Source organism: Allobosea lupini (assembly GCF_900109525.1).
GTDB lineage: Bacteria > Pseudomonadota > Alphaproteobacteria > Rhizobiales > Beijerinckiaceae > Allobosea > Allobosea lupini.
Genome location: NZ_FOAN01000002.1, coordinates 657,408 through 713,465, shown reverse-complemented (window position 1 = coordinate 713,465; position 56,058 = coordinate 657,408). Strand labels below are relative to the sequence as shown.

General features: G+C 67.8%; 50 protein-coding genes and 1 pseudogene (2 of these 51 running past the window's edge). 27 read left to right on the top strand and 24 right to left on the bottom strand.

What is annotated here, in order from left to right; genetic code table 11:
* The 3 genes from BMZ21_RS08920 to BMZ21_RS08910 form a co-directional block, all read left to right on the top strand.
* A protein-coding gene (locus BMZ21_RS08920; RefSeq protein ID WP_091831963.1) for a formate dehydrogenase subunit gamma crosses the window boundary here: on the top strand, window positions 1–962 show its 3' portion. It extends 43 nt beyond the left edge of the window; the window shows 962 of its 1,005 coding nt (coding positions 44–1,005); the start codon falls outside the window, past its left edge; it ends in the stop codon at window positions 960–962.
* Window positions 963–1,056: 94 nt separating this feature from the next.
* Window positions 1,057–1,587, top strand: a complete 531-nt coding sequence (gene mobB, locus BMZ21_RS08915) for a molybdopterin-guanine dinucleotide biosynthesis protein B (RefSeq protein WP_091831961.1) — start codon at window positions 1,057–1,059, stop codon at window positions 1,585–1,587.
* A 2-nt stretch (window positions 1,588–1,589) separates the two neighbouring features.
* Window positions 1,590–2,840: a molybdopterin molybdotransferase MoeA gene (locus BMZ21_RS08910; protein WP_091831959.1), complete on the top strand. Its 1,251-nt coding sequence runs from the start codon at window positions 1,590–1,592 to the stop codon at window positions 2,838–2,840.
* Between the two features lie 59 nt (window positions 2,841–2,899).
* Here BMZ21_RS08910 and BMZ21_RS08905 read toward each other — a convergent pair whose 3' ends face one another.
* The 3 genes from BMZ21_RS08905 to BMZ21_RS08895 all read right to left on the bottom strand — a co-directional run bounded on the left by BMZ21_RS08905 (window position 2,900) and on the right by BMZ21_RS08895 (window position 8,284).
* Window positions 2,900–3,670 carry a TIGR02186 family protein gene (locus BMZ21_RS08905; RefSeq protein WP_091831957.1) on the bottom strand — a complete coding sequence of 257 codons (771 nt, stop codon included), beginning with the start codon at window positions 3,668–3,670 and terminating at the stop codon, window positions 2,900–2,902.
* Complete coding sequence (locus BMZ21_RS08900) at window positions 3,667–4,599, bottom strand: sulfite exporter TauE/SafE family protein (RefSeq protein WP_091831954.1); 933 nt, start codon at window positions 4,597–4,599, stop codon at window positions 3,667–3,669. The genes BMZ21_RS08905 and BMZ21_RS08900 overlap by 4 nt, the downstream gene beginning before the upstream one ends.
* A gap of 235 nt (window positions 4,600–4,834) precedes the next feature.
* Window positions 4,835–8,284, bottom strand: a complete 3,450-nt coding sequence (locus BMZ21_RS08895) for an SEL1-like repeat protein (RefSeq protein ID WP_091831952.1) — start codon at window positions 8,282–8,284, stop codon at window positions 4,835–4,837.
* 353 nt (window positions 8,285–8,637) lie between these two features.
* Here BMZ21_RS08895 and BMZ21_RS08890 point away from each other — a divergent pair, with 353 nt between their 5' ends.
* The 4 genes from BMZ21_RS08890 to BMZ21_RS08875 all read left to right on the top strand — a co-directional run bounded on the left by BMZ21_RS08890 (window position 8,638) and on the right by BMZ21_RS08875 (window position 14,712).
* Window positions 8,638–9,099: a MerR family transcriptional regulator gene (locus BMZ21_RS08890; protein ID WP_091831950.1), complete on the top strand. Its 462-nt coding sequence runs from the start codon at window positions 8,638–8,640 to the stop codon at window positions 9,097–9,099.
* Between the two features lie 261 nt (window positions 9,100–9,360).
* On the top strand, window positions 9,361–11,157 hold the full coding sequence (locus tag BMZ21_RS08885) for an acyl-CoA dehydrogenase C-terminal domain-containing protein (protein WP_091831947.1): 1,797 nt from the start codon (window positions 9,361–9,363) through the stop codon (window positions 11,155–11,157).
* A 130-nt stretch (window positions 11,158–11,287) separates the two neighbouring features.
* A complete protein-coding gene (locus BMZ21_RS08880; RefSeq protein WP_091831945.1) occupies window positions 11,288–12,496 on the top strand; it encodes an acetyl-CoA C-acetyltransferase in 1,209 nt (402 codons plus the stop codon).
* 11 nt (window positions 12,497–12,507) lie between these two features.
* On the top strand, window positions 12,508–14,712 hold the full coding sequence (locus tag BMZ21_RS08875; RefSeq protein ID WP_091831943.1) for a 3-hydroxyacyl-CoA dehydrogenase NAD-binding domain-containing protein: 2,205 nt from the start codon (window positions 12,508–12,510) through the stop codon (window positions 14,710–14,712).
* Here BMZ21_RS08875 and BMZ21_RS29890 read toward each other — a convergent pair.
* Window positions 14,713–14,855 (bottom strand): annotated as a pseudogene (locus BMZ21_RS29890) (LysR family transcriptional regulator); the annotation flags it as partial.
* Between the two features lie 112 nt (window positions 14,856–14,967).
* On the opposite strand from BMZ21_RS29890, the gene BMZ21_RS08870 reads away from it, so the two are divergent.
* Window positions 14,968–15,462: a peptide deformylase gene (locus tag BMZ21_RS08870; RefSeq protein ID WP_091831941.1), complete on the top strand. Its 495-nt coding sequence runs from the start codon at window positions 14,968–14,970 to the stop codon at window positions 15,460–15,462.
* A gap of 122 nt (window positions 15,463–15,584) precedes the next feature.
* Here the strand turns inward: BMZ21_RS08870 and aptA are convergent, their stop codons facing one another.
* Window positions 15,585–16,925, bottom strand: coding sequence for an omega-aminotransferase AptA (gene aptA, locus BMZ21_RS08865; protein ID WP_091831939.1), 1,341 nt, complete (start codon window positions 16,923–16,925; stop codon window positions 15,585–15,587).
* A gap of 181 nt (window positions 16,926–17,106) precedes the next feature.
* Here aptA and BMZ21_RS08860 point away from each other — a divergent pair, with 181 nt between their 5' ends.
* The 3 genes from BMZ21_RS08860 (at window position 17,107) to BMZ21_RS08850 (ending at window position 21,428) form a co-directional block, all read left to right on the top strand.
* A complete protein-coding gene (locus tag BMZ21_RS08860) occupies window positions 17,107–18,888 on the top strand; it encodes a hypothetical protein (RefSeq protein ID WP_091831937.1) in 1,782 nt (593 codons plus the stop codon).
* Window positions 18,889–19,033: 145 nt separating this feature from the next.
* On the top strand, window positions 19,034–20,488 hold the full coding sequence (locus BMZ21_RS08855; RefSeq protein ID WP_091831935.1) for an EAL domain-containing protein: 1,455 nt from the start codon (window positions 19,034–19,036) through the stop codon (window positions 20,486–20,488).
* A gap of 82 nt (window positions 20,489–20,570) precedes the next feature.
* On the top strand, window positions 20,571–21,428 hold the full coding sequence (locus tag BMZ21_RS08850; protein WP_167561576.1) for a TIGR01459 family HAD-type hydrolase: 858 nt from the start codon (window positions 20,571–20,573) through the stop codon (window positions 21,426–21,428).
* Between the two features lie 238 nt (window positions 21,429–21,666).
* On the opposite strand, the gene BMZ21_RS31115 is transcribed toward BMZ21_RS08850, so the two are convergent.
* Together BMZ21_RS31115 and BMZ21_RS08840 are read right to left on the bottom strand one after the other, a co-directional pair.
* Complete coding sequence (locus BMZ21_RS31115) at window positions 21,667–22,074, bottom strand: papain-like cysteine protease family protein (RefSeq protein ID WP_425285425.1); 408 nt, start codon at window positions 22,072–22,074, stop codon at window positions 21,667–21,669.
* A gap of 379 nt (window positions 22,075–22,453) precedes the next feature.
* Entirely contained in the window at window positions 22,454–22,837 is a 384-nt protein-coding gene (locus BMZ21_RS08840) for a response regulator (RefSeq protein ID WP_091831929.1), read from the bottom strand.
* 280 nt (window positions 22,838–23,117) lie between these two features.
* Between BMZ21_RS08840 and BMZ21_RS08835 the strand changes: the two genes are divergently transcribed.
* The 8 genes from BMZ21_RS08835 to mutL all read left to right on the top strand — a co-directional run bounded on the left by BMZ21_RS08835 (window position 23,118) and on the right by mutL (window position 33,758).
* Window positions 23,118–23,561: a MaoC family dehydratase gene (locus BMZ21_RS08835; protein WP_425285417.1), complete on the top strand. Its 444-nt coding sequence runs from the start codon at window positions 23,118–23,120 to the stop codon at window positions 23,559–23,561.
* Between the two features lie 77 nt (window positions 23,562–23,638).
* Window positions 23,639–24,622, top strand: a complete 984-nt coding sequence (locus BMZ21_RS08830; RefSeq protein WP_091831927.1) for a bifunctional riboflavin kinase/FAD synthetase — start codon at window positions 23,639–23,641, stop codon at window positions 24,620–24,622.
* Window positions 24,623–24,816: 194 nt separating this feature from the next.
* Window positions 24,817–27,810, top strand: coding sequence for an isoleucine--tRNA ligase (ileS, locus tag BMZ21_RS08825; RefSeq protein WP_091832461.1), 2,994 nt, complete (start codon window positions 24,817–24,819; stop codon window positions 27,808–27,810).
* 8 nt (window positions 27,811–27,818) lie between these two features.
* Window positions 27,819–28,307, top strand: coding sequence for a signal peptidase II (gene lspA, locus BMZ21_RS08820; RefSeq protein WP_091831925.1), 489 nt, complete (start codon window positions 27,819–27,821; stop codon window positions 28,305–28,307).
* Window positions 28,308–28,465: 158 nt separating this feature from the next.
* Window positions 28,466–29,128, top strand: a complete 663-nt coding sequence (locus tag BMZ21_RS08815; RefSeq protein WP_091831923.1) for a hypothetical protein — start codon at window positions 28,466–28,468, stop codon at window positions 29,126–29,128.
* Between the two features lie 144 nt (window positions 29,129–29,272).
* Complete coding sequence (locus tag BMZ21_RS08810) at window positions 29,273–30,568, top strand: M16 family metallopeptidase (RefSeq protein ID WP_091831921.1); 1,296 nt, start codon at window positions 29,273–29,275, stop codon at window positions 30,566–30,568.
* Between the two features lie 54 nt (window positions 30,569–30,622).
* Window positions 30,623–31,915, top strand: a complete 1,293-nt coding sequence (locus BMZ21_RS08805) for a M16 family metallopeptidase (RefSeq protein ID WP_091831919.1) — start codon at window positions 30,623–30,625, stop codon at window positions 31,913–31,915.
* A 22-nt stretch (window positions 31,916–31,937) separates the two neighbouring features.
* Window positions 31,938–33,758, top strand: coding sequence for a DNA mismatch repair endonuclease MutL (mutL, locus tag BMZ21_RS08800; protein ID WP_091831917.1), 1,821 nt, complete (start codon window positions 31,938–31,940; stop codon window positions 33,756–33,758).
* Between the two features lie 113 nt (window positions 33,759–33,871).
* Here mutL and BMZ21_RS29880 read toward each other — a convergent pair whose 3' ends face one another.
* From BMZ21_RS29880 to BMZ21_RS08785, 3 genes are all read right to left on the bottom strand, one after another.
* Window positions 33,872–34,435, bottom strand: coding sequence for a hypothetical protein (locus tag BMZ21_RS29880; protein WP_143079679.1), 564 nt, complete (start codon window positions 34,433–34,435; stop codon window positions 33,872–33,874).
* Window positions 34,436–35,279: 844 nt separating this feature from the next.
* Window positions 35,280–35,840, bottom strand: a complete 561-nt coding sequence (rsmD, locus tag BMZ21_RS08790) for a 16S rRNA (guanine(966)-N(2))-methyltransferase RsmD (protein WP_091831913.1) — start codon at window positions 35,838–35,840, stop codon at window positions 35,280–35,282.
* Between the two features lie 10 nt (window positions 35,841–35,850).
* Window positions 35,851–37,992 carry a pseudouridine synthase gene (locus BMZ21_RS08785; protein WP_091831911.1) on the bottom strand — a complete coding sequence of 714 codons (2,142 nt, stop codon included), beginning with the start codon at window positions 37,990–37,992 and terminating at the stop codon, window positions 35,851–35,853.
* 134 nt (window positions 37,993–38,126) lie between these two features.
* On the opposite strand from BMZ21_RS08785, the gene BMZ21_RS08780 reads away from it, so the two are divergent.
* Both BMZ21_RS08780 and BMZ21_RS08775 read left to right on the top strand, forming a co-directional pair.
* Window positions 38,127–38,591, top strand: a complete 465-nt coding sequence (locus tag BMZ21_RS08780) for a nucleoside deaminase (protein WP_280141470.1) — start codon at window positions 38,127–38,129, stop codon at window positions 38,589–38,591.
* 284 nt (window positions 38,592–38,875) lie between these two features.
* Entirely contained in the window at window positions 38,876–39,286 is a 411-nt protein-coding gene (locus tag BMZ21_RS08775; protein WP_167561575.1) for a D-Ala-D-Ala carboxypeptidase family metallohydrolase, read from the top strand.
* A gap of 7 nt (window positions 39,287–39,293) precedes the next feature.
* On the opposite strand, the gene BMZ21_RS08770 is transcribed toward BMZ21_RS08775, so the two are convergent.
* Window positions 39,294–40,034 (bottom strand): sulfite exporter TauE/SafE family protein, encoded by a 741-nt coding sequence (locus tag BMZ21_RS08770; RefSeq protein ID WP_091831907.1) that lies wholly within the window; start codon window positions 40,032–40,034, stop codon window positions 39,294–39,296.
* A 150-nt stretch (window positions 40,035–40,184) separates the two neighbouring features.
* On the opposite strand from BMZ21_RS08770, the gene BMZ21_RS08765 reads away from it, so the two are divergent.
* The gene (locus BMZ21_RS08765) at window positions 40,185–40,931 is read left to right on the top strand and encodes an ArsR/SmtB family transcription factor (RefSeq protein WP_244543755.1); all 747 of its coding nucleotides are present in this window, start codon (window positions 40,185–40,187) and stop codon (window positions 40,929–40,931) included.
* Here BMZ21_RS08765 and BMZ21_RS08760 read toward each other — a convergent pair.
* From BMZ21_RS08760 to purD, 5 genes are all read right to left on the bottom strand, one after another.
* On the bottom strand, window positions 40,891–41,760 hold the full coding sequence (locus BMZ21_RS08760; protein WP_091831905.1) for a patatin-like phospholipase family protein: 870 nt from the start codon (window positions 41,758–41,760) through the stop codon (window positions 40,891–40,893). The two genes, BMZ21_RS08765 and BMZ21_RS08760, sit on opposite strands and share 41 nt — an antisense overlap.
* A 145-nt stretch (window positions 41,761–41,905) precedes the next feature.
* Window positions 41,906–42,820 carry an alpha/beta fold hydrolase gene (locus tag BMZ21_RS08755; RefSeq protein WP_091831903.1) on the bottom strand — a complete coding sequence of 305 codons (915 nt, stop codon included), beginning with the start codon at window positions 42,818–42,820 and terminating at the stop codon, window positions 41,906–41,908.
* Window positions 42,817–43,242: a type II toxin-antitoxin system VapC family toxin gene (locus BMZ21_RS08750; RefSeq protein WP_208862238.1), complete on the bottom strand. Its 426-nt coding sequence runs from the start codon at window positions 43,240–43,242 to the stop codon at window positions 42,817–42,819. The genes BMZ21_RS08755 and BMZ21_RS08750 overlap by 4 nt, the downstream gene beginning before the upstream one ends.
* Window positions 43,239–43,493 (bottom strand): type II toxin-antitoxin system VapB family antitoxin, encoded by a 255-nt coding sequence (locus BMZ21_RS08745; protein WP_091831901.1) that lies wholly within the window; start codon window positions 43,491–43,493, stop codon window positions 43,239–43,241. Before BMZ21_RS08745 ends, BMZ21_RS08750 begins: the two co-directional genes overlap by 4 nt.
* A gap of 62 nt (window positions 43,494–43,555) precedes the next feature.
* Window positions 43,556–44,836, bottom strand: coding sequence for a phosphoribosylamine--glycine ligase (gene purD / locus BMZ21_RS08740; RefSeq protein WP_091831900.1), 1,281 nt, complete (start codon window positions 44,834–44,836; stop codon window positions 43,556–43,558).
* A gap of 92 nt (window positions 44,837–44,928) precedes the next feature.
* On the opposite strand from purD, the gene xseA reads away from it, so the two are divergent.
* Both xseA and BMZ21_RS08730 read left to right on the top strand, forming a co-directional pair.
* Window positions 44,929–46,452: an exodeoxyribonuclease VII large subunit gene (gene xseA / locus BMZ21_RS08735; protein ID WP_091831898.1), complete on the top strand. Its 1,524-nt coding sequence runs from the start codon at window positions 44,929–44,931 to the stop codon at window positions 46,450–46,452.
* Window positions 46,453–46,608: 156 nt separating this feature from the next.
* A complete protein-coding gene (locus tag BMZ21_RS08730; RefSeq protein ID WP_167561574.1) occupies window positions 46,609–47,337 on the top strand; it encodes an SGNH/GDSL hydrolase family protein in 729 nt (242 codons plus the stop codon).
* A 32-nt stretch (window positions 47,338–47,369) separates the two neighbouring features.
* Here the strand turns inward: BMZ21_RS08730 and BMZ21_RS08725 are convergent, their stop codons facing one another.
* Window positions 47,370–48,215, bottom strand: a complete 846-nt coding sequence (locus BMZ21_RS08725; protein ID WP_091832449.1) for a dienelactone hydrolase family protein — start codon at window positions 48,213–48,215, stop codon at window positions 47,370–47,372.
* Window positions 48,216–48,334: 119 nt separating this feature from the next.
* Between BMZ21_RS08725 and BMZ21_RS08720 the strand changes: the two genes are divergently transcribed.
* Complete coding sequence (locus BMZ21_RS08720) at window positions 48,335–48,556, top strand: DUF2093 domain-containing protein (protein WP_091832446.1); 222 nt, start codon at window positions 48,335–48,337, stop codon at window positions 48,554–48,556.
* Here the strand turns inward: BMZ21_RS08720 and lpxK are convergent.
* The 5 genes from lpxK to BMZ21_RS08695 all read right to left on the bottom strand — a co-directional run bounded on the left by lpxK (window position 48,524) and on the right by BMZ21_RS08695 (window position 52,908).
* Complete coding sequence (gene lpxK / locus BMZ21_RS08715; RefSeq protein ID WP_091831894.1) at window positions 48,524–49,558, bottom strand: tetraacyldisaccharide 4'-kinase; 1,035 nt, start codon at window positions 49,556–49,558, stop codon at window positions 48,524–48,526. The genes BMZ21_RS08720 and lpxK overlap by 33 nt on opposite strands.
* A complete protein-coding gene (locus tag BMZ21_RS08710; RefSeq protein WP_091831892.1) occupies window positions 49,558–50,859 on the bottom strand; it encodes a 3-deoxy-D-manno-octulosonic acid transferase in 1,302 nt (433 codons plus the stop codon). The genes lpxK and BMZ21_RS08710 overlap by 1 nt, the downstream gene beginning before the upstream one ends.
* Window positions 50,856–51,605, bottom strand: a complete 750-nt coding sequence (locus BMZ21_RS08705) for a lysophospholipid acyltransferase family protein (protein WP_091831890.1) — start codon at window positions 51,603–51,605, stop codon at window positions 50,856–50,858. Before BMZ21_RS08705 ends, BMZ21_RS08710 begins: the two co-directional genes overlap by 4 nt.
* A gap of 26 nt (window positions 51,606–51,631) precedes the next feature.
* Window positions 51,632–51,874, bottom strand: coding sequence for a DUF4170 domain-containing protein (locus BMZ21_RS08700; RefSeq protein ID WP_091831888.1), 243 nt, complete (start codon window positions 51,872–51,874; stop codon window positions 51,632–51,634).
* Between the two features lie 206 nt (window positions 51,875–52,080).
* On the bottom strand, window positions 52,081–52,908 hold the full coding sequence (locus BMZ21_RS08695; RefSeq protein WP_091831886.1) for a 3'(2'),5'-bisphosphate nucleotidase CysQ: 828 nt from the start codon (window positions 52,906–52,908) through the stop codon (window positions 52,081–52,083).
* Between the two features lie 288 nt (window positions 52,909–53,196).
* On the opposite strand from BMZ21_RS08695, the gene BMZ21_RS08690 reads away from it, so the two are divergent.
* Complete coding sequence (locus BMZ21_RS08690) at window positions 53,197–53,685, top strand: DUF6101 family protein (protein ID WP_143079678.1); 489 nt, start codon at window positions 53,197–53,199, stop codon at window positions 53,683–53,685.
* A gap of 87 nt (window positions 53,686–53,772) precedes the next feature.
* Here BMZ21_RS08690 and ubiA read toward each other — a convergent pair whose 3' ends face one another.
* Together ubiA and BMZ21_RS08680 are read right to left on the bottom strand one after the other, a co-directional pair.
* Complete coding sequence (gene ubiA, locus BMZ21_RS08685) at window positions 53,773–54,723, bottom strand: 4-hydroxybenzoate octaprenyltransferase (protein WP_091831882.1); 951 nt, start codon at window positions 54,721–54,723, stop codon at window positions 53,773–53,775.
* 15 nt (window positions 54,724–54,738) lie between these two features.
* Complete coding sequence (locus BMZ21_RS08680; RefSeq protein ID WP_143079677.1) at window positions 54,739–55,293, bottom strand: hypothetical protein; 555 nt, start codon at window positions 55,291–55,293, stop codon at window positions 54,739–54,741.
* A gap of 91 nt (window positions 55,294–55,384) precedes the next feature.
* Between BMZ21_RS08680 and BMZ21_RS08675 the strand changes: the two genes are divergently transcribed.
* On the top strand, window positions 55,385–56,058 hold the 5' portion of the coding sequence (locus BMZ21_RS08675) for a 16S rRNA (uracil(1498)-N(3))-methyltransferase (RefSeq protein WP_091832442.1). It continues 67 nt past the right edge of the window; the window shows 674 of its 741 coding nt (coding positions 1–674); it begins with the start codon at window positions 55,385–55,387; its stop codon lies off the right edge, out of view.

The window sequence follows — 56,058 nt, the reverse complement described above, 5'->3', positions numbered from 1 at the left end:
TGCTGGCCATCGCCGTCGGCATCGCCCAGCCTGGCTCCGCCCAGCAGGTCAACCCGACCGCCGATTCGGTCAGGGAGAAGCAGTTCCTCGATGCGCTGAAGGGCAATCCTTCGGCCGAATTGCAGGGCCGCATCAGCATCCCCGACACCAAGGCGGCGACGCTGGAGCGCCCCGCCGGGCGCGAGTGGCGGGCCTTCCACCAGAACACCATGACCAAGATCGGCGCGGTCGCTGTGCTCGGCATGCTGATCGCGCTGATCGCCTTCTATCTCATCCGCGGCCGTATCCGGATCGAGAGCGGTCCCTCCGGGCAGACGCTGACGCGCTTCAACGGTTTCGAGCGCTTCGTCCACTGGCTTACTGCAGCCTGCTTCATCGTGCTGGCGCTGTCGGGTCTGAACGTCACCTTCGGCAAGGCGCTGCTACTGCCGTTGATCGGCCCGGAGGCGTTCACCAACGTCTCGATCGTGGCGAAATGGGCGCACAACTACCTGGCATGGCCGTTCATGCTGGGTATCGCCCTGATGTTCCTGATCTGGATCAAGGACAACATCCCCGGCATGGTCGACGTCCGCTGGTTCGCGGCCGGCGGCGGCATCGTCGGCAAGGGCCATCCGCCGGCCAAGCGCTTCAACGGCGGCCAGAAGATCGTGTTCTGGACTGTCGTGCTCGGGGGCGCTGCGCTCGGCGTCTCGGGCGTCTATCTGCTTTTCCCCGCGACGGCCGGCGGCGTGCTCAACCTGCAATTCTGGAATGTGGTCCACGGTATCGTCGGCGTGCTGATGATCGCTGCCATCCTCGCCCACATCTATATCGGCACGGTCGGCATGGAGGGCGCCTTCGACGCGATGGGCTCCGGCGAGGTCGATCTCAACTGGGCCAGGGAGCACCATTCGCTCTGGGTCGCCGAGGAAATGAAGAAGGGCCATGTCCACGGCGGCAAGCTGCAGCCGGCGGAGTGAACTTTTGCCGCGCTTGACCCGCTGACGGCATTTGCATGATGACAGCCGGGCGCATCTCGCGCCCGGCTTTGTCTTTTTGAGGATGTCGTTGTCGATGCGCGTGATCGGACTGGCGGGCTGGAGCGGGGCCGGCAAGACGACCCTCCTCACCAAGCTGATCCCGGAATTCAATCGCCGCGGCGTCAGGGTCTCGACGATCAAGCACGCCCATCACGCCTTCGATCTCGACACCCCCGGCAAGGATTCATGGGCGCACCGGCAGGCCGGCGCCTCCGAGGTGCTGATCTCCTCGGGCAAGCGCTGGGCGCTGCTGCACGAGTTGCGCGACGAGCCCGAAGCGGCGCTGCCGGAGCTGCTGGCGCGGCTGTCTCCGGTCGATCTTGTCATCGTCGAGGGCTTCAAGCGCGATCGGCATGCCAAGCTCGAGGTCTATCGCGCCGCCAACGACAAGCCGCCTTTGCATCCAGGCGATCCCAGCATCGTCGCCATCGCCAGCGACACCGCCCTTCCGGATGCCGGTTGCCCGGTGATCGGGCTCGACGACGTCGCCGCCATCGCCGATTGTCTCTTCGCCAAGGCCCAGCCGCTCGACACGGTGCTGGCCCGGGCGAAAGAGGATTCCTGACGATGGCGCAGCTCAGCGCGGATGCCGACGCCTTCGGGCCGATGCTGACGATCGAGCAGGCGGCCGGACACGCCGCCGAGCGCATCGCGGCGGTGGCCGGCAGCGAGACTGTTTCGCTCGCCGCGGCGGATGGGCGCGTGCTGGCCGCGGATGTCATCGCGCCGCTGGACCTGCCGCCCTTCGCCAATTCGGCGGTCGATGGCTATGCTGTCCGTTTCGCCGACCTGACGGCCGCGGAAACGCAGCTTCCGCTCTCGGGCAGGGTTGCAGCCGGCAACGACGCCGTCGGTGTCGCGACGGTGGGGGTGGCCGTGCGTGTCTTTACCGGCGCGCCGATGCCGGCGGGTGCCGATACCGTCTTCATGCAAGAGGACGTCACGCTGAAAGCCGGCGCGGTCATCCTGCCGCCCGGGCTGAAGCGTGGCGCCAATACCCGGCCAGCGGGCGAAGATCTGCCGCGCGGGCATGTCGCGCTCGCTGCCGGCCGGCGCCTGCGACCACAGGACCTCGCGCTGCTTGCCGCGCTCGGCCTGACCGAAGTCGCGGTGCGCAGACGTGTCCGCGTCGCGATCTTCTCGACCGGAGATGAGCTCAACGAGCCCGGCACGGCCCTGCCGCGCGCGGGCATCTACGATGCCAATCGCAGCCTGCTGCGCGCGCTCGTCACCCGCGCCGGGGCGGAGGTCGTCGATCTTGGCATCCTCAAGGATGAACCTGAGAGCCTCGCCGCACGCCTGCTGCGGGCTGCGGAAAGCTGCGACCTGATCCTGACCTCGGGCGGCGTCTCCACAGGCGAGGAGGACCACGTCAAGGCGGCGGTCGAGCGCGCCGGCGAACTCGCCTTCTGGCGTGTTGCGATCAAGCCCGGCCGCCCGGTGGCGATGGGGCACGTCGCCGGCACCCCCTTCATCGGTCTCCCCGGCAACCCCGTCGCGGTCTTCGTCACCTTCGCGTTCGTTGCCCGCACCGTGATCGCGCTCCTCTCGGGCACACCGCCGAACAGGCTGCACGGCCTGCCGGTCAGGCTCGGCTTTCCCTACAAGAAGAAGGCGGGCCGGCGCGAATACGTCCGTGTCTCGCTGGCTCCCGGGCCGGACGGCATCTCCGTGGCGCGCAAGCATCCGCGCGATGGCGCCGGCGTGCTGACCTCGCTGACCGAGACCGACGGGCTGGTCGAGCTCGCCGACGAGCTGACGAACGTGGCCGAAGGCACGATCGTGCCCTTCCTTGCCTATGAGATGCTGACGGGCTGAAGCGTCGGACCGAAAGTCGAATCCACTTACTCGAAACAAGCCGACGTGCGATCCAAGGCTCAGTCGCGCCGGAAGATCACCGTCGCCAGCCAGCCCAGCAGCAGGGCCACCGCGACCGTCGCCAGGCCGTAGAGAAGCGGCCGGTCATGCGCGGCCGAGGTCATGCGCTGTTCTGCGCCGGTCTTCACCACCTCGAAATTGGTGGTCTGGCGCGCCAGGATCGAGCCGCCGGCATAGAGCAGGACCTCGACCTCATAGGGGCCGGTCGGCGCGACCGCCGGAATCTTGATCTGCGAGCTGAACAGGGCCGGCGACAGGAAGGTCACGCCTCGTTCGTCCAGCGCATAGAGCTGCTTGCCTTCGAGCGTCCGGATCAGTGCTTCGCGAAAGCGGGCGATATCGAGTTCGAAGTCGAAGCCCGTCGGTGTGCGCTGCGCATTGGCCAGGCCGATCTTGTCGCGTCGCGCCGCCTCTTCCGACAGGATCTCCTTGATCGGCCGGTTGGTCGCGACCGAGAGATAGATCGAGCGGTCCGGGAAGCGGCGCTGGGTGCGGTTGATCCAGAGCGGGCCGACGCGCTCCTTCTCGCGCACGATCAGCATGCGCCGCGGGCCGCGGACGGTGACGACGATGTCGTAGGGGTCGGCCCGCGCGACGGACCGGCCATCGCGCTCGACCAGGCCGAACACCGCGAGCTGGTCGCCGGTGAAGTTTGAGGCGATCGCGATCCGGTGGGTCGACAGGGCCGCAATCAGCGCCTCGGCCTTCGCGGGGAGGGCGGCGAGGACCGCGAGGCAGGCCGCTATGAGGGCGAGCGCCGCGTGTCTCATCGCTGCGCTCCGTCCTGCACCACCACCGAATAGGGCTCGCTCGGGGGCAGGAAGAGCTCGACCGCGAAGCGCAGGCCGACCGACAGAATCAGCAGCGCCAGCAGCAGCCGGAACGAGGAGACGTTGAGATTGCGCGCTGCCCGGCCGCCGAACTGCGCGCCGATGACGCCGCCGACCAGCAGCAGCATGGCCAGGATGATGTCGACCGACTGGTTGGTGACGGCGTGCAGCACCGTCGCGCCGGTCATGGTGACCAGGATCTGGAACAGCGAGGTTCCGACCACCACGGCCGGCGGAATCCGGAAGAAATAGATCAGTGCGGGGACGAGCATGAAGCCGCCGCCGACGCCGAGAACGGCACCGATGAAGCCGATGATGACGGCGAGCGCCATGATCGGGATCACGCTGGCATAGAGCTGGGAGCGCGGGAAGCGCATGCGCAGCGGCAGGCCCATCCAGGGCGGATGCGAGCCGGCCTCGCGCAGGCGGCGGGCCGGCTTGCCCCGGCGGTCGCGTAGCGCGACGCGCACCGCGTCGAACAGCATCAACCCGCCGATGCAGGTGAAGAGCGTGACATAGGCCAGGGTGATCACCAGCTCGAGCTGGCCAAGCCGCCGCATCGAGTTGAAGAACAGCACACCCAGGATCGTGCCGACTATGCCGCCCGAGACCAGGATGCCGCCGAGCTTGAAGTCGAGCGCGTTGCGCCGCCAGTAGGTCAGCACGCCGGTCATCGACGAGCCGGCGACCTGCGCGGCGACGGTCGCGACAGCGACGGCCGGGGGGATGTCGAGGAAGATCAGCAAGGGCGTCAGCAGGAAGCCGCCGCCGACGCCGAACAGGCCCGAGATGAAGCCGACCGCGCCGCTCAGCCCGAGCACCAGGAAAATGCTGATCGGCAGTTCCGCGATCGGGAGATAGATCTGCACGCTTCCAAACCTTACCGGCCGTCGATGCCACCTCATGTCGGGCATGAGCCGCAAAAGTGGATACGACTTTTGCGACGAGAACATGCCCGACGTGCTGAGCCGGCACGAATTTCTGCTGCTCCGCCGGGACCGTCCGAACGAAAATCACGCCATAGCGGTGACGCTACAGCGGAATCCTTTTCAATTTGTGCAGTTTTGAGGGGCTTTCGGCGCAGGTCCGGCCTGCACCGAAAGCTCAGCCGCGGCTCGGCTTGGCCGGCTTTTTGCCGGCGACCGGCGGCTCGTCCCAGCCCTTGGCCGGCTGCGTGACCTCGTTGGCGTTCGCCTCCAGCGGCTTCGGCTTCCAGCTCTCAGCCGCTGCCTTGGCGGCGGCGAGATCACCGGCCGGCAGCCGGCCCGCCACCTCGTCGCGCTTGCGGCCGGCATCCTCGTCACCCTGGGCTGCCGCGATCGCGAACCAGCGATAGGACTGGCCAAGATCGGCCGGAGCGCCGAGGCCCCGGCCGAGCAGGATGGCGAGGTTGTACTGGCTGTCGCGCACGCCATGCTCGGCGGCGCGGCGGAACCAGTCGGTCGCCGTGGCATAGTCCGGCTTGCCGCCGGCACCCTCGGCGTAGAGCACTGCGAGATTGTGCATCGCCTTGGCGTTGCCGCGCTCGGCGGCGCGCCCATACCAGACCTTGGCCAGCGCCGGGTCGCGGTTGGTGCCGATGCCCTTCTCGAACATGTTGCCGAGGCGGAACTGCGCCGGCCCGAGACCGGCGACGGCGGCGCGCTCGAACAGGCGCAGCGCCAGCTTCGGGTCGCGGTTGCCGGGGCCGTCGGCCGCCTGGGCCGCGATCTGGTAGACCGCGCGGGCGTCGCCCGCGAGCGCTGCCTTGCGCAGGCCGGCGCTGCCGACAGTCGGCGGCAACTCGCCGATGCCGGTGACGGTATCGACCGCCTCGGACGGGCTCTGCAGTGGCAGCGAAGCCACCATTGAGGGCACGGAGGCTGCCGGCGGCAGCGACTCCGCATTGGCCGTCTGGGCCGGCGCGGGAACCGCGGCCTGCGCCGGCGTCGTGCCGATCTGCAGCGGCGGCAGGGCCGAGCTCTGGTCCTTCACCGGCGGTGCCGCCGGCTCCGCCGGGGCGCCTTGCGGGGCCGGCTTGGCCGCAGGAGCTTCGGCGGGGGCGGGCCGGGTCGCTTCAGTCCGGCTGCTGCTCTCGTTCACCAGCTGCTTCTTGGCGCTGCCCTGCTGACTGCTCGAGAAGACCTGGGCGGCGCCGATCGCGAGAACCAGCGCGGCGAGGCCGAGCAGCAGCGGCCGCCGGCGCTTTTCGAGAATTTCCTTGAGGCGCCCGCCGCCGGAGGGTGATTTGGCCGCCTTGCCGGGCTTGCTCGTCTCGGTCGTCGCCGGGTTGGTCGCCGCAGCGTCGCTGGCGGCCTTGGCCGAGCGACGCGCCGCGGCGATCAGGCTCTGGCGCACGGCCTGCGGATCGTTGCCCTGTGGGGCGGGCGCCTCGGGGCGCGGCCGGCCGGAGCCCGGCTCCAGCGGCAGGTCGAGCCCGCCGGTGCGCGGCAGGCGCGTCTCGGCGACGAAGCGCTCGGCCATCGGGGCAGTGGGAGCCACCGCCCGGATCTCGTCGGCCGCAGCGGGTGTGCGCACGCGTGGCGTGGCTGCGCCACCGCGCCGGTCCTCGCCCAGCTCGGCTTCGAGATCGCCGAGGCGACCGATGATGGTCTCCAGCGTCCGGTGCACGGCGCCGATCGCATCCTGGGTCTCGCGTCCGGTCGAGACATGGGTCTCGCGCAGGCCGCTCATCAGGTCGCTGAGTTCCGACAGGCTGGCGCCGCGAGACGGCGGCAGGTCGGCCATTGCGGCGCGCGCCGCGCGCTCGGCCGCCGCCGTGGTGTCCTCGCGCATGCCCTGGAGATGGACGACGAGGTCCTGCAGCGTCCGTTCGATGCCGTTTTCGGCAGAGCGGGTCGCGGCCTGTTGGTCCAGCCGCTGGGTCAGGCCGGCGATCTGGCGCTCGAGCGCATCGAAGGAATCGGAGCCGGCGCCGGGTCGGCCAGCCTCGTCGATCTTGGCGGCGAGGCCGCGCAGCATGTCCTCGACCGGGCGCATGTCGACCCGGGCGACAGGTGTGCCGCCGTCATCCGTCATCTGGGCGAGCCTGCTCGAGGCGGCGAGCTGCTCGATGCGATCGGTCAGCGTCTCGATCCGGTCCTCGAGCCGGCTCGGCGGCCGGTCGGCCAGCTCTTCGAGCTTGATCACCAGCGATTCGATGCGCTCGGCGAGCTGGTTGGAGGCCGGCCGGCCGATGGCGTCGAGTTCGCCGAGGCGGGCGACGAGCTGGTCGACCTGCCCGTCGATCACCGAGGTCGTCATCGTCGGTAGCGTGTCGAGCTTCTGGGCGAGCGATTCGACCTGGCGCGACAGGGCCAGCAGCGGGGCGCTGTCACCGGTGCGCTCGCGCAGGCGATCGGCGTGCAGGCTCTCGCGCACATCCTCGATCGCCAGCGACAGGCTGCGCAGGTCGCGGGTGTCGTCGCGCAGGCGCCCGACATCCGAGGTCAGGGCGTTGAGCTGCAGCGACAGGTCGTCGAAGCGCCGGCCGTCCGGAGTGGAGACGATCTCTCGCAACTCGGCGAGTTCGTTCAGGATCGGAGCGATCAGCTGGCGGTCGCCGCCGCGTGCGGCGAGCGCGTCGACCTTGGCGGCGAGATGGGCGACTTCGAGCTCGAAGCGGTTGTAGCTTTCCTGCGAGCGCCCGTCGGACAGGCGGCCGATCTCGGCCTCGATCCGCGCCAGCGGCTTCAGGATGGGGTCGAGCCGCTCACGCCCGTCGAGGCGGTCGAGCCTGGCTCCGAGCTCGCTGATCGCCCGTTCGAGCGGCTTGTAGGCGGCGCGCTGCTCCTCGACCCGCATCGCCGGCTGGGCCGGCGCGATGCGATCGTTCAGCTGGCGCAGATCCTCGCGCAGGCTCGCGAGCGTCGGCGCGGCGGTGGCAGGGCGCTCAAAAGCTGTGGCGGCAGGGCGCTCGAAGACTGCGGCGCGCGCATCGCCGTCGAGGGCGCGCTGGCGCGAACGGATGTCGGACACAGCGGCGGCGAGACCGTCGCGGCTGAGCACGACCGGGCGCGTGGCTTGCGGCAGGGGCGCTGGGGGGGCAGCCGGCCTGCGGCTGGTCTCTTCGGCCCGGCGTTCGATGTCGGCGAGCCGGGTGCCCATCGTCTTGATCGCGTCGGCGATTACGGCGGTGGCGCGCTCCTGGCGCTCGACCGTGGCGCGCTCGCCATCCGACAGGCGGCCCTCGGTGCGCTCGATCCATTGCGCGATCGAGTCGAGCGCGCTTGCGGTGCGCGCATTGCTGTCGCGCGTCAGGCGCTCGGCCATGGCGGCCTGGGTTATGAACGCGTCCATGCGGTCGCGCGAGAATTCGGGCCTGGCTGGGGCGGCCTGCGGAGCCGCAGCCGTCTGCATGCCGCCTTGGGAGAGGCGGGCGAGGCGCTCTGAGAGCGCGGCGATGTCCTGCTCCTCGGCGTGCTGTGCGACGGTCTCCGGTTCCCCGGCCTCTTCGCGAATCTTGTTGTCGAGCCACTCGCCGAGCGTCATCCCGGCGCGGCGCGCGGCCGCCTTCGCCGCGTCACGTGTGCGCGGATCGACGCCCTTGACGCTCCAGGGCAGGCTGGTCGCCATGTCACGCTCGCCTCGAGGGGCAATCTCGACCAAAGGCGCTTGCAGCCCCCTCAGGCGGCGGCGCCCTTGCGATCCCGGCAATCATGAACATCGGGTTGATGCGAATGATACTGCAGACCGCGGCACCGACTTTTCGCCGTCACGGTAAATAGAGCGTTAAGATCGAGGCGCCGGACGTTAATTTTCCGGAAACGCCTGCCCAGGCAGGTTGCCCAGGCCGGGCATAACGGTAACTTACCCCCGGTTGGCGGCTAACGACGTGACGTAAGGGAGCCGCCTCGCCTACATTGCCGGCAACGCAGGGACGCCTTCCGGTGGGTCGCCGCCCTGCTTCGCAACCTTAAGGAACAGATATGCCGCGCCAAAGCTCAGCTCTGGCGGCCACCTCAAGTCACGACGGCCGCTCCGCCTCCCCGCAGACCACGAATCCCGCCGAAGCCGATGGCTTCACCATCAGCGACCTCGCCCGCGAATTCGGGGTCACCCTGCGCACGTTGCGCTTTTACGAATCGCGCGGCCTGCTCGCGCCGGCACGTTCCGGCCTGACCCGGATCTATTCCGGCCGCGACCGCGCCCGGCTAGCCCTCATCCTCAAGGGCAAGCAGCTCGGTTTCACCCTGGTCGAGATCCGCGCCATGCTCGCCAACGAGGAAGGCAAGGAGCTCAAGGGCAAGGAACCGTCCGCCTCGGTCGGCGGCCTGCAGCTCAGCCGCAGCCAGATCGCCGAGCAGCTCGAATTGCTGCGCAGCCAGCGCACCGAGATCGAGACCGCTATCGCCGAGCTCGAAACGACGCTCGCGCGCCTCGACGCCTGAAGCGGCCCGGTCGCCTGACCGGCTCACCTCGCTGAGATAATGATGCCCCGAACCTCGCAGGTTCGGGGCATTTTTCGTTTGCACGTACTGCGTGCGCGGCGCCAATCTCTCCCGACTGCTCTATCCGGAAGAAAAAGTGGGCTGGCCCCTTGGCAAGCTGCGGCTAGATAGTTTATATGTGAACTATCTCGAAGCGCCGCTGTCCTATCGAGCCGGCAAGCTTCGTCACCAAAGCTGTACGAAACGCCAGGGAGGGATGCGATGCCGGTCTACAAGGCGCCTGTCGAGGACACGCTGTTCCTGCTCAACGACGTCTTCCAGTTCGAGCGCTACAACAACCTCCCGGGCTTTGCTGAGGCGACGCCGGACCTGGTCGAGGCCGTGCTGGGCGAGGGCGCCAAGCTCTGTGAGGAAGTCCTCCAGCCGATCAATCATTCAGGCGACCAGGAAGGCTGCAAGCGCAATGCCGACGGCACGGTGACGACGCCGAAGGGCTTCAAGCAGGCCTATGAAGCCTACGCTGCAGGCGGCTGGATCGGGCTCGCCATGGATCCCGAGTACGGTGGCCAGGGCCTGCCCTACACGCTCGGCGCCATCATGAACGAGTTTTCCTCCTCGGCGAACATGGCCTTCTCGATGTACCCGGGCCTGACCATGGGCGCGATGGCCGCGCTCTATGTCCACGGCACGGACGAGCAGAAGCGCACCTATCTGCCGAAGATGGCCGAGGGCACCTGGTCGGGCACGATGAACCTGACCGAACCGCATTGCGGCACCGATCTCGGCCTGATCAAGACCAAGGCCGTGCCGAACGGCGACGGCTCCTATGCCATCACGGGCACCAAGATCTTCATCTCGGCCGGCGAGCAGGACATCACCGAGAACATCATCCACCTCGTGCTCGCCCGCATCGAGGGCGCGCCGCAGGGCGTCAAGGGCATCTCGCTCTTCGTCGTGCCGCGCAACGAGGTCGGAGCCGACGGCTCGGTCGGCGCGAACAACAAGGTGTCCTGCGGCTCGATCGAGCACAAGATGGGCATCCACGCCAACTCGACCTGCGTCATGAACTATGACGGGGCGAAGGGCTGGCTGGTCGGGGCCGAGAACAAGGGCCTCAACGCCATGTTCGTGATGATGAACGAGGCCCGCCTCGGCGTCGCGATCCAGGGTCTGGCCCAGTCCGAGGTCGCCTATCAGAACGCTGTCGCCTACGCCAAGGACCGTCTGCAGGGCCGGGCCCTGACCGGCGCCAAGAACCCCGACAAGCCGGCCGATCCGCTCTTCGTCCATCCGGACGTGCGCCGCACGCTGATGTCGATCAAGGCGTTCAACGAGGCGGCCCGCGCCTTCGTCATCTGGAACGCGATCAAGTCGGACATCGCCCATCGCTCCGGCGATGACGCCGAGCGCCAGGCCGCCGACGACCAGCTCGGCCTGATGACGCCCGTGCTCAAGGGCGTGCTCACCGATGTCGGCTTCGACAATGCGGTGAAGGCCCAGCAGATGTATGGTGGCCATGGCTACATCGCCGAATGGGGAATGGAGCAGTTCGTCCGCGATGCCCGCATCGCCATGATCTACGAGGGCGCCAACGGCGTGCAGGCGATGGACTTGGTCGGCCGCAAGCTCGGCCGCGACGGAGGCCGCGCCATCATGGCTTTCTTCAACGAGGTCGGCGCCTTCGTGAAAGACAACGAGGGCGATGAGGCGCTGAAGCCGCTGCTGGCCTCTCTGCAGCTCTCGTTGAACCATCTGCAACAGGCGACGATGTGGTTCATGCAGAACGCGCTCGCCAAGCCGGACAATGCCGGCGCCGGTGCGCATGACTACATGCACCTGCTCGGCCTGGTTAGCCTCGGCTATATGTGGGCGAAGATGGCCAAGGTCGCGCAGGAGAAGCTCAAGGCCGGCGCCAATGGCCAGGCCGAGCGCATGAACGCCAAGCTCGTCACCGCGCGCTTCTTCATGGAGCGCTCGCTGCCCGAGACCGCTGCGCATCTGGCGCGGATCACCTCCGGCTCCGACGCCACGATGGCGCTGAGCGCCGAGCAGTTCTGAACAGCGTCGTTGCGAGGAGACGAAGCCGACGAAGCAATCCAGGAGCGGCAGAGCTCTACGGTCTGGATTGCTTCGCTTCGCTCGCAATGACGGCTAGGTTGCCCGCAAAACGTCCGATGGGAGGCCCTTGATGGCTGATGCTTTCATCTATGACCATGTCCGCACTCCGCGCGGCAAGGGCAAGGCCGACGGCTCCTTGCACGAGGTCACCGCGATTGAACTGGGCACGCAGACCCTGCGCGCCATCAAGGAGCGCAACAATCTCGACACCAAGCTGGTCGAGGACGTGGTCTATGGCTGCGTCGATCCGGTCGGCGAGGCCGGCGCCGACATCGCCCGCACCGTTGCGTTGAAAGCCGGCTACGGCAAGGAAGTGCCGGGCGTGCAGATCAACCGCTTCTGCGCCTCGGGCCTCGATGCGGTCAACCTCGCCGCGGCGCAGGTCATGTCCGGCCAGAAGGAGATGACGATCGGCGGCGGCGTCGAGAGCATGTCCCGCATCGGCATGGGCGCCTCGGGCTTCGGCATCGCGGTCGATCCCTCCGTCGCGATCGACACCTACTTCATGCCGCAGGGCGTCTCGGCCGACCTGATCGCGACCAAGTACGGCTTCTCGCGCGACGATGTCGACGCCTATGCCGTGCGCTCGCACAAGCGCGCCGCCAAGGCCTGGGAGGAGGGGCGCTTCAAGAACTCGGTGATCCCGGTCACCGACGTCAACGGCCTGATCATCCTCGATCGCGACGAGACCATCCGCCCGGCGACCGACATGCAGGCATTGGCCGCGCTCAAGGCCTCCTTCGTCCAGATGGGCGAGATGGGCGGCTTCGACGCGGTCGCGACCGCGGCGCATCCGGACGTCGAGTTCGTCAACCACGTCCACCATGCCGGCAATTCCTCCGGTATCGTCGATGGCGCTGCCGCCGTGCTGGTCGGGTCGAAGAAAGCCGGCAAGGCGGCGGGCCTGAAGCCTCGCGCCCGCATCAAGGCCTTTGCCACCACCGGCTCGGACCTTGCGCTGATGCTGACCGGCCCGGTCGACGTCACCGAGCTCGTGCTCAAGAAGGCCGGGATGAGCGTCAAGGACATCGACCTGTTCGAGCTGAACGAGGCCTTCTCCTCGGTCGTGCTGCGCTATCAGCAGGCCTTCGACATCGACGACGCCGTGCTCAACGTCAATGGCGGCGCCATCGCCATGGGCCATCCGCTTGGCGCCACCGGCGCGATGATCCTCGGCACCGTCCTCGACGAGCTCGAGCGCACCAACAAGCAGACCGCTTTGGTCACGCTCTGCGTCGCCGTCGGCATGGGCGTCGCCACCATCATCGAACGGGTTTGAGGAGAGAGCCGATGAACCTCGTCAATTTCCGCTTCGACACCGACGCCGACGGCATCGCCACCCTGACCTGGGACATGCCCGAGCGCTCGATGAACGTGATCACCCCGCAGGTGATGGAAGAACTTAACCAGGTCGTCGACAAGGTCGCCTCGGACGAGGCGATCAAGGGCTGCGTCATCGTCTCCGGCAAGGAAGCCTTCTCCGGCGGCGCCGACCTCACCATGCTGCAGGGACTGCGCGACCTCTATGTCAAGCTCGCCAAGGAGCAGGGCGAGCAGATCGCGATGCAGCGCTTCTTCGACGAGAGCCGCAAGCTCAGCCAACTCTATCGCAAGCTCGAAACCTGCGGGAAGCCGTTCGCGGCGGCGATCCATGGCGTCTGCCTCGGCGGCGCCTTCGAGCTCGCGCTGTCCTGCCAGCTCCGCGTCGTCTCGGACGATGCCTCGACCCGCGTCGGCCTGCCCGAGATCAAGGTCGGCCTGTTCCCCGGCGCCGGCGGCACCCAGCGCGTCTCGCGCCTGATGCAGACCGGCGACGCGCTGCAGATGATGTTCAAGGGCGACCAGATCAAGGCGCTGCCGGCCCGCAATATGGGCCTCGTCCATGCCGTCCTGCCGCGCGACCAGATCGTCGCCGCGGCCAAGGAATGGCTTAAGGCCAACCCGCAGGCGAAGCAGCCTTGGGAAGACCCGAAGTTCAAGCTACCCTCGAACAAGGTGCATTCGCCGGCCGGGATGCAGATCTGGCCGCCGGCCAACGCGATCTATCGCCGCGAGACCAACGACAACTATCCGGCCGCCCGCGCCATCCTGAGCGCGGTCTATGAGGGCCTGCAGCTGCCGATGGACCTCGCCCTCAAGGTCGAGAGCCGCTACTTCGCCAAGATCCTGCGGACGAAGGAGGCGGCCTCGATGATCCGCTCGCTCTTCGTCTCGATGCAGGAGCTGAACAAGGGCGCCCGCCGCCCGGCCGACGTGCCCGCTTCGAAGCTGAAGAAGGTCGGCGTCGTCGGCGCCGGCTTCATGGGCGCCGGCATCGCCTATGTCACCGCCAATGCCGGCATCGAGGTGGTGCTGGTCGACCGCGACATCGAGGCGGCCGAGAAGGGCAAGGCCTATTCGCACAAACTGGTCACCGACCAGATCACCAAGGGCCGCGCCAAGACCGCCGATCGCGACGCGCTGCTCGGCCGCATCAAGGCCTCGGCCGACTATGCCGATCTCAAGGGCTGCGACCTGATCGTCGAGGCCGTGTTCGAGGATCCCAAGGTCAAGGCCGAGGTCATCGCCAAGGTCGAGGCCGTGGTCGGCCCCAAGACCATCTTCGGCTCCAACACCTCGACGCTGCCGATCACCGGCCTCGCCGAGCACAGCGAGCGGCCGAAGAATTTCATCGGCATCCATTTCTTCTCGCCGGTCGAGAAGATGCTGCTGGTCGAGATCATCATGGCCAAGAAGACCGGCAAGAAGGCCCTCGCCATGGCGCTCGACTTCGTCCGCGCCATCAGGAAGACGCCGATCGTCGTCAACGATGTCAGAGGCTTCTACGCCAATCGCTGCGTCGGCAACTACATCCGCGAGGGTCACCTCATGCTGATGGAGGGCGTGCCGCCGGCGATGATCGAGGCCGCCGGCAAGCAGGCCGGCATGCCGGTCGGCCCGCTCTCGCTCAATGACGAGGTCGCGGTCGATCTCGCCTACAAGGTGCTGAAGGCGACCAAGGCCCAGCTCGGCGAAGGGGCGGTCGACCCGGCGCAGGAGAAGCTGCTCAACGAGATGGTCGAGAAGCATGGCCGCCTCGGCCGCAAGAACAGGAAGGGCTTCTACGATTATCCGGAAGCCGGCCCGAAGCGGCTCTGGCCCGGTCTCGCCGATCTCGTCTCCAACCATATCCACCCCGAAAAGGTGGATATGGATGAGCTGAAGCACCGCCTGCTGGTCACGCAGGCGCTGGAAGCCGCCAAGACCTATGAGGAAGGCGTCGTCACCGATCCGCGCGAGGCCGATGTCGGCTCGATCATCGGCTTCGGCTTCGCGCCCTACTCGGGCGGAACGCTATCCTATATCGACAATATGGGCGCCGCCGCCTTCGTGAAGCTCTGCGAGAGCCTCGCCAAGAAGCATGGCGAGCGTTTCAAGCCGAACCGGCTATTGAAGCGCATGGCCAAGACCGGCGAGAGCTTCTATGGCAGCGCCGAGAAGAAGGCTGCGGCCTGATCAGGCGAAGAGCCGCTCCTTCAGGAGCGCTCCAGCCATTCGGCGAAGACCTTCAGGCGGCGCGACAGGTGCTGCCTGTGGGAATAGAGCAGGGCGACCGGCATCGGCTCCGCCCTGTGCTCCGGCATCACGTCGACCAGCTCGCTAGCTGCCGGATGTGTGGTGGCAACCTAAGGGATGTGGAGCGCATCCATCCGGATCGCTACGCTGTATTGGCGATGACGCTCCAACCGGGGAGCGCATGACAAGACTGCGATGCCTGTCCGACCGATCCTGAGCTTTCCCGATCCGCGCCTGCGGCTACCTGCTCCACCGGTCACGCGGTTCGATGCGGATTTGCGTGCTCTTGCGGAAGACCTGCTCGATACGATGCGGTCGGCGCCCGGCATCGGCATCACCGCGCCGCATATCGGTGTCCCGTCCCGGCTCGTCGTGCTGGAGCTCACGCCCGGCGACGTCCGCATCTATGCCAATCCCAAGCTCGACCAGGTCTCTCGCGAGAGCATTCGCCATACCGAGGGCAGCGTCTCGATGCCGGGTGTCACCGACGAGCTCGAGCGCCATGCCCATGTCCGCGTGCGCTATCAGGATCTGGAAGGCAAGGAACAGAGCGAGGATGCCGACGGCTTGCTCGCCGTCTGCCATCAGCATGAGATCGACCAGCTCGACGGCATCTTTTGGATCGACCGCCTGTCGCGGCTGAAGCGCGACAGGTTGATCACCCGCTACAACAAGCTGCGGCGGGGGTGACACTCGTCATGCTCGGGCTTGACCCGAGCATCTCGGGCCGGAAGAAGCGCCGAGAGGCGCCTTGTCTTCATGAGATTCTCGGGCCTGCGCTTCGCTTCGCCCGAGAATGAAGTCAGTTCGGCTCAGTTCGCCACCGCCCTGATCACCCGCTTGAGCTTGCCGATCAGCTCCTCGACTTGGCTCTCCGTGATGATCAGCGGCGGCGAGAAGGCGATCGTGTCGGCGGCGGTGCGGATCATCAGCCCTTCCTCGTGGAAGGCGCGCTCGATCACCGCGTAGCCGCGCTTGCCGGGGCCCTCGGCCCGCGGCGCGAGATCGACGGCGCCGACCAGGCCGAGCGTGCGGATATCGACCACGTTCGGCTCGCCCTTCAGGCTCATCACCGCATCGGCCCAAGCGTCCTCCATCGCCCGCGCCCGCTCGAACAGGCCTTCCTCGCGATAGATGTCGAGCGCTGCCAGCGAGGCCGCCGCCGCCAGCGGGTGGCCGGAATAGGTGTAGCCGTGGAACAGCTCGATGACGTTGTCGGGCCCGTTCATGAAGGCGTCGTAGACGTGCTTGCGCACGATCACGCCGCCCATCGGCACCGTGCCGGAGGTGACGCCCTTGGCGAAGGTGATCATGTCCGGGATCACGCCATAGCGCTCGGCGGCGAAGGCGAAGCCGAGACGGCCGAAGCCGGTGATGACCTCGTCGAAGATCAGGAGGATGCCGTGCTTGTCGCAGATCTCGCGCAGGCGCTTGAGGTAGCCCTTCGGCGGCGGCAGCGCCCCGGTCGAGCCCGCCATCGGCTCGACGATCACCGCGGCGATGGTCGAGGCGTCGTGCAGGGCGACGACGCGCTCGAGATCATCGGCGAAATGCGCGCCGTAGTCCGGCTCGCCCTTGCTGAAGGCCTGCTTCTCGCGGTCATAGGTGTGGGAGATGTGGTCGGTGCCGGTCAAAAGTCCGCCGAAGAACTTGCGGTTGTTGACCATGCCGCCGACGGAGATGCCGCCAAAGCCGACGCCGTGATAGCCGCGCTCGCGGCCGATCAGCCGGGTCTTCGAGCCCTTGCCCGAGACGTTCCAGTAGGCCAGGGCGATCTTGAGGGCCGAGTCGGCCGCTTCCGAGCCCGAGCCGGCGAAGAAGACGTGGTCGAGATCGCCCGGCGCCAGCGCCGCGATCCGAGCTGCCGCCGCGAAGACCTTGGGATGGCCGTACTGGAAGGATGGGGCGTAATCGAGTTCGCGCGCCTGCGCCTGGATCGCCTGGATGATCGGCTCGCGGGCATGGCCGGCATTGCAGCACCAGAGCCCGGCGGTGCCGTCCATCACCGGCTTGCCCTCGGGCGTATAGTAGAACATGCCCTCGGCCCGGGCGACCATGCGCGGATTCTGCTTGAACGACCGGTTCGCCGTGAACGGCATCCAGTAGGCTTCGAGATCGTTCGGGGCGCTGATGGCGCGCGGCGCAGAGGTCATGGTCCGGTCCCATTTAGTTTTTTAAAGCTTCCTCAACCTAGCAGCGCGGTCGGGGCTGTAAATCCATGTCGGCTCGGGGCATGCCTGCGTCCGGCGAGCGGCGGCCAGCCGCTCGGGGCAGGTGACCTTACGTCGTTTCTGGCGTAGTCTGAACAAGGGGGTAACACTGGACTACGCCCCAATGACTGAAGGCGTTGCCGGTCGGGACGGAAGCGGCACGATCGCGCCGGAGGACATCCGCGCGCAGCTCGACCGCGTCCTTGCATCTGACATCTTTCGCAGCGCGCCACAGCTCACTGCCTTCCTGAGCTATGTCGTCGAGCAGGCCCTGGCCGGCCGCGCCGCCGAGCTCAAGGGTTATACCATTGCGGTCGAGGCATTCGGACGCCCGCCCGAGTTCGATCCGCAATCTGACCCGATCGTGCGCGTCGAGGCGGGGCGCCTGCGCAAGGCGCTCAATCTCTACTTCGCGGCCGAGGGCGTGCGCGATCCCGTGCGGATCGCGATTCCCGTCGGTGCCTATGTGCCCAGCTTCACGCGGCAGGGCTTCGCGGAACCGGAGGCAGCGACCGCGAGCTTGGAGCCTGCGCAGCCCGCAGCCGCCGCCGGCAGGCGATGGCGAGCATGGGCCTATGCGGTTGCAGCGCTGGTTGTGACCGGCGCGATCGCGTTCGTCGCCTGGCGCCAGGCCGGGACCGGGCCGGAGCTGAGCGTCGCCGTCGCGAGCGGGGAGATGCTGGCGCCGCGGCCGGCAACCCCCAATGCGCCCGACCAGTCCTCTTCGGCACAGCCTCCCGAGCCGGTCGCTTCGCCTGCGAGCCTGCCCGTGATTGCCGTTGTGATCGCCGGCGACATCGTCGATCCCGCGGTCGAGGATGCGGCGCGGCTGTTCATGCGTCATCTCGTCGACACCATGGCCCGCTTCGACGACCTGCTCGTGGTCAAGTCGCGAGGTACGGCGCTGCGGCCGGAGGAGGGTGCCGATTATATCCTGACCCTCAACACGTCGCGGGCCGGCGACAAGATCGAGGGGTTCGTGCGGCTGAGCGCAGCGAGGGACGGGCGGGTCGTCTGGACCACCTCCGGCGCGCGCAGCCTGGCGGCCGTGAGCGACGGCACGGAACTGCGCGAGCTGGCGCAGGGCGTGGCGATCCGGCTGGCTCAGCCCTTCGGCGTCCTGCATGCCGATTTCAGGCTCGCCACGCTGCCGCCGGGGGTCGGCTGCATCTACATGGCGCTCAATTTCCGCCGGCACATGAAGGCGGACGATCATCTGGCCGCGCGCAACTGCCTCGATGCGCTGGTCGCGCGCGATCCAGACTTCCATCCGGCCTGGTCGCATCTGGCGTTGCTCACCGCGGATGAATACGCCGCCGGTCTGAACGCGCGCTCCGGCTCGCCGCTCGACCGGGCGCTTGCCGCCGCGGTCACTGCCGTGAGGCTGGCGCCGGCGAGCGCGCGCGCTCATCAGGCCCTGATGGAGGCGCAGTTCCTGCGCGGCATGACCGAGGAAGCGCTCAAATCCGGCCGGGAGGCGATGGCGCGCAACCCCTACGATCCCGACATCATGGCCGATCTCGGCGCGCGCTACGTTCAGCTCGACCGGGCGGCCGAGGGCCTGCCCTTGCTCGAGCGCGCCGCTGCGCTGAGCAATGGCCGGCCTTCCTGGTATGACGTCTTCCTCTACTTCGCGGCGTACCTGACCGGCGCGAACAAGCTCGCGGAGAGTCAGGCGTCCCTGATCAAGGCGGAGGAGACGCCGCTCGCTTTGGTCGCACGTGCCGTGGCGAGCGCCGCCGCGGGTGATCGCGACGGGCTGGAGGAGGCCATGCGCATGCTGGGCCAGACCGAGCCGCTCTTTGCTCTCGATGCGCGGCTCTTTTTGGCCCGCAAAGGGTTCTCGCCGCCGGTCATCGACCGCATCCTGGCTGCGATCGGCCAGGTCGGGCTGCAGTTGCGGTAGACCGGGAACAGGGGGCTTCGGCAAGGTTCGGTCGCACAATCCGTCGATGGACCTCGCAGTTGCTGAATCCGGCCGCTATTCTGTGGCTGTCGCAGCTGATTCGTAGCGTTGCGTTGCCCCTCAACCCCTTGCGCGATTTCGGCCCTTGGCTCGCACCCGCCTCAGCGCTCTCTCTCCGGCCGCCAGCGGCGTCGTCGGCTTCTCGCTGGGCGCAGCGGCGATCCTGCTCCTGCCGGGCAATCTCGCCAACGCATTGGGATTGCTGAGCGCCGGGCTCGGTTTGGCCGGAGCGGCAGCCTTGGCGCGCCGCAACACGGCGCGCGAGCGCGAGCAACTGCTCGCGGCGATCGGCGAGGTCAAGGTCCGCCTCGCGACCAATGCCATTCGCGTCGATTCGATGGCCAAGCGCCTCGACCAGATGCCGATGGGCGAGGCCGATGCTGCGCCGGCCAAGGCGATGCTCCACGAATTGACGGCGGAGGTCGGTCTGCTCGGCGATCTCCTGCAGCAGGTCGCGACGACCTTGGGCGAGCATGACGACCAGCTCAGTCGTATTGAAGGCCGGCTCGCCAATCCACCGCCGCCGCAACCGGCGCGGATTGCGGCGCTGGTCCCTGAACGTCCCGATTTCCGCGCTCCCGAGCCTCTGGTCGCGACACGGCAGGACCCGGCCGAGGCGGCGCAGCACCGCGCGGCCGAGGAACGCGCCGCCCTGATCAGCGAAGCTCTGGCGAAGGGCCAGGTCGAGGTTCATCTCCAGCCGATCGTCAGCCTGCCGCAGCGCCGGACGCGGGGTTACGAGGCGCTCGTCCGGCTGCGCCTGGACGAGAAGACGCTACTGCTCCCCTCCGAATTCCTGACCACGGTCGAGGACCGCGGCTTCGGCCCGACGCTCGATGCGCTCGTGCTGACCCGGGCGCTGGCCATCGCCCGCCATCTCGGCAGCAAGCCGGGCGAGCTCTTCGTCTCCTGCAATTTCAGCGCGGCGACCTGGGGCTCGTCGCGCGCCTTGGCAGCGCTGTCGCGCATCCTCGAAAAATACCACGACCACATCGGCAATCTCGTCATCGAGGTGCCGCAGCGCGTCTTCCGGGCGCTGGAACCTGCGAGCCTCGGCCTGCTCGGCGCCATGTCGGCCAATGGCGTGCGCTTTGCACTCGACCATGTCGCCGATCTGCGCTTCGACCCGGTCTCGCTGCATGATCGCGGCGTGCGCTTCGTCAAGGTCTCGGCGGCGCTGCTGCTGGCCGAGGCGCGCGGTGGCAAGCTCGCCGACATAGCGGCGGGCGACATCGCGATCCAGCTCGCGCGCGGTTCGATCCAGCTCGTCGCCGAGGAAGTCGAGGACGATCCGATGGTCGCCGACATGCTCGATCTCGGCATCGGCTTCGGCCAGGGCATCGTTTTCTCGCCGCCGAGGCCGGTCAGGCCCGAGGTCTTCGCCGAGCCGCAACCGGCTGAGACTGCGCCGATACCGAAGCCCGCTGCCGCCATGGCGGCGCCCGCTTCCGCCGAGGTGGTCGAGCACCCCGCCATGGCATCGCCGCCTGAGGTCAAGCGCGTGCCCTTCCGCGACATCCTGCGCCGCGCCACCGCCTGACTCGCTCCTCGGGGATTGAAGCGCTGGCCTGTGCCGGCGAAGCCGCGTAGACAGGCGGCGCCAGTCCGATTGGAGTTTGCCCGTGCCGTCATCAACCCGCCTTCTGTCCGGGGTTGCGCCCGTCATCGGCCAGTACGAGCTCTGCCTCTGCGACATCTGGGGCGTGGTCCATAATGGCGTCGCGCCGTTCGCTGCCGCCTGCGATGCCCTGGCCCGGATGCGGGCGGGCGGCGTCACCGTCGTGCTGGTCTCGAACGCGCCGCGCCCGCGCTCGGAGATCGCCGTCCAGCTCGGCAAGCTCGGCGTGCCCGGCGACGCCTTCGACGCGATCGTTACCTCCGGCGACGTCGCGCGCGACCTGATCGCCCATCGAGCCGGCGAGCCGCTCTATCACCTCGGCCCGTCCCGCGACCTGCCGCTGATGGCAGGGCTCGACGCGCCGCGCGTCGGCCCCGCTGAGGCGCACTACGTCCTCTGCACCGGCCTGTTCGACGACGAGACCGAGACGGCCGAGAGCTATGCCGAACAGCTTGCGGATTTTGCCCGGCGGAAGCTGACGCTGATCTGCGCCAATCCGGATCTCGTCGTCGATCGTGGCGGACGCATCGTGCCCTGCGCCGGCTCGCTCGCCGTCGCCTATGAGCAGCTCGGCGGCGAGGCGATCTATGCCGGCAAGCCGCATGCGCCGATCTATGACCTCGCCATCCGCATCGGCCAGGAGCTGCGCGGCGAGACGGTCGAGAAGGCGCGCATCCTGGCGATCGGCGATGCGATCCGCACCGACATCGCCGGCGCAGCGCAATATGGCCTGGCTTCGCTGATGTGCGTCGCCGGCATCCATGCCGGCGAGATGGCGGGCTTGTCGGATGGGGCGCTGCAGGGCTGGTTCGGCCGCCAGAGCCACCGGCCCGACTACGCCATGCCGCATCTGGCCTGGTGAGAGTACCTCATAGGCCTCTCGCTCCGGCCAGCGGCCAAGCGCAGCTCCGGAAACCATTGTGCATCGTCGACCGTCTGTTAGAAATTCCCGGTGCCCTCAGCCTTCGAGACGGCCCTGCCGCGCCCTCAGCATGAAGCTGCGAGTTTCCAAGCAGGTCTAGGCAAGTGCCCTCATGGGGCCGCCAGATGTCGCATGAGTGCACGATGCTTCCGGCAGCTCGTCCAGCAGGTCACACAAGTCATGCTTCCCAGGCGAGCAACCACGGCTTGCCGTTGAAGCTGGCGACATTCGCCCATCGATAGGATCCATACCATGGATCCATGAAGCTGATCTGTGCGACGCCATTTGCGTGGCTGACGCCATAGATGACGATCGTATGTGAATTGAGGACGCTCGACTTGTATATGAGCACGACGAGTCCGTTGCGCAGATGCGAATCGATTAGGCTCTCAGTGAGGCTTTCACGTCGCCAATCCGTGAAATCCATGCTGAAATCGCTCAATAGAGTCAGAATACTTTTCTCGGATGCTCCGCCACTCGGGGGTGGATTGTCGTCATAGCTTGCGGCGATCGAACTCTGCGTGTGGCCAGCATATCCAATCGTGGCTCTCGTCCATGACTCGAAGGCTGCTGCGTAGCAGTGCATAGGTGTGTCTTGTTTAACCTTGGGAGAAACACGCCTGTACATCGATCGCACCCCTTAATCTAAATATTCAATGGCACATGCGATATGAGGCTCTCGCGATAGCACGCTTTCAGAAAACCTCTTTCCAGTCAAAAGCAGATGACAGCCTGCGCGCGGGTGCAGCCGGCCTTGGATGCCGTTTGGAAACTCACAGCCCTTATCGTGGGGAGCGTGTCGAAGGATATCCAGAGATGCCATTCCTCGCAGGATGGCTCCTCAGGATGAGGGCTCGGTGAACTTCCGAATAGGCTGTGAGCCCTGTGACAGCGTCCGGCCCCGGCTCGCCCCGGCCGCAGTAACGGCGGGAAAGCTATCAAGCGATGGAGTGCGCGACGCTGCCTCAGGCGGCGCAGGCCGCCTCGATCTTCGATTTCAGCGTCTGGGCGTTGAACGGCTTGACGATATAGTTGTTCACGCCGGCCTTCTTGGCGGCGATGACGTTCTCGGTCTTCGATTCCGCCGTCACCATGATGAACGGCGTCTCGGCGATGGCGTCCTCGTTCCGGACCTGGCGCAGCAGCTCGTAGCCGGTCATCGGCTCCATGTTCCAGTCCGAGATCACCAGCCCGTATTTCTTGTCGCGCATCTTGGCGATCGCGGCATTGCCGTCGGAGGCGTCGTCGACATTCTCGAAGCCGAGCTGCTTCAGGAGGCTGCGGATGATCCGGACCATCGTCTGATAGTCGTCCACCACCAGGATCGGCATTGACGGGTCGACAGCCATGACGGCGCTCCAAGCAAGTAGTCAGCAGGGCCCAACGGCGCCGGCGCGGGGTCGCTCTCGCAGAGCGGCGACCTTGGGTCAATTGTCATAGGCGCTCGGCGTTTCAAAGCCGTTAACCCGGTCGCCGAGTGACCCTGCGGCATACGACCTTTGGCGGACGGAGGAACAAGCGACAGGCACCAAAGTTCAATGGTGCGGTGCAGCGAGGTGTGAGAGGCTGCCTGCTCGATTCCGGATTCAGGCGGCCTTTTGGCCGTGCTGCAGTTGCGAGAGCCGACCGATGATGGCGAGCACGCTCTATCAAGTCCATGCCTTCGAGGATCTGGTCGTCGGCCAGCGCGAAAGCCTGATGCGCACGGTGATGGAGCGCGACATCTCGCTCTTCGCCGATCTGTCGGGCGACGCCAATCCGATCCATCTCTGCGACCGCTACGCCGCCTCGACCAAGTTCGGCCAGCGCATTGCTCATGGCATGCTGACGGCAAGTCTGGTCTCAGCCCTGCTCGGCACGCGCCTGCCAGGACCGGGCGCTGTCTACCTCTCGCAGACCCTCAATTTCCTTGCGCCGGTGAAGATCGGCGACGTCGTCACCGCCCGCGTCGAGGTGGTCGAACTCGTGCCGGAGCGACGCCGCGCCCGGCTCTTCTGCGACTGCCTGGTCGACGGCAAGGCTGTGCTGGAAGGCGAGGCCTGGGTGGCGCTGCCGCGTGCCACGCAAGCCTGAACCGGCCTTGACGCTTCCCGCCGCTTGGGGCCAAACACGGCGGTAGCCGGGGCTTCCCGGCGTCGACCCTGCGTTCCATGAGCTCATTCCCCGAGGCCGCGCGACCCGATGCGCTGCCCACCTTCACCCTTGAACCCGGCAAGCCGGTGCCGGCCGATCTGCGCGGCCGCGTGCTGGCGCTCGGCAATTTCGATGGCGTCCATCGCGGCCATGCCGAGCTCGCCCGCGTCGCTGGCGAGATGGCGGCTCAGCAGGGGACCAGCGCCGCGGCGCTGACCTTCGAGCCGCATCCGCGGACGGTTTTCAGGCCGCAGCAGCCGGTGTTCCGGCTGACGCCGGAGCCGGTCAAGGTCGCGCTCCTCGCCAGCCTCGGGCTCACGCCCAGCTTCGTCGTCCCGTTCGATCGCGCGGTCGCCGCCATTCCGGCCGAGGCCTTCGTCGATGACCTCCTGCTCGGCCAGCTCGGCGCCGCCGGCCTCGTCTGCGGCTATGACTTCCATTTCGGCAAGGGGCGCACAGGCTCGCCCGAGATGCTGCAGGCGCGCGCCGGCCATGCCGGCATTCCGGTCGTAGTCGTGTCGCCCTTCGCCTTCCAGGGCGAGCCGGTCTCCTCGACGCTGGTGCGCACGGCGCTCGAGGCCGGCGATGTCGGTCATGCCGCGGCGCTGCTCGGCCGGCCCTGGTTCGTGCGTGGCGAAGTCGCCCATGGCGACAAGCGCGGCCGGGATCTCGGCTATCCCACCGCCAACATGCATCTCAGCCATGATTGCCGCCTGCGCTTCGGCATCTATGCGGTTCGCATGAAGATCGACGGAGCCTGGCATAACGGTGTCGCGAGCTTCGGCAGCAGGCCGACTTTCGACGACGGCGCGCCCAGGCTCGAGACATTCGTCTTCGACTTCTCCGGCGATCTCTACGGCAAGACCGTCGACGTCGCCTTCGTCGCCTTCCTGCGCGGCGAGGCGAAATTCGATACCCTCGAGGCGTTGATCGTCCAGATGGATGCCGACAGCGCAAGCGCACGTGGCATCCTGGCGGCGACGCCGGCCTTCCTTCCATGACCGCGCTTTGCTAGAAGCCGCTGATGTCCGCTCTGCACCTCGTTTCGCCCCTGCGAATTACCGGCCCGGCTGCCGCCCTGCGCTGATGGCGCGGGCGCTTGCGCAGGCCGGGACGACGATCGCTTCCCCGTGACATCTCCAGGATGGGCGCTGCACCGCACGCCGAGCCGCCATCCGCACCGCTGAGCCGGATCATGACCGACAAGACCGCCGAGAAGCCCGAGACCACCGATTATTCGCAGACCCTGTTCCTGCCGCAGACGGAATTCCCGATGCGCGCCGGCCTGCCGCAGCGCGAGCCTGAATTGCTCGCCCGCTGGGCCAGGATGGACCTTTACCGCAAGCTGCGCGAGGCCGGGCAGGGCCGCGACCGCTTCGTCCTGCATGACGGCCCGCCCTATGCCAACGGCAACATCCATATCGGCCATGCGCTCAACAAGGTGCTGAAGGACCTGGTGACGCGCTCGCAGCAGATGCTCGGCTACGATTCCAACTATGTGCCGGGCTGGGACTGCCACGGCTTGCCGATCGAGTGGAAGATCGAGGAGCAGTACCGCGCCAAGGGCCTGAACAAGGACGACGTCGATGTCGTCGAATTCCGCAAGGAATGCCGCGTCTTCGCCGAGAAATGGGTCGACATCCAGCGCAACGAGTTCAAGCGGCTCGGCGTCGAGGGCGACTGGGACGATCCGTACCTGACCATGGCTTATGGCGCCGAGGCGCAGATCGCCCGCGAGATCATGAAGTTTGCCGAGAACGGCATGCTCTATCGTGGCTCCAAGCCGGTGATGTGGTCTGTCGTCGAGAAGACCGCCCTGGCCGAGGCCGAGGTCGAGTACGAGGAGCACACCAGCGATACGATCTTCGCGGCGTTTCCGGTGCTTGGCTCGGGGCCGCTCGCGGGAGCGTCGGTGCTGATCTGGACGACGACCCCCTGGACCATCCCCGGCAACCGCGCGATCTCGTTCCACAACAAGATCGCTTATGGCCTCTACCGCGTCACGGCCGCCCCGGAAGGCAACTGGGCCAAGGTCGGCGCGCGCTATGTGCTGGCCAAGAACCTTGCCGAAGCGCTGTTCAAGGCTGCCAAGGTCGAGGCTTACGAGCTGGAGCGCGACGTCAGCGCCGCAGACCTTGCTGGTCTTACTGTCGCCCACCCTCTGCGTGGCCAGGGCTACGAGTTCGACGTGCCGCTGCTCGACGGCGACCATGTCACCGACGATGCCGGTACCGGCTTCGTCCACACCGCCCCGGGCCATGGCCGCGAGGACTTCGATGTCTGGATGGCCAATGGCCGCATGCTCGCCGAGCGCGGCATCGAGACGCGCATTCCCTACACCGTCGACGCCGATGGCCGCTTCACCAAGGAGGCGCCGGGGTTCGAGGGCGCGCAGGTCATCACCGACAAGGGCGAGAAGGGCAACGCCAACGAGGTGGTGATCAGGGCGCTCGCGGCGACCGGCAACCTCGTCTCGCGCGGCCGCCTCAAGCACCAGTATCCGCACAGCTGGCGCTCGAAGAAGCCGGTGATCTTCCGCAACACGCCGCAATGGTTCATCGCCATGGACAAGCCCTATGGTGATGCCGGCGCTCCCGATCCGGCGGCGCCGGCCCCGACGGCCGGCGGCAATGCCGACACGCTGCGTAACCGTGCGCTCAGGGCGATCAGGGAGACGCAATGGGTTCCCGCCGCCGGCGAGAACCGAATCAACGGCATGATCGCCAACCGGCCCGACTGGGTGGTCTCCCGCCAGCGTGCCTGGGGCGTGCCGATCACCGTCTTCGTCGACAAGGAGAGCAAGGAGATCCTAGTCGACGACAAGGTCAACGCCGCGATCGCCGAGGCCTTCGAGCAGGAGGGCGCCGACGCCTGGTTCACCGACACCGACGGTGCGCGCTTCCTGAAGCCCTATGGCTACAATCCGGCGAAGTACGAGCGCGTCGTCGACGTGCTCGACGTCTGGTTCGATTCAGGCTCGACCCATGCCTTCACCCTGGAGAAGCGCGCCGATCTCAAGACCCATCGCGTCGTCGATGGCGGCCGCGACAAGGTGATGTATCTCGAAGGCTCGGACCAGCATCGCGGCTGGTTCCATTCGAGCCTGCTCGAAAGCTGCGGCACGCGCGGCCGGGCCCCCTACGATGTGGTCCTGACCCACGGCTTCTGTCTCGACGAGAAGGGCGAGAAGATGTCGAAGTCGAAGGGCAACGTCACCGCCCCGCAGGACGTGATCAAGGACAGCGGCGCAGACATCCTGCGCCTCTGGGTCGCGGCGGCCGACTATTCCGACGATCTGCGCATCGGCAAGGAGATCCTGAAGACCTTCGTCGAGACCTATCGCAAGCTGCGCAACACCATGCGCTGGATGCTCGGCACGCTGGCGCATTTCGACGAGGCGATCCGCGTCTCCGATCCGGCCTCGATGCCGGAGCTGGAGCGGCTGATGCTGCACCGTCTCGCCGAGCTCGGGCCGCAGGTCGAGGAGGCCTACCGGACCTACGATTACAAGAAGGTCGTGACGCTGCTCTCGCAGTTCATGAACACCGAGCTCTCGGCCTTCTATTTCGACGTCCGCAAGGACGCGCTCTATTGCGATCCGCGCTCCAGCCATGTCCGCAGGAGCGCGCTCACCGTCGTCGACCATCTCTTCCGCTGCCTGACGACCTGGCTCGCGCCGATCCTGGTCTTCACCGCGGAGGAAGCCTGGCTCGACCGCTATCCGCAGGTGAAGGACGGCGATGGCTCGGTGCATCTCGAGCTCTTCGCCGAGGCGGATGATGCCTGGCTCGATCCGGAGCTGGCCGAGCGCTGGGCCAAGGTTCGCCGCGTGCGCCGCGTCGTCACCGGTGCGCTGGAGCTGGAGCGCGCCGGCAAGCGTATCGGTTCCTCGCTGGAGGCCGCTCCTGTCGTCCACATCGCCGATCCCGATCTGCGCGTGGCTCTGAGCGGGCTCGATCTCGCCGAGATCTGCATCACCTCCGGTGCGACGATCGCCGACGGGGAGGGGCCGGCCGAGGCTTTCCGCCTGCCGGACGTCCCCGGCGTCTCGGTGGTGCCGTCGCGCGCTTCGGGCATCAAATGCGCCCGCTCCTGGAAGTATTTCGATCCGGCGACGGCCGAGCCCGGCTTCCCCGAGGTGACGCCGCGCGACGCCAAGGCGCTGCGCGAGCTCGGGCGCGCCGCGTGACGGCTGCGATGACGTCGCTGCGCCGTCTCGGCGCCCTGATCGTCGGGCTCACCTTCGTGCTCGACCAGGCGCTGAAGCTCTGGCTGCTCTTCGGCCTCCGCTTGGCCGAGGAGGGGCCGTTCCAGCTCGCCTCCTTCCTGGAGATCGTGCTCGCCTGGAACCGCGGCATCTCCTACGGCCTGTTCCAGCAATCGACCGATATCGGCCGCTGGGCGCTGGTCGTGCTCTCCATCGTCGCGGCGATCTGGCTCTGGCGCTGGATGTGGCGCAGCGACGACAGGCTGACGGTGGTGAGCCTTGCTCTCATCATCGGTGGCGCGCTCGGCAATGGGCTCGACCGCATGGTCTACGGCGCCGTCGTCGACTTCGTGCATGTCCATGTCGGCAGCTTCAGCTGGTACATCTTCAACATCGCCGACGCGGCGATCGTCTTCGGCGTGCTCGGCCTCCTGTGGGAATCGCTGAGGCCGGGGGCGGGGCGTTCCAAGGCGGCTTGAGGCGTCCTAGTGGCGCTGGCAAACAGGCCGGCCACAGCTCATTTACGGCAATCTGGCAAAAGGGCTCCCGATTTTGCGGGATATGGGTTAAAAGGCCCGCCATGCTTTCGCCGTGTCGCTCAGGCAAGACGCGGCAGGTATCGGTATGGAGAGGTGAGATGGCTTATCGGATCCGCGCTTCGCGCATGCTGCTAGCCGGCGGCCTGCTGCTGGCGACGACCCCTGCTTTCGCCCAGGAGGGCATGCTCTTCAAGAACCTGGTCGATGGCATGGGCCTGTTCGGCCGCGACAAGGCGGATATCGAGTACAAGCAGCGCGCTCCGCTGGTTGTGCCGCCGTCCTCCACCTTGCCGAAGCCGCAGGAGGCCGGCGCCAACCGTAGCGCCGCCTGGCCGGACGATCCGGACGTCGCCCGCCGCAAGGCCGAGCGCGACAGCTCCAACATCCTGTTCTCGACCACCGAGGCCTACCGCGCCAACACCAGGCCGCTGATGTCGCAGGAGGAACTGCGCCGCGGCCGCGTCGCCGGTCGTGCCAACGGGCCCGAAGGTATCGTTCCCGACCACAACACCGGCAACAATCAGATCGAGCCGATCCGTATCGGCCGCGAGATGGCGGCACGTCAGGCGCAGACCGATACCTCGAACCTCGCCTACGGCACCGAGCCGGCTCGGCGCTTCCTGCACGAGCCGCCGACCGGCTATCGCCGCCCGGCCGCGACGGCCGCGCTCGGCCCCGGTCAGACCGGTCCGCGCGAGGACAAGCAGGCTGTCGGCCAGCGCGAGTTCCTCGTCGGCCAGAAGGTCTACGAGAACCAATAGGCTGCATGCCATTGTCTTGCGCTGCGTTGGTTTTCTGCCGCAGCCGGACTATCTAGAGCACGAGCCCCATTTCCGGCTCGGGTCCATGCGGGCCCGAGCCGCTTCGTTTCTGGACCTCGCGATCTGCAGGAGCTTTTCAAGGTCATGACGGTGCACACCGCTCCCGCCAACACAGCCAGCCAGATCGACTCCTACAGGCTCGCCAACGGGCTCCAGATCGTGGTCGCGCCCGACCACCGCGCCCCTGTCGTCACCCATATGGTCTGGTACCGCAACGGCTCCGGCGACGATCCGGCCGCCAAGTCGGGCATCGCCCATTTCCTCGAACACCTGATGTTCAAGGGCACGGCGAAATGGCCGGCCGGCGAGTTCTCGAAGATCGTCGCGAGCTATGGCGGCCAGGAGAACGCCTTCACCTCCTATGACTACACCGCCTATTTCCAGCGCGTGCCGAAGGAGCACCTGCGCGCGATGATGGACTACGAGGCCGACCGGATGACCGGCCTCGCCTTCGACGAGAGCGTGGTTGCGCCGGAGCGCGATGTGGTGCTGGAAGAGCGGCGCATGCGCGTCGACGCCGACCCCGCCGCCCAGCTCGGCGAGGAGTTCTCCAGCGCGCTCTATGTCCACCATCCCTACGGGACGCCGATCATCGGCTGGGAGCACGAGATCGAGGGGCTCTCGCGCGACGACGCCTTCGCCTATTACCAGCGCTTCTATACGCCGGAGAACGCCATCCTGGTCGTCGCCGGCGATGTCGAGCCTGCCGAGGTCCTGCGTCTCGCCCAGGAGACCTATGGCGTGATCCCGGCCCGCGGTGAGGCGCCTGCCCGCAAGCGTCCGGCCGAGCCCGAACCGCGCGCCGCCCGCCGCGTCGCCCTCAACGATCCGCGCGTGCAGCAGCCCTCGCTACGCCGCGCCTGGCTGGCTCCGACCTATGTCTCGCCGCAGCGTGACGAAGCCTTTGCGCTCGAACTCGCAGCCGAGATTCTCGGCGGGGGTACGACCTCGCGGCTCTATCGCAAGCTCTGCGTCGAGCAGGAACTCGCCGCCGGTGCCGGCGCTTATTTTATGGGCTCGATGGTCGACCGCTCTGCCTTCCAGCTCTCGGTCAGCCCGCGTCCGGGTGTCGAGATGGCGGCGCTCGAAGCCGGGCTCGATGCGGCGCTCGCCGCTTTCATCGCGGAAGGGCCGACCGAGCTCGAGCTCGCCCGCGCCCGCACCCGTCTCGTCGCCGAGACGGTCTTCGCCCGCGACAGCCAGTCCTCGCTCGCCCGCATCTTCGGCTCGGCGCTCGCCGTGGGCGAGAGCGTCGAGGACGTGCTGCTCTGGCCGCAGCGCATCGAGGCCGTGACGCGCGAGCAGGTGATGGAGGCGGTTCGGCGCTATCTTCGCCCCGATCGCTCGGTCACAGGCCTGCTCCTGCCGGCCGCCGCCTGATATCGCGCTCAAAGCCATTATGGGCGGGCTATGGTCCGCCACCGAGGATTGCCGATGACCGTTTCGCTCGCTCCCGCCACTGCCACTCCCGGTCCCTCGCTCGCCGTCCAGCGCGTCACCGCCGCTTGCGGTGTCGAGGCCTGGCTGGTCGAGGAGCACAGCCTGCCGCTGCTAGCCCTCGATTTCGCCTTCGACGGCGGCGCCAACCGCGATCCGGCCAATGCCGCCGGCAGTGCCAACCTCATCTCCGGCCTGCTCGACGAGGGCGCCGGCGATCTCGATGCCGAGGCCTTCCAGGGCCGGCTGGCCGACCACGCCATCAACCTCTCCTTCGATGCCCGCCGCGACGACTTCCACGGCCAGCTCCAGACGTTGTCGCAGCATCGCGAGACCGCCTTCGAATTGCTCGGCCTTGCGCTCAATGCGCCGCGCTTCGACGCCGATGCGGTCGCGCGGGTCAAGGCGCAGGTTATCGCCGGCCTGCAGCGCCAGGCGCAGAACCCGGATGTGATGTGCCGCAACGCTCTCTTCGCCGCCGCCTTTCCCGGCCATCCCTATGGTCGGCCGGAGCGCGGCGACGTCACCAGCGTCGGTGGCATCGAGCCCGCGGCGCTGAGGGCGCTGACGCAGGGCCTCTTCACCCGCGGCGGTCTCAAGGTCGTCGCGGTCGGCGACATCACCGCGAGCGAGCTGGCTTCGCGGCTCGACGCTCTCTTCGGTTCTCTGCCGGCCGGGGCGCCGCGTGTCGAGCCGGCAGCCCCCTTGCCGGTCGCAGGGCTCGGCCAGACCCATGTCGTCGATCTCGACGTGCCGCAGACCGTGCTGCGCTTCGTCGGCCCCGGCCTGATGTGGGATGATCCGGATTTCATCGCTGCGACCGTGCTGAACCATATCCTCGGCGGCTCGGCCTTCACCTCGCGCCTGTTCATGGAAGTCCGCGAGAAGCGCGGCCTCGCCTATGGCGTCTCCTCCAGCCTGATGCCGCTGCGCCAGACCGGCTTCCTCGTCGGCGGCACCTCGACCCGCAACGACCGCGTGGCCGAATCGATGAGCGTGATCCGCGAGGAGATCGCCAAGCTCGTGACCGAAGGGCCGAGCGAGCACGAGGTCGAGGAGGCCAAGCGCTATCTGATCGGCTCCTACTCGCTGCGCTTCGACACCTCGCCGAAGATCGCCGGCGAACTGCTCGGCCTTGCGATCCGCGGGGAGCAGCCGGACTTCGTCGAGACCCGCAACCAGCGCTTTGCCGCGGTGACGCTGGCCGATGTCCGGCACGTCGCCCAGCGCCTGTTCGGCGCGGGCAAGCTGCTCGTCCAGGCCGTCGGCCGGCCGGTGGGGCTGGTCTGACGCTCCCGGCCGAGGAGCTCTCATGAGCATTCGCCGTCTCGATCCCGTCCTGGTCGATCGCATCGCCGCCGGCGAGGTGATCGAGCGGCCGGCCGCAGCGGTGAAAGAGCTGGTCGAGAACGCGATCGACGCCGGCGCCAGCAGCATTGCCGTCACCATCCGGGCCGGCGGGCGCGAGTTGATCCGCGTCGTCGACGACGGCATCGGCATGAGCCCGGAGGACCTTACCCTCTGCGTCGAGCGCCACGCCACCTCCAAGCTCCCCGATGGCGACCTTTTCGCCATCCGCTCGCTCGGCTTTCGCGGTGAGGCGCTGCCCTCGATCGGCTCGGTGGCGCGGCTGTCGATCACCACGCGCCAGCGCGATGCGACGCAGGGCTGCGCCCTCGTGGTCGAGGCCGGCGCCAAGGGGGCGGTCAGGCCGGCGGCGGCAGCGCCCGGCACCCGGATCGAGGTCAGCGACCTCTTCATCTTCACCCCGGCCCGCCTGAAATTCCTGAAGAGCGACCGCGCGGAGGCGCAGGCCGTCTCCGACATGCTGCGGCGGCTCGCCATCGCCCATCCCGAGGTGCGCTTCTCGCTCGAGGGCGAGCATGCCGGCGCCTTCGACTGGCCAGCCGAGCCGATCGGTTCGGATGGCCATCTGCGCCGCCTCGGCCGCGCGCTGGGCCGCGATTTCCCGGATAACGCCGTGCCGGTCGAGACCGAACGCGAGGGCGTGAGGCTCTCCGGCTTTGCCGGCCTGCCGACCTTCCATCGCGGCACCTCGGCCGGCGTCCACATGGCGGTCAACGGCCGGCCGGTGCGCGATAAGCTGCTGCTCTCGGCGGTGCGCGGCGCCTATGCCGACGTGGTGCCCTCCGACCGCCACCCGGTGCTCTATCTCGACGTGCTCTGCGACCCCGCCGTCGTCGACGTCAACGTCCACCCGGCCAAGAGCGAGGTTCGCTTCCGCGATCCGGCGCTGGTGCGCGGCCTCGTCGTGTCGAGCCTCAAGGCGGCCTTGGCAGGCGCCGGCCACCGCGCCACCACCACCGGCGGCGCCCGCACGCTCGACGCCTTCCGCGCGGTGTTCTCGGGCGGCGGCTTCGGCAATGGCGGGCCGGCCACGATCCAGCGCCCGAACTTCGGCAGCGTCGCCGATTGGCGCATCCCAGAGCCGGCCATGCCCACCCAGCCGATGCAGGCCGGCTTTTCCGATCTCGCCATGCCCTCGGCCGATGCGAGAGCCCATCTTGCCGAGCCGCCGCAGGACGCGCTCGACCGGCCGCTCGGCGCGGCCCGCGCCCAGGTCCACGGCACCTATATCGTCGCCCAGACCCGCGACGGCATGGTCATCGTCGACCAGCACGCCGCGCATGAGCGCCTGGTCTATGAGCGCCTCAAGGCCGAACGGGCGAGGACTGGCATTGCTCGTCAGCCCATGCTCTTGCCCGAGGTGGTCGAGCTCGATCCCGTCGACGCCGACCGGCTGAACGCCGCGGCTTCGGACCTCGCCTCGCTCGGCCTGGTCATCGAGAGCTTCGGCCTAGGGGCCGTGCTGGTGCGCGAGGCGCCGGCCGCGGTCGCCGGCGGCGATCTCCAGGGCATCGTCCGCGACGTCGCCGACGCGCTCGCGGAGCATGGCGACGCCGGTTCGCTGGAACGGCGGCTCGACCATGTGCTGGCGACGATGGCGTGCCACAACTCGGTCCGCGCCGGCCGCCGCCTGCGGCCCGAGGAGATGGACGCGCTCCTGCGCGAGATGGAGGCTACGCCGAATTCCGGCCAGTGCAATCACGGCCGGCCGACCTATGTCGAGCTGAAGCTCAGCGATATCGAGAAGCTGTTCGGGAGACGGTGAGTTGGGCGCATTTAGCGGCCGACCATCTTTGGAGTCACATCATTCAGCAGTCTCGCGATCGGCGAGATAGTGGCGGCCTATCCCACAATTCAATAGCGGCATCACGCATAAGGTCAGCGCTGCGGCTCTTTGTCTAAACCGCTGAATGCGCCTTCAGCCTCAAGCTTTTTGGCCAAACTTGGAAAATGACGAGCCGCAGGCCAATCCCTCTCAGAATCCCAGTAGCCGATGCCTTTGAGGTGGACGATAGGTGCACCTTCCTTGCTCATGCGCCACAGCATAGTGCTCAGAACCGTCTCAGGCTCGGTGCCGTCTATGACCAGCCCTCGCTCACGCAGCAAGTTCAAAAGCACTGTTCGCTGGATTGGAGCGCCGTGAACCTCAATGAGTTCACGAGTTACGCGCGCGACCTCTTCCTTTGTTGAATTGTTGGTCGCCATGCGCTTTCGAGGCGACGGCGAGGGCAGCGGAATGTCATCTCGGATTGGCATAACCACGACTGGCTCCTTGGCAGTCGCAGCGTTCGTGACATCTGCGTACTTATGCCAAGTTGCGATGAACGCATCGATCTCCGCTGCCGAGCGTCGCCATTCTTCGATTTGTTGTTGAGCTCGATTGATCTGTGCGGCTATCGCATCACGGTGGCGAAGAGCGTTCTCAAGAGCCTTGTCGGACATTTTTTGTTCCCCGGGCGTTCGCTGATTTCATAGCACAAAAGAATCTGCTGGGGAATTCAGGTTTGTTGTGTGAATGGCTCTTGTGCCCATTCAGGACATCGGTCATAATTTATCGTCGGCCTGAAACGAGTACGGCCCGGACAGAGGCGATTGCAGTCGCCAGAGCCGGGCCGATTTCAGGTGGCAGCCGGGGTGTCGTGGCACGACCGGATGCCGGAACGCGGGAGTGGGCTCCCAGAGTTCGCTATTGGAATATAGCCCCTCTCGCCTCTCGGCGCAACGTGCCTTCATTCTAGGAGGCACCGATGAGCGTTATTGCTTGTCACTGGGTGTCTGCGTACACGCGCATCCGCTTCGGGCGGCTTGAGCATGTCTGCGGACACTGGCGCTGTTGCTGGTAAGGTTTTCAGCGCCTTAGTCGGTCGATGGCTTGCGATTGCGGTTTGAAACTGACGTACCACGTCTTGGGCGTGCTGGCCGTCGGGAGAAACTCCTCCCGACGGCATTTTTCCATTTCTCCGCTAGTTCGGGTCCGGCCAACATAGTTTGCAACAAAACGGCTCAGTGCTTCACCTGAGCGGATCGTGGGCTTGAAGGTAATTTCAACTGTCACCTGTCGTTGCTCACGTTCTTGATTGTAGCGCTCGGCTACATATTCGGGGCGCGACGGACACGGAGATTAAGCGCGAAAATCGGACCGGGGATAAGATTGCATTCTATCCCCGCTCAACCTGGTCGTCCCGGGCGACCGCAGGGAGACCCGGGACCTATTCCTGAACCTTTATCGGAGACGCCCAGGCATGGATCCCGGATCTCCGCTTCGCTCCGTCCGGGATGACCTGTCTCACACCACCCGCAAGAACCGCACCTGCGTCTCGCCATAATCGCGCCGATCGAGCTCCTCGAACCCGTCCGGCAGCGTGATCCCGGCGTCGGCGGCTTCCTCCAGCACGATCAGCGCATCGCTCGCCAGCCAGCCGCCTTCTCGGGCCGAGGCGAGAGCTTTTTCACCCAACCCCTTGCGATAGGGCGGGTCGCAGAAGACGAGGTCGAACGGCGCCATGCCGGTGATCGGGCCGAGCCTGGTCGCGTCGCGCCGGAAGATGCGGCTATAGCCGGCGAGCCCGAGCGCCATCTGGTTCTCGCGGATCAGCCCGCGCGCCTCGGCCCCGTCATCGACCAGCAGCGCGAAGGCGGCGCCGCGCGACAGCGCCTCGAACGCCATCGCGCCGGTGCCGGCGAAGAGGTCGAGCACGCGCGCGCCGTCGGCCGCATCGCCATGGCCATGCGCCAGCACGTTGAACAGCGATTCCCGCAGGCGGTCCGAGGTCGGCCGGATCGCGCCGATGCCCGGCTTCGGGCTGGCGAGAGACCGGCCGCCGAAGCGCCCCCCGACGATGCGCATCGATTAGACCTCAGCCGCGACGGTCACGCCCGCCACCAGAGCGCGGCGGACCGGAGCGCGGCGGGCGCTTGTCGCCGCCAGGGCGCGGGCCGCGTCCGCCCGGACGATCGCCACTTGGCCGGTCGCCGGTCGGCTTGCCGCGGAAGGAGCGGGCAGGGCGTTCGTCGGAACCAGCGCCCGCACCTGGCGGGCGCTTGCCGCGCGTCGGTTTGTCGGCCCAGTCGCCGCTGCTGCGCCAGGGTGCTTCGCCGCCGCGATCGCGGCCGAAGCTCTCCTCGCGCGGTGCCCGGCTTGGGCGCTCGCTGCGTGGCGCGCGCGCCGGCCTGTCCTCGCGCGGCTCGTCGCTGGGCTTGGCGCTGATGCGCTCGACCTTGACGCGCCGGCCCTTCGGATCGGCGATCGCCTTGTCGCGCACGCGCGTGACCGTGCCGGTGGCCTCGCGCACCTGCCGTTCTTCCTTCGGATCGGCGCCACGGCGCGGTGGTGCCTTGCGCTCGCGCTGCGGCTCGGCCTCGACATCGCGCCAGACGCCGCGCGTCCACGGCTTGTCGCCGCGCAGCGGGCGCGCCTCCTCGGCCTGCTCCTCGCGCGGCCGGCGGCGCGGGCGATCGTCGCCGGCGGGCGCGGGCCTGCCACGGGCGGGCCTGTCGTCCGCTCGAGTCTCGTCGCGCCGCGGCGAGTCGAAATCGACGCCGGCCTTGGCCATCAGCTCGGTGCCGAGCTGGTCCTTGAGCACTTTGGAGCGGACCTCCTCGGCCTCGCCCTCCGGCAGGTCGCCGAGCTGGAACGGGCCGAAGGAGACCCGGATCAGCCGGTTCACCTGCAGGCCGAGATGCTCCAGCACCGTCTTGACCTCGCGGTTCTTGCCCTCGCGCAGGTCGACGGTCAGCCAGGTGTTGGACCCCTGCTCGCGCTCGAACTGCGCGATGACCGGGCCGTACTGGACGCCGTCGATGGTGACGCCGCCTTTCAATGTGTCGAGCTGGGCCTGGTTGACCTGGCCGAAGGCGCGGACGCGATAGCGCCGGAGCCAGCCGGTCTCGGGCAACTCCAGCATCCGCGCCAGCCCGCCGTCATTGGTGAGCAGCAGCAGGCCTTCCGTGTTGATGTCGAGCCGGCCGACCGAGAGCACCCGCGGCAGGTCCTCCGGCAGCGCGTCGAACACGGTCGGGCGCCCCTCGGGGTCATGGTTGGTCGTCACCAGGCCGCGCGGCTTGTGGTAGAACCAGAGCCGCGTGCGCTCGCGCGCCGGCAAGGGCTCGCCATCGACCAGCACGACATCGTTCGGGCCGACATCGAGCGCCGGGCTCTCGATCACCCTGCCGTTGACGCTGACGCGGCCTTCCGCGATCAGCGCCTCGCTGTCGCGGCGGGAGGCGACACCGGCGCGAGCCATCACCTTGGCGATGCGCTCCGGCTCCTGTGGCGCAGCCGGAACCGATACGGCCTCGGCGATCTCGGCGGCGTTGCGATGCGCCCGGTCGGGACGAGTGCGCGTCGGGTTGCTGCCGCGCGGGGTGTCGAAGCGCTTGCCGCCGCCGAAGCTGCGGCCTTCGCTGCGCTCGCGCGGCGGCCGGTGCTCTTCACCGTCACGCGAGCGGAAGGGACGTTCGCCGCCTTCGCGCGGTGGGCGCGAGGGTGCGCCGTCGCGGGAGGGGCGTGCCGCACGACGCTCGTCATCACCACGTCCACGGAAGGGACGGTCTCCATCGCGCGGTGGGCGCGACGGGGCGCCGTCGCGGGAAGGACGTCCGAAGCCACCGGGCCTGTCACCACCGGTCCTGTCGCGACTTGGCCGGTCGCCATCGCGGGGCGGCCGGCTGGCGCGGCGCTCGTCGCTGCCGCGGTCGCGGAATGGCCGCTCGCCACCCTCGCGCGGCGGCCGCTCGCCGCTCGGGCGCTCGCGGAATGGCTTCTTCTCGAAGCGACGCGCCGGGCGCTCACTATCGCTGCGGCGCTCGGCGCCTTCGGCCGGCGCGCGCCGGGGGCGCTCCTCGCCATCGCGCGAACGGAAGGGCGGCTTCCCGCCGCGCGCGGGCGGACGGCCACCGGAGCCACCGCGTCCGTGACCGCCATCGCGCCCGCCGCCGCGGCCGCCGGCGCCGCCGCCCTTGCGCGGGCCGCGGCTTTTCTGGTTGTTGTCGTCGCTCATGGTGGCTCCTGAAGCCGGATCATCGCGGACCGGGTTGCGAAGCGATCCGGGACGGCAGCGGCTCTTGAATCTGGTATTAGCCGGCGCTTGTAGCAGGCGACTTCGCCCGCTGCGAGCGGCAATGATGGGGTTCGATGGGATCGATCGACGCAAAGCAGATCGAGACGCCGATGGCGCGGGCGCTCGCCGAGGCGCGCGCCGCGGCGGAGCGCGGCGAGGTACCGGTCGGGGCGGTGATCGTCCGTGGCGGCGAGGTGCTGGCGAGCGCCGGCAACCGCACGCTCGAGCTGAAGGATCCGACTGCCCATGCCGAGACATTGGCGATCCGGCTGGCCTGCGAAGCCATCCAGTCGGAACGGCTGATCGACTGCGATCTCTATGTCACGCTCGAGCCCTGCCCGATGTGCGCGGCGGCGATTTCCTTCGCCCGGATCAGGCGGCTCTATTTCGCAGCCTCGGACCCGAAGGGCGGTGCGGTCGAGAACGGCGTCAGGCTCTATCGCAGTCCGAGCTGCCATCACGCGCCCGAGGTCTATGGCGGCCTGAGCGAGCGCGAGGCGGCCGAGCTGCTGCGCGACTTCTTTCGCGAGCGGCGCTAGCATTTACGAATGAAGTAATAGACCGATTTTCTATAGAAAATATGCTATCAAGACTGTGTATATTTTCGACGTAAGGGCCAAGAGCGCCTAGTCCGATCGATCTAGCTCCAATGGGGTAAGCGCGCTTCGAGTTGATCGACCGAGGCGTTGCTGGCGCTTTTCGCCATGTTTTTGCCTTCTATCATTCGTACGTCGCCGCTGCACTGCTCAGCCAGACCAAGGAATGGTGGCTTGAGCCTTCCATTCTCCAAAGTCGGTAAATCTCCATTATGCGTAAAGTTGCGTTGGCTGCGCTGTCCGCGGCCTGCTGGTCTGTGTCTCCCTCCTTCGCCGCCGATACCCATCTCGCGATGATCTCGTTCCAGCCCCAGGTGAAGGGGCTCGGCTGCCTGAAGCCGGAAGCCCTCGGCATGATCAAGGAACTTACCGCCAAGATCGGCCCGATCCAGATCACCTCGACATGCGGCGGCCGCCACGCCCGCAACTCCCAGCACTATCGCGGCAATGCCATCGACTTCCGTCCTCTCGCCACCTCGCCACGGAACGCCGCAGCCGTTGCCAAGAAGATCGAGAGCGTCGGCGGCGTCGGCTCCTATTCGAACGGTCTCGTACACGTCGATGTCGGCGACCGCGAAATCGCCTGGTATGGCCACAAGCGCAGCCGCCGCCTGGCCTATGCCGGGCGCGGGCGTTGAGTTCAGCTCAGAGCAAGGTCCGGACGACCAGATAGCCGCCCAGCGCCAATAGCCCGGCGAAGAAGCAGAGCTTGAAGGTCGCAGCCGAGATCCGCTGGCGGATCGCCTGGCCGAACCACATCCCGGCCAGCGCCGGCAGCAGCGCCAGCAGCGAGGCGCCAGCGACCTTCAGGTCGAGCGCTCCGGCGCCGACAAGCCCGAAGGACAGCGCGATCGTCGAGACGATGAAGGAGAGGCCGAGCGCCTGCACCAGTTCGTCCTTGTCGAAGCCGAGCGCCTGCAGATAGGGCACGGCGGGCAGCACGAAGACGCCGGTCGCGGCGGTGGCGGCGCCGGTGATGACGCCGACCAGGGGGCCGAGCCAGATTTCGGTCTTTTCGGGCACGCGCAGCTTGGCCGCCTTCAGCCCGACCAGCGCATAGAGCACCAGCGCGATACCGAGCCAGAGCGTCGCCGAGCCGTCCTTGGCCTTCTCCAGCAGCCCGGCTCCGGCCCAGGTTCCGACACAGGTTCCGGCCAGCATCGGCCAGAGACGGATGGCGATGGCCTTCAGCTTTGGCCCGGCGAGCTGCCAGCTATTGGTGACGAGGTTGGGGATGACCAGCAGCGCCGCCGCCTGCGCCGGCGCCATCACCACGCCGAGCACGCCGACTGCGATCGTTGGGAGGCCGAGCCCGATCACGCCCTTGACGAAGCCGGCGAGCACGAAGGTCGCGGCGATGAAGGTGAGGAGCGTCGTCTGGTCCATGATCCTGCCAGTCCCGATTGCGATGCCGTGACTTCTGGCAGTCCTGACCCCGGCTGTCGCTTTTCGATACTACGGTCCCCGCCGTAGCGTCCTTGCTTGCCTCAGCGGGCACGGACGTCATCATGGCAGCCACAATGGAGGCGTCGAGCCATGGCCATGCACGGACCCTATCTCGCCGAGATCGCCCATCTGATGGGGGATCCCGCCCGCGCCAACATGCTGCATGCGCTGATGGATGGCCGCGCGCTGACGGCGAAGGAGCTCGCCTTTCTGGCAGGCGTCGCGCCGCAGACTGCGAGCGGTCATCTCGCCAAGCTGATGCAGGGCGGCCTGCTCGATGTCGCCGCGCAGGGCCGCCATCGCTACTACCGTCTGGCCGGGCCGGAGGTCGCGACCGCATTGGAAGGGCTGATGGTGCTCTCCGGCGGCCAGGCGAATGGCAGACGGTTGCCCTCGCGCATCAGTGCCGACCTCGCCCGTGCCCGTACCTGCTATGATCATTTCGCCGGCCGCCTGGGCATCGCGATCCATGATGCGCTTTTGGCGGGCGGCCATCTCACCGTCGCCGATGGCGGCTACGGGCTGACTCGTTCCGGCGTCGCGCTCTTCGCCGGGCTCGGGATCGATCCGGCGACGGCGAGCAAAGGCAGGCGGGCGGCGCTGCGCCCGTGTCTCGACTGGAGCGAGCGCCGCCCGCATCTCGCCGGCTCGCTCGCGGCGGCCTTGGCCTGCCGCTGCCTCGAGACGGGCTGGGTAATGCGGATCAAGGATAGCCGCTCGGTGGTCCTGACGGAGAAGGGTCGTGCGGCGCTGGAGGCCGGCTTGCCGGGCTTCTGCTGCGACGAGCCCGAGGCGGTCACGCCGCCCGTTCGAGCGCCTCTGACAGCCTCCGCTTGACCTCGTCCTTCGCCGGCTGGGCGGCGTCGAGGATCGCCTGCCAGCGGAAGAAATCGAGTCCGCCGAAGCCCTCGCCACCGGCGCGGATCAGGATGTCCGGCGGCTGGCGCTCGATCATGCGCTGGACCAGTGCCCGCGTCAGGATCTGCGAAACGCCGACCATGGCTTCCAGCGGCTCGGGCACGCGGCTGTCGCTGACCGTCGCGGGTGCGCTGGTGTCGACCGCGAGGACGAGGCGCCCCGGTCCGAGCAGGCGGTCATAGGGCAGGGGATTGATCGCGCCGCCATCGATCAGAACGCGGCCGCCGATCGTCACCGGCTTGACCAGGCCGGGGATCGCCAGCGAGGCGGCGACAGCCGGCGTCAGCGGGCCGCTGCCGAGCATGACCTCGTCATGCAGATGATAGTCGGTCGCGACGCTGAGGAAAGGGATGCCGAGCTCCTCGAAGCGATCGGGCACGGCCTGCGGCCAGAACAGGTCGAGCAGGCGCTCGCCATCGATCAGCACGGGGTTGCCGAGGCCGCCGCGCCAGAGATCGGCGATCTTGCCGATGCGTGCTTCGAGCAGCCTGGCGATCACCCGGGCCCGGTCGCGGAAGCTCGCCTCGACATGGGCACGCAGGTCGCGGCCGGAGAGGCCGGCGGCATAGGCCGCGCCGACGATCGCCCCCATCGACGAGCCGGCGATCAGCGCCGGCTTCAGACCAAGCTCATCGAGGGCCTCCAGCACCGGGATATGGCTGAGCCCGCGCGCGCCGCCCGAGCCGAGCACGAGGACGAGCTCGGGCTTCGAAGAGACTTTGTGCGTCGTTGGCAGGGCTGAGGTCATGGCGAAAGGCGATCCGCTTCTACCCTTTCATAGTCATCCTGGGCGACCGAAGGGAGACCCGGGATCCATCCCGAAACCTATATTGGCGAGGCTCAGGCATGGATCCCGGATCTCCGCTTCGCTGCGTCCGGGATGACCAGCATGTTTATGAAAGCGGTTGCACCAGGAAAGGTATCACCTTTGCCAGCGTGTCCTGCGGATTCTCCTCCGGCAGGAAGTGGCCGCTGGCGATTGCCTGCCCCTCTGCCTGCGGCGCGAAGGTCTCGTGCCAGATGTCGAGCGGGCTTGCGCCCTTGGCCGGGATGCCGGCCTCGCCCCAGAGCACCAGCACCGGGCAGAGGATCTTTTTGCCCGCGCCGAGATCGGCCTTGTCGTGCGCGAGATCGGTCGTCGCACCGGCGCGATAATCCTCGCAGGCGGCGTGGATACGCGACGGGTCGTTGAAGGAGTCGGCATAGGCGGCCATGGCCAGCGGGTGAAAGGCCTCGATCTTCTTGGCTCGCGTCCAGCTCGCGATCGTGTGGTCGAGCCAGCCGGCGGGGTCGGCCTGGATCAGCTTCTCCGGCACAGGCTCGGGCTGGGCCAGGAAGGTCCAGTGATAGACCTGCATGGCGCGCGCCGCGTCCATGCCTTCCCACATCGAGACGGTCGGCAGGATGTCGAGCAGGACGAGCCGCTCGACCCGGCCGGGATGGTCGAGCGCCAGGCGGTAGGCGACGCGGGCGCCGCGATCATGGCCGATCACGGCGAAGCGGTTGAAGCCGAGCGCGCTCATGACGGCGACGATGTCCTCGCCCATGCCGCGCTTGCTGTAGAGCGCCTTGCCGCCATCGCCATGCGGTGCCGCCGACCAGCCATAGCCGCGCAGATCCGGGCAGACGACGGTATGGGTCTTGGCCAGTTCGCCCGCCATCTCGTGCCATTCGGCATGGGTCTGCGGGAAGCCGTGGATCAGCACCACCGGCGGCCCATCGCCGCCGACACGGGCGAAGATCTTGCCGACCGGCCCGTCGATCCAGCGCGCCTCGAATCCGGGGAAAAGGCTGTCGATATTGGTCATGGCCGCAACTCCTGTGATGCTACGGCCGCGACGAGGTCGGTCCGGCCGAAATCCTCGCCCTTGTAGAGCAGAGGCGCGTTCAAGGATTTGGCAAGAGCATAGGAGAAGCAGTCGCCGAGGTTGAGCTTGGCGGGATGACGCCCCTTGCCGAAGCGAGCGAAAGCTTCGGCTGCGAGGACGGCTTGCTTCTGGTCCAGCGGGGCGGACTCGACGCCAAGATATTCGAGCAATCTTAGATGCAAGGCGACTGGAGCATTGGCGTTGCGGCTCGTGGAAACCATGAAGCTCTCAACGAAGGTCACCATCGAGCAGAAGTTGGCGGCACTGGCGTTGAGCGCGGCTAGCAGCCTGTCTCGTTCAGGCTCGTTGCGAAGGATGGCGATGATCGCCGAGCTGTCGACTACGATCGGCGAGCTGATCACGAGGGAACGCCGTTCTCATCATAGCCAATGATTTCGTCATCGGTCAGATGCTCGTTGATCCTTGGATAGGAGCGGATTTCAGCGAGCGTTCGCTCCAGCTTCTCCATGTCGATCCGTCCCTTGCGCGGTGGCAGCTCAGCGAGCTCGCGCTCCGCCGCTGTCTTGACCGCATCGGTGATCGTCCTACCGGTGCGCGCGGCAAGTTCGCGGACGATTCGGTCGGTCTCGGGATCCTTGATCAGGATGGCCATGACATCCTCGTATATATATATCGATCGTATCTCGATATATATACGAAGCGGCGGTCGCTTTGTCAGCCTTCGCGCTCGCGCTTGACCGCCTGCCAGCCGATGTCGCGCCGGCAGAAGCCACCCGGCCAATCGATCAGGTCGACGGCCGCATAGGCCTTCGCCTGCGCCTCGCTGACGCTTTTGCCGAGCGCCACGATGTTCAGCACGCGCCCGCCATTGGCGACGATATCGCCGTCCTTCGCCTGCGTGCCGGCATGGAAGACCAGCACGTCCTTCTCGGCGGCGGCCTTGTCGATGCCCTTGATCACGCTGCCCTTCTCCGGTGTGCCGGGATAGCCTTTCGCCGCCATCACCACCGTCAGCGCGACCTTGTCGGACCAGCGCAGGTCTACGGCGTTGAGCACGCCGTCGCGCGCGGCGAGCAGGGCAGGCACGATGTCGCTCTTCAGGCGCGGCATCAGCACCTCGCATTCGGGATCGCCGAAGCGGGTGTTGTATTCGATCAGCTTCGGGCCATCGGCCGTGATCATCAGCCCGGCGAAGAGCACGCCCTTGAACGGCGTGCCGCGCTGGTGCATGCCCGCCAGCGTCGGCCGGACGATCTGCGCCATCACCTGCTCTTCCATCGCCTGGGTCATGACGGGAGCCGGCGAATAGGCGCCCATGCCGCCGGTGTTCGGGCCGGTGTCGCCGTCGCCCACGCGCTTGTGGTCCTGGGCCGAGGCGAGCGGCAGCGCATGCGTGCCGTCGCAGAGCGCGAAGAAGCTGGCTTCCTCGCCGATCATCCATTCCTCGATCACCACCTCGGCTCCGGCCGCGCCGAGCCCGCCCGAGAACATCATCGCCAGGGCGTCATTGGCCTGCTCGACCGTCTCCGCCATGACGACGCCCTTGCCGGCAGCGAGTCCGTCGGCCTTGATCACCAGCGGCGCGCCGGTCTTGGCGACGTAGGCCCTGGCAGCGGCTTCGTCGGTGAAGCGGGCGAAACCGGCGGTCGGAATCCCGAATTCGGCGCAGAGTTCCTTGGTGAAGGCCTTCGAGCCTTCGAGCTGCGCGGCCGCCTTCGACGGACCGAAGGTCTTGATCCCGGCGGCTTCGAGATCGTCGGTGATGCCTTCGACCAGTGGGCCTTCCGGCCCGACCACGACGAGGCCGACGCCCATCAGCTTGCAGAAATCGGCAACGGCGCGGTGGTCGGCGATATCCAGCACGACATTCTCGCCGCATTGGGCGGTGCCGGGATTGCCCGGCGCGATGAAGAGCTTGTCGCAGAGCGGCGAGGATGAGATCGCCCAGGCCAGGGCATGCTCGCGCCCGCCGGACCCGATCAGAAGAATGTTCATCGCATCTCTCCGCTTGCTCGAAGGCGCAATAGCTGCCGCGGGCTGGCGGAGCAACGCTTCTGCTGGCGTCCGCGTGTCGTTAAATACGTTCCATGGACAGCGAATCGCCTCAGCCCGCCGGCAACGCCCCCGAATGGTCGGTCTCCGACCTCTCCGGCGCGCTCAAGCGCACGCTGGAAGACGCCTTCGGTTTCGTGCGCGTCCGCGGCGAAATCTCCGGCTACCGCGGGCCGGTCGGCTCCGGCCATGTCTATTTCTCGCTGAAGGATGCCAACGCCAAGATCGACGCGGTGATCTGGAAGGGCGTCTTCGGCCGGCTGAAGACCAAGCCACAGGAAGGGCTCGAGGTCATCGCCACCGGCAAGATCACCACCTTCGCCGGCAAATCGAGCTACCAGATCATCATCGATTCCCTGGAGCCGGCCGGCATCGGCGCGCTGATGGCGCTGCTGGAGGAGCGTCGCAAGAAGCTCGCCGCCGAGGGCCTGTTCGATCCCGGCCGCAAGCAGCTCATCCCGTTCCTGCCGCGCGTGGTCGGCGTCGTCACCTCGCCGACCGGCGCCGTCATCCGTGACATCCTGCACCGGCTGGAGGAACGTTTTCCACGTCAGGTCCTGGTCTGGCCGGTCCGCGTCCAGGGCGAGAGCAGCGCGGCCGAGGTCGCGAATGCGATCGCCGGCTTCAACGCGCTGCCGGAAGGCGGCCGGATTCCACGTCCGGATGTGATCATCGTCGCGCGCGGTGGCGGCTCGCTCGAGGACCTGATGGGCTTCAACGAGGAGGTGGTGGTCCGCGCCGCCGCGGCCTCGCTGATCCCGCTGGTCTCGGCGGTCGGCCACGAGACCGACGTCACCCTGATCGACCATGCCGCCGATCTGCGCAGCCCCACGCCGACCGGCGCGGCCGAGAAGGTCGTGCCGGTGCGGGCCGAATTGCTGGGGCAGGTGACGGACCTGTCGCGCCGGCTGTCCGGCGCGACGCTGCGCCTGTCCGAGCGCCGGCGCAGCGATCTGCGCGCGCTCGCCCGCGCGCTGCCGACGCCCGAGACCCTGCTGGCGGCGCCGCGCCAGCGGCTCGATCTCGCAGCTACGCGGCTCGGTCCGGCCCTGGCGCGCAATGCCCGCGCCTATGAACAGCGCCTGGCGCAGCTCGATCGGCGCCTGCATGCGCAATCGCCGGCGGCACGGCTTGCCACCCATGCGGCCCGGCTCGATGGGCTCGGCAAGCGGCTCGCGGCGGCGCGCGGCGCGCTTCTTCGTACCGAGCGCGACCGTATCGCCCGCGCCGGCGATCGGCTCGATGCCGTCGCTGCGCGCGCGGTCGCCGCTTTCACCGGCCAGGTTCAGCGCCGCCGCGACCGGCTGGAGAGCGTCTGGGCGCTCGCCGCCTCGCTCGGGCCGCAGGCGGTGCTGGCGCGCGGTTATGCGCTGGTGCGCGACGAGGGCGGCAATCTGCTGCGCAGCGCCACGGCAGCGCGGCCGGGATTGGCCCTTCAGGTCACGCTCGCCGACGGCAGCTTCGGCGCGATTGTGCCGGGCGGGGCTTCTCCGCCGCAGGTGCCGCGACAGGCCGCTCGCAAGGCGGTCGGCGGGAGCGGGCAGGGCGATCTGTTCTGATATTCCGAAAACCGGTCATTCACCACCAATTTGGATGAACCGCGTCCCGTTCAGATAGCGTTCAGCTAGCCCTGGCTAATCGCTGCCTGATAGCGGTTGGGGGAATGGTCCTTGATGCTCGCCGGTTTCCGGATACGCCTTGCTTGTGCCTTTGCCATGCTTGCGCCTCTGGGCCTGCAGGCTCAGCAGGCAAACGCGACCGAGTTCGTCTGCAGGCCGTCGACTCTCACACGCGATGCCGCTGATCTCGCTTCCGCCTGGAAGGGGGGTAGCGCTCCCCTACGCATTCTCGCCATCGGCTCGTCCTCGACTGAAGGAATCGGCGCCAGCGGCAAGGACAAGACCTATCCGGCCCGACTCGGCTCGCTGCTGCGCGAAGGGCTCGGAGGCCGCTCCATCGAGATGGTCAATGCCGGCATCGGTGGTGAAACCGCGCCGCAGACGCTTCTGCGCCTGAAGGCTGCGCTGGTGGACGGCCGCTACGATCTGGTGATTTGGCAGGTCGGCACGAACGACGCGGTGAACGGCGGCGACCTCGGCACCTTCCGCAATCTCGTGGCGGATGGCATCGCCGCCGCCAAGCAGGCCCGGACCCGGCTCGTCATCCTTGATCCGCAGTTCTATCCGGGCATCAAGGAGACGGCGCGTTATCGCGCCTATGTCGACGCCATCGCCGACGTCGCCAGGACGCAGGCGGTTCCGGTGCTGTCGCGCTACCAGGCGATGCTGAGCTGGTATCAGCGCGACGCGGAGGGCTTCATGGCGGCGCTCGCCGGCGACCGTTTCCATATGAGCGATGCCGGCTATGGCTGCCTCGCGCAGGACATCGCCCGCTCGCTCCTGGGCGACAAGCCGGCTGTGACGCTCACGGCCTCGGCACGCTGAGCTTTGATAAGGCCGCTGCTCGCCGGCCCGCTTCACTTGCCCATCAGGAAGGCCTTGACGCGCCTGATCGCATCGTCGCGCGCGGCCGGGTCGGTGCCCACCGTGACCTTGCCGGTTCCGGAGGCCGAATAGGCAACGCCTTCCTTCTCGCGCTTGTCCAGGCGCGGATGGTCGAAATCATGCACAGCGCCGGGATAGAGCACGAGCTCGACCGGTTCGCCACGGGCGCGAGCGGCCTTGGCGAGGAAGTCGCAAGGGGCAGGCGGCGTCCAGTCGTCGGCGTCCCCCATCAGGATCAGGGTCGGCAGCCTGGCCTCGAAGCTCCCCGACTCCGATTGCAACCGGCAGCCGGGATAGAAGGCGACGGCGCGGGCGAAATCCGGCTGGCGGTCGGCCGGCCGGCGGTCCTTTCGAATTGCAGCCAGAATGGTGGAGCCACCGCCCGACCAGCCGAGCAGCGCGATTGCATCGCGGCGGACATCGGGACGGTCCTGCAGCCAGCGCCGTGCCGCCATCGCATCGCCGACGCGTTCGCGGCTGGCGCGGATGGTGACGTCCTTGACGCCGCATTGCGAACCGAGCCCGCGCGACCCGTAGCTGTCCGGCATCAGGACGATGAGCCCGGTCCCGGCAAGGCGCTCGCCCCAGTCGCTATGCCGCATCGAAAGCTTGTCGGGCTCGCGCCAGAGGCCGCCGCAACCATGCAATGCGACGACGGCGGGGAACGGTCCTGGGCCTGTCGGCCGAAACATCACGCCGTCGAGCTGGTAATCGTCATGCGGGATGCGGACGCGTTCATAGCCGCCCGCCATCGCGGCTTCCGCGAGCAGGGAAACAAGACCAATCGCCAGCAAGGTGGCGCGGGTCAGGCTGGACATCATCGGAACTGACGCTATCACAGAAAGACCATATTGGAACAATGCGTGGTTTCAGAGATGGTTGCGTCAAGCTGCAACCTGTACGCTAACCGTCCGCCGCTCGATCCCCCGGCCCTATGATGAACATCAACGAACGTCTGCCCCCTTCAGGATCGGAAGCGCTGGTCGATTACGGCCATGGTGAGTTCCGCGTCGTGCGCCCTGGCGCCTTCGTCCGCTGCGCCGTCACTGGTGCTGCGATCCGGCTCGAGGATCTGCGCTACTGGTCGGTCGACTGGCAGGAGGCCTATGCCTCGCCTGAGGCGGTGCTATTGCGCGTGCGACGCGCCGGCCGCAGCTGAGCGGGCCTTTACGACGGTATGACGCAGCAGCGCGTCGAGTGCTGCGTCATCCTCGAAGGCGAGCGTGACCGGCACGCACAGAAGGAGCGAGCGTTCGGCCGCCGGCCAGAGTGGCGCGAGCTTGACCATGTCCTTCTCGGTGACCGCGATGCGGCAGGCCTTCGCCTTGGCGTCGCCGATCAGCGCCGCGACGTCGGCATCCGAATAGGCGTGGTGGTCGCCATAAGCGCGTTCGCCGGCAAGCCGCGCACCGGCGGCGCGCAGCGTCGCCGCGAATTTCTCGGGCCGCCCGATCCCCGAGGCGGCCAGAACCGATAGGCCGGCGAGCTCCGCCTGAATGTCGACCGGCGGCACGAGCTTGGCCCGCAGCACGCGTTTGCCGACTGTGAGTGCCTGCGCGGCGACATGCTCGCCGGCCGCTCCCTCACCGATGACGACGAGGGCATCGACCTGCCCGAGCTGCCCGGCGAGCGGTGCGCGCAGCGGCCCGGCCGGCAGGCAAAGCCCGTTGCCGACGCCGGCGGCGCCGTCGACGACCGCCAGTCGCAGGTCCTTGTGCAGCGCGGGATTCTGCAGCCCGTCATCCATCAGGACGACGCTGGCGCCCGCTTCGCGTGCGAGCGTAGCGCCGGCTGGCCGCTCCCGCGCTACGATCGTCGGCAGCTGCGCCGCCAGCAGCAGGGGTTCGTCGCCAACGTCGACGGCGCCGTGCCGGGCCGCGTCGACCCGCAGCGGGCCGGGCAGCCGCCCGCCATAGCCGCGCGTCAGGGCGAAGGGCGTCTCACCCATCCTGGCGAGCCGGGATGCCAGCGCCAGCGTGGTCGGCGTCTTGCCGGCGCCGCCGGCGACGAAGTTGCCGACGCAGATCACCGGAAGGCCGGCTTCGATACCCGGACGGCGCATGCGCTTCAGCGTGACCGCGCCATAGAGCATCCCGAGCGGTTGCAGCAGCCGGGCGAGGGCGGATGGCGGCGCGTGCCACCAGAAGCCCGGGGCGCGCATCACTCCACGCTCTCGCGCTGGCCGATGGTCGCGCGCAGCAGCAGCGGCTCGATCGCCTGGACGGTCCGTTCCAGCGCGCCGCTGAGCTCGGTGCTGGTGCGGGCTGCGGCCCGCGCGGCCTGGCGCGCTGCAGCGGGGTCGCTGAGCCAGCGATGCACTGCCTGGGCCAGCTCCTGCCGGTCGGCGACCTGGATTGCGCCACCGCCGGCATCGAAGGCGGCAAAGAGATCGGCGGATTTATGCACGAGCGGGCCATGCAGCAGGGCGCAGCCGAGCTTGGCCGGCTCGATCGGGTTGTGGCCGCCGATGGGGGCGAGCGAGCCGCCGATGAAGGCGACCGGCGCCAGCCGGTAGAACAGGCCGAGATCGCCGAGCGTATCGGCGATGTAGAAGTCGATGTCGCGCTCGGGGAGGTGGCCGAGCGAGCGCCGGGCGCTGGCGACGTCGTTGGCCAGCGCCAGCGCCTCGACCTCAGCGCCGCGATCGGGATGGCGGGGCACGACGATGGTGAGGAGCTTCGGCAGATGCGTCCTGACGCCGAGATGGGCCGCGAGCACGTCCTCTTCCTCGCCCGGATGGGTCGAGGCGGCGACCCAGACCGGCCGGCCGGCGGCGAGGCCGTCAAGCAAGGCAAGCGTATTGGGGTCGGCCGGTGGGGCGGGGACGTCGAATTTCAGGTTGCCGGCGATGCTGACGCGCGGTGCGCCGAGCTGGGCGAGGCGTTGCCCGTCCTCCTGCGATTGGGCCAGGCAGCGGTCGAAGCCGGAGAGCAGATAGCGCGAGGTCTGCGGGAACTTGTACCAGCGCCGGAAGGAGCGCTCCGACATGCGCGCATTGACCAGGACGAGCGGCACGCTGCGCTTGCCGGCTTCGATCATCAGATTGGGCCAGATTTCGGATTCGCAGATCAGGCCGAGATCGGGGCGCCAATGGTCGAGGAAGCGGCGCATATAGCGGGGAACGTCGAGCGGCAGGAACTGATGGATCGCCCCGGCCGGCAGGCGCTGCGCCAGGAGGCGCGCCGAGGTCACCGTGCCCGAGGTCACCAGCACGGCGAGCCCGCGCCGCTGCAGCCGCTCGATCAGGGGCAGCAGCGTCACCGTCTCGCCGACGCTGGCGCCATGCAGCCAGACGAGCGTCTTCGCCGGCCGCTCGATGCTCGGATGGCCCCGCCGCTCGGAAAGGCGTGCCGGGTCCTCCTTGCCGCGCCGGCGCCGCCAGAGCAGCAGGCCGGCGGCTGCCGGCTCGAGCAGGGCGGTGAGCGTCCGGTAGGTCTGGATGATGATGCTGCGGCCGATCATGCGGCGCTGGCCTTGGCCGTTGCTTTTGCAGCCTGGACTTCACGCAGGTCCGCGCCGGGATCGCGCGCGCCGATCAGCGCATAGGCGCGCTCATGCACGGCGTCGAGCCCGGCCTGGACGGCAAGGCGCGCCGCCTCGCAGGTCGCCTCGTCCGCCTCGCGAGCAACCCAGACGGGATCGCCGACGACGATGGCACCGCGCCCGAAGGGCAGGCCGATCGAGGCGCGATCCCAGCTGTTGAAGTCGATGCGCCGGCTGGTCACCACGGCGATCGGGTGGATTGGCCGCCCCGAGGCGCGCGCCAATTGGACGATGCCCGGGCCGCAGATGCGGGCGCGCTTGGGGATGTCGGCGGTCAGCACCATGGTGTCGCCGGCGGCGAGTCGGCGGACCATGGCGAGGAAGGCCGGCGCGCCGCCCTTCTCGCGGACCTTCTTGCCAGAGGCGCCCGAGCCGCGGATCGCCCCGATGCCGAGCTCGCGCAGCGCGACGGCGTTGAAGCCGCCGTCGCCATGGCGCGAGACCAGCGAGCAGGACGGCATCCACTCCGGCCGGGCGAACGGGATCATGACATGCTGGCCGTGCCACATCGCGATGATCAGCGGCAGCTCGCCGCGCACGCGATCATAGACGTCGGCCGGCTCGACGACGAAGCGGTTCGTGCGCCTGACCAGGCGCAGATAATAGGCGAGGCTGCGCCCAAGCGCCTCCTGCGCGAACTTCGTCTTGAGCAGCGAAAATCCCATCGAGCCGGACTGCAGCGTCTTTCAGATCAGCTCTGGGCTGTCGAGGGATCGAGCAGGCGATGCAGGTGGACGACGAAATAACGGGTCTGAGCCTGGTCGACGGTCTGCTGCGCCTTGGACTTCCAGGCCGCATGGGCGGCGGCGTAGTTCGGGTACACGCCGACGATGTCGACCTGGGCTAGATCCTTGAACTCGACCCCGTCGAGCGAGCTCAACTCGCCGCCGATCACGAGGTGCAGCAGCTGCTTGGTGTCCTGGCTCGTGCTCATCGTTCGTCTCCGACCGGTGTCCTGAGGTCTGCGTCGAAAGCAAGCTGGAGCAGCGCCGGACTTGCTCCGACCTGCCTTGCCTGCGCTTTTGCCGTGCGATCAGATAAGCCATCAGCCGCGCGCGCGCGAGGGCCGATCGCCAACAAATTGCGGTTATTTCCGGCAGCTTTCGCCCTGGCGCTGCGGCAGCGGCGTCGCGCCGCGCTTCAGCTCCGCTGCGGCTGGCTCTCGCGCAGCCGGCGCAGCGCCTGCGCGAGTGAGGTGGCAAGACTGGTTCCAGACGCCATCAGCATGCCGTGGACCGGTATCTCGCGGTTATAGCTGAGCGCTTCGCCATCGGAGGTCGTGACCTGGCCGCCGGCCTCCTTGAGCACGAGATCGGCGGCGGCGAGATCCCAGTCGCGCGCATCCGGTGACACGAGCCCGGCATCGATCGTGCCGTCGGCAATGCGGGTCAGGCGCAGCGCCAGCGACGGAATCTTGTCCGTGGCGACGAAATCCTGCTGGCGGGCGAGGGCGTCGAGGATTGGTTTTGGGCCTGCGATGCGGGCACCGGCGAGCGTCGTGAGCCCGTTCGCGCGGATCGGCTTGCCGTTGCTCTGCGCTCCACCGCCGCTGACCGCCGTATAGGTCGTCGTCCCTGCCGGCGCATGCACCACGCCGAGGATGGGGCGCCCTTCGTCGAGCAGGGCGACGCAGACCGCCCAATCGGCCGAGCCCGCCATGTAGGCGCGGGTGCCGTCGATCGGATCGACCACCCAGACGAAGCGGCGCGACAGCCGGATCGTGTCGTCAGCCGTTTCCTCCGAAAGCCAGGCGGCTTCCGGCAGCAGCGCCGCGAGGCGGACATGCAGGAAGGTATCGACACCGATATCGGCTTCGGTCACCGGCGAGCCGCCGGCCTTCGACCAGGTCTTGGCGACGGTATTCGCCCCGGGGCGGAACAGGTCGAGCGCGAGACCTCCGGCCTCGCGGCAGGCGGCTTCGACGGCGGCCAACAGATCCCCGGCGATCGGCAATGGTGTGGATGTCATCGCACTTCGTTACGGCCTTGCGGGGCGGCTGAACAAGGAAAAAGCCACCATCGGGAGAAAGATTCCGTCAAGCATCAACCGGGAAACAAACCGCAAAAGGGCGGAAAACCGCTTCAACACCTTTGTTTAACCCTCAAGCTTAAGCGCTCGGACAATCCTTCCGGCCACTCTCCTCCCTGCAGAGCACGAGAACCCCGCATCCACAGAGGGTTCCGGGCAGCAGGGATTAAGAGAGAGGCGTTAAAACCGATGGCCAGCGTCACGCCGGCTGCTGGGGAGGCTGGCTGCGTGCCTGCCTTCCCCAGCAGCGCGCATAATCAGAGCGGGCAGCCCTCGCAGTCGGCGCAAGCGCCGCAGCAGCAAAATAGCCCACGCATCGAGCGTGTCGGGCCGGTGCGTATCCTGCGTGGCGGCAAGGGCTGGCGCGGCATCGCGCTGCGCCTCGCCGGCGGCGCGATCGCCGACGATGACCGTTTTCAGGTTGCTCTGACCGCGGGCGATGGCCGTTCGGTCGTTGTCGCCGTGCTCGATCAGGACGATGCCATCGCCGTCTGGCGCGATGCCGGCCGCACGAGCGGCCTGCCGCTGCTGCTCGAAACCAGTGACGGCGCGATCACCGAACCTTATCCGCAGCTCGGCCGGGTCGCGCTCGGCGCGGTCCGCATCCGCCGCCGGCATGCTCTGCTCGCCGGCCGCCGCCCGCGCTTCCTGACGCGGCGCAAGACCGGCCGCCTGCCGGAGCGCCCCGTGGTGATCCGCGGCGAGATCCTGTCCTAGAGCAGGATGGCTTAGCGCAGAAGCAAGCCGTCATTCCGGGCTCGATCCTTTTGGATTGCCCTGGAATGACCGAGTGATTTTCGGTCGCTAGAACGCGAACTTCACCAGCGCATCGAGTGCGAAGCCGGCCGCCAGCAACAGGCCGGCATGCCAGTTCGACCGGAACAGCTTCAACGCCGCAGGCCCGTCTGCCCCGGCGATGCTGTGGACCTGCCAGCCGAGGTGCAGCGCGAACAGCGCCACTCCGATGAAGGCGACCGGCCCCGCCCCCGCGAACCAGGCGGCGACGCCGGCGAGCGCGATCGTCATGCCGTAGCAGAGCCCGACCGCCTGCTGGGTGAAGGCGCCAAAATAGCGGGCGCTCGACTTGATCCCGGCGATGACGTCGTCCTCGATGTCCTGCATCGCATAGATCGTATCGTATCCGATGGTCCAGAACACCGCAGCGGCGTAGATCAGATAGGCCGGCGCATCGAGCTGGCCGAACACCGCGCTCCAGCCGACGAGTCCACCCCAGGAAAAGGCGAGGCCGAGCACGAATTGCGGCATGTTCGTGATCCGCTTCATGAACGGATAGATCGCGACGATCGCCAGCGAGGCGATGCCGGCGATCACCGTGAAGCGGTTGAACTGCAGCAGGATGACGAGGCCGACGAGGGACAGCCCGACCATGAAGGCGGCGGCTTGCTTCGGGCTGACCTGGCCGGAGGGCAGGGGACGGCCGCGGGTGCGCGCCACCTGCGCGTCGAGCTTGCGATCGACGATGTCGTTGAAGGTGGAGCCGGCGCCGCGCATCACGATCGCGCCGATCAGGAACAGCAGGCAGTGCCAGAGGTTCGGGACAGGCAGTCCTGCCGCGACAGCGGCAAGCCCCGCTGCCCACCAGCACGGCAGCAGCAGGAGCTGCCATCCGACCGGGCGCTCGATCCGGGCGAGCTTGAGATAGGGCCGTAGTCCCGAAGGCGCCTTCGTATCGACCCAATGTCCTTTCAGGGCGTCGGGAAGCGGTGCGTCAGCGAGTGGAGGCGAGGGTGCCATATTGGCACCGCCGGATCAGAGCGCGCCCTGCGGCACGCGCATCGGGCCGCCGGTGATGGAATCGGCGCCGCCGAACGGGTTGGCGCCCTGCTGTTGCTGCGCCTGCTGCTGCGCGCGTCGCTGCATCTGCGCCTGCTGCTTCACCGCATTGCAGGCCTGGCCGCGGATGGCGCCGGCCTTCTCGTTGTCGGCCTTCATGCCGTCGACGAAGCTCGCCGGAATCTGGCACCAGTCCTGGTTGGCGGACGCGAACTTGATCAAGGTATTGCCGTTGCCGACAAGCCGACCGAGGATGCCGCAGGCCTGCTGGGGCGTCATTTTGCGCTTGGCCTTCGCGTTCGCGTTGAGCTGCCCGACGATCGACTGGCGCTCCTGCATGAGCTTCTGGATGTTCTCGCAGCCCGAGGGCACCTGCGCGAATGCCGGCTCGGCCAGGGCCAGCCCAGCCAGCGCCACTGCCAGCTTCAGGGTCGCGTATCGCCGCATCATCCGCTCCGCTCTTGTCCCGTCACCCACGCCCGTCCCGGCGTCGCGGGCCTTTCCATAACAGTGAGAGCCGTGCGCCAACAAGCGCCGGCTCGCATTTCACCGAGATTGCTTGCCGATAGCGTGGGATTGTGGCGACTTTCGCGCCGTTATGACGGGATCGGATTCGAAGAGCATGCGGGATTTCACCAAGCACCGGCTGTACAGCGAGGCGCCGTTGGCACCGGGCGCCGTGCTGGACCTCGCGCGCGACCAAGCCAATTATCTGCTGAACGTGCTGCGGTTGCGCAGCGGCGACACCATCCTCGTCTTCAACGGCCGCGACGGCGAATGGCTCTGCGCGATCCGGGTGGAAGGACGCAAACAGGCCAGTCTGGAGGCGCTGAACCAAACCCGCCCGCAGCCGCCCGCGCCCGGTCTTCTCTACCTTTTCGCGCCGCTGAAGCATGCGCGGCTCGACTACATGGCCCAGAAGGCGGTCGAGATGGGGGCGGGCGTACTTCAGCCGGTGCTGACCCGCTTCACTCAGGTCTCGCGGCTCAATCTCGACCGGCTCGCCGCCAATGCGGTAGAAGCGGCCGAGCAATGCGGTATCCTCGCTCTACCGGAGATCAGAGCAGAGCAGCCGCTCGCGGCAGCGCTCGCCGGGCTCGAGCCGGAGCGGCTGCTGGTCTTCTGCGACGAGGCGCAGGAGCCGCAGAGTCCGATCGCCGCCTTGCAGAAGGCCCCCCGCGGGCCGATCGCCCTGTTGATCGGCCCGGAAGGCGGCTTCGACGAATCGGAGCGCGCTCTGATTCTGCAGCGCGAGCGGGTGCTGCGCCTGTCGCTTGGCCCGCGCATTCTCCGAGC

Bases quoted from the DNA above. Each gene is read 5' to 3' on its own strand.
- BMZ21_RS08705 (WP_091831890.1), bottom strand. From the start codon at position 51,605: ATGGGATTTTCGCTGCTCAAGACGAAGTTCGCGCAGGAGGCGCTTGGG.
- BMZ21_RS08875 (WP_091831943.1), top strand. From the start codon at position 12,508: ATGAACCTCGTCAATTTCCGCTTCGACACCGACGCCGACGGCATCGCC.
- lspA (WP_091831925.1), top strand. From the start codon at position 27,819: ATGACGTCGCTGCGCCGTCTCGGCGCCCTGATCGTCGGGCTCACCTTC.
- BMZ21_RS08730 (WP_167561574.1), top strand. From the start codon at position 46,609: ATGCTTGCGCCTCTGGGCCTGCAGGCTCAGCAGGCAAACGCGACCGAG.
- ubiA (WP_091831882.1), bottom strand. From the start codon at position 54,723: ATGGCACCCTCGCCTCCACTCGCTGACGCACCGCTTCCCGACGCCCTG.
- BMZ21_RS08780 (WP_280141470.1), top strand. From the start codon at position 38,127: ATGGGATCGATCGACGCAAAGCAGATCGAGACGCCGATGGCGCGGGCG.
- xseA (WP_091831898.1), top strand. From the start codon at position 44,929: ATGGACAGCGAATCGCCTCAGCCCGCCGGCAACGCCCCCGAATGGTCG.
- BMZ21_RS08815 (WP_091831923.1), top strand. From the start codon at position 28,466: ATGGCTTATCGGATCCGCGCTTCGCGCATGCTGCTAGCCGGCGGCCTG.
- BMZ21_RS08760 (WP_091831905.1), bottom strand. From the start codon at position 41,760: ATGACCTCAGCCCTGCCAACGACGCACAAAGTCTCTTCGAAGCCCGAG.
- BMZ21_RS08810 (WP_091831921.1), top strand. From the start codon at position 29,273: ATGACGGTGCACACCGCTCCCGCCAACACAGCCAGCCAGATCGACTCC.
- BMZ21_RS29880 (WP_143079679.1), bottom strand. From the start codon at position 34,435: ATGTCCGACAAGGCTCTTGAGAACGCTCTTCGCCACCGTGATGCGATA.
- BMZ21_RS31115 (WP_425285425.1), bottom strand. From the start codon at position 22,074: ATGCACTGCTACGCAGCAGCCTTCGAGTCATGGACGAGAGCCACGATT.
- BMZ21_RS08725 (WP_091832449.1), bottom strand. From the start codon at position 48,215: ATGTCCAGCCTGACCCGCGCCACCTTGCTGGCGATTGGTCTTGTTTCC.
- BMZ21_RS08885 (WP_091831947.1), top strand. From the start codon at position 9,361: ATGCCGGTCTACAAGGCGCCTGTCGAGGACACGCTGTTCCTGCTCAAC.
- BMZ21_RS08785 (WP_091831911.1), bottom strand. From the start codon at position 37,992: ATGAGCGACGACAACAACCAGAAAAGCCGCGGCCCGCGCAAGGGCGGC.
- mutL (WP_091831917.1), top strand. From the start codon at position 31,938: ATGAGCATTCGCCGTCTCGATCCCGTCCTGGTCGATCGCATCGCCGCC.
- BMZ21_RS08840 (WP_091831929.1), bottom strand. From the start codon at position 22,837: ATGGCTGTCGACCCGTCAATGCCGATCCTGGTGGTGGACGACTATCAG.
- rsmD (WP_091831913.1), bottom strand. From the start codon at position 35,840: ATGCGCATCGTCGGGGGGCGCTTCGGCGGCCGGTCTCTCGCCAGCCCG.
- BMZ21_RS08880 (WP_091831945.1), top strand. From the start codon at position 11,288: ATGGCTGATGCTTTCATCTATGACCATGTCCGCACTCCGCGCGGCAAG.
- BMZ21_RS08755 (WP_091831903.1), bottom strand. From the start codon at position 42,820: ATGACCAATATCGACAGCCTTTTCCCCGGATTCGAGGCGCGCTGGATC.
- BMZ21_RS08895 (WP_091831952.1), bottom strand. From the start codon at position 8,284: ATGGCGACCAGCCTGCCCTGGAGCGTCAAGGGCGTCGATCCGCGCACA.
- BMZ21_RS08910 (WP_091831959.1), top strand. From the start codon at position 1,590: ATGGCGCAGCTCAGCGCGGATGCCGACGCCTTCGGGCCGATGCTGACG.
- purD (WP_091831900.1), bottom strand. From the start codon at position 44,836: ATGAACATTCTTCTGATCGGGTCCGGCGGGCGCGAGCATGCCCTGGCC.
- lpxK (WP_091831894.1), bottom strand. From the start codon at position 49,558: ATGCGCGCCCCGGGCTTCTGGTGGCACGCGCCGCCATCCGCCCTCGCC.
- BMZ21_RS08805 (WP_091831919.1), top strand. From the start codon at position 30,623: ATGACCGTTTCGCTCGCTCCCGCCACTGCCACTCCCGGTCCCTCGCTC.
- BMZ21_RS08745 (WP_091831901.1), bottom strand. From the start codon at position 43,493: ATGGCCATCCTGATCAAGGATCCCGAGACCGACCGAATCGTCCGCGAA.
- BMZ21_RS08710 (WP_091831892.1), bottom strand. From the start codon at position 50,859: ATGATCGGCCGCAGCATCATCATCCAGACCTACCGGACGCTCACCGCC.
- mobB (WP_091831961.1), top strand. From the start codon at position 1,057: ATGCGCGTGATCGGACTGGCGGGCTGGAGCGGGGCCGGCAAGACGACC.
- BMZ21_RS08905 (WP_091831957.1), bottom strand. From the start codon at position 3,670: ATGAGACACGCGGCGCTCGCCCTCATAGCGGCCTGCCTCGCGGTCCTC.
- BMZ21_RS08720 (WP_091832446.1), top strand. From the start codon at position 48,335: ATGAACATCAACGAACGTCTGCCCCCTTCAGGATCGGAAGCGCTGGTC.
- BMZ21_RS08700 (WP_091831888.1), bottom strand. From the start codon at position 51,874: ATGAGCACGAGCCAGGACACCAAGCAGCTGCTGCACCTCGTGATCGGC.
- ileS (WP_091832461.1), top strand. From the start codon at position 24,817: ATGACCGACAAGACCGCCGAGAAGCCCGAGACCACCGATTATTCGCAG.
- BMZ21_RS08835 (WP_425285417.1), top strand. From the start codon at position 23,118: ATGATGGCGAGCACGCTCTATCAAGTCCATGCCTTCGAGGATCTGGTC.
- BMZ21_RS08770 (WP_091831907.1), bottom strand. From the start codon at position 40,034: ATGGACCAGACGACGCTCCTCACCTTCATCGCCGCGACCTTCGTGCTC.
- BMZ21_RS08830 (WP_091831927.1), top strand. From the start codon at position 23,639: ATGAGCTCATTCCCCGAGGCCGCGCGACCCGATGCGCTGCCCACCTTC.
- BMZ21_RS08765 (WP_244543755.1), top strand. From the start codon at position 40,185: ATGGCCATGCACGGACCCTATCTCGCCGAGATCGCCCATCTGATGGGG.
- aptA (WP_091831939.1), bottom strand. From the start codon at position 16,925: ATGACCTCTGCGCCGCGCGCCATCAGCGCCCCGAACGATCTCGAAGCC.
- BMZ21_RS08890 (WP_091831950.1), top strand. From the start codon at position 8,638: ATGCCGCGCCAAAGCTCAGCTCTGGCGGCCACCTCAAGTCACGACGGC.
- BMZ21_RS08870 (WP_091831941.1), top strand. From the start codon at position 14,968: ATGCCTGTCCGACCGATCCTGAGCTTTCCCGATCCGCGCCTGCGGCTA.
- BMZ21_RS08860 (WP_091831937.1), top strand. From the start codon at position 17,107: ATGACTGAAGGCGTTGCCGGTCGGGACGGAAGCGGCACGATCGCGCCG.
- BMZ21_RS08695 (WP_091831886.1), bottom strand. From the start codon at position 52,908: ATGACATCCACACCATTGCCGATCGCCGGGGATCTGTTGGCCGCCGTC.